The organism is Robbsia betulipollinis (assembly GCF_026624755.1).
GTDB lineage: Bacteria > Pseudomonadota > Gammaproteobacteria > Burkholderiales > Burkholderiaceae > Robbsia > Robbsia betulipollinis.
Genome location: NZ_JAPMXC010000010.1, coordinates 458,180 through 515,850 on the forward strand (window position 1 = coordinate 458,180; position 57,671 = coordinate 515,850).

At 65.6% G+C, this 57,671-nt stretch carries 49 protein-coding genes and 1 pseudogene (2 of these 50 running past the window's edge); 29 read left to right on the forward strand and 21 right to left on the reverse strand.

Going from position 1 to position 57,671, the window contains the following annotated elements:
* The 5 genes from OVY01_RS19805 to OVY01_RS19825 all read left to right on the forward strand — a co-directional run.
* A protein-coding gene (locus OVY01_RS19805; protein ID WP_267849295.1) for a PAS domain-containing protein crosses the window boundary here: on the forward strand, positions 1 to 1,274 show its 3' portion. 859 nt of this gene lie to the left of the window's left edge; the window shows 1,274 of its 2,133 coding nt (coding positions 860–2,133); the start codon falls outside the window, past its left edge; it ends in the stop codon at positions 1,272 to 1,274.
* 142 nt (positions 1,275 to 1,416) lie between these two features.
* Positions 1,417 to 2,721, forward strand: a complete 1,305-nt coding sequence (locus tag OVY01_RS19810) for an MFS transporter (protein ID WP_267849296.1) — start codon at positions 1,417 to 1,419, stop codon at positions 2,719 to 2,721.
* 263 nt (positions 2,722 to 2,984) lie between these two features.
* Complete coding sequence (locus OVY01_RS19815) at positions 2,985 to 3,356, forward strand: response regulator (RefSeq protein WP_267849297.1); 372 nt, start codon at positions 2,985 to 2,987, stop codon at positions 3,354 to 3,356.
* 57 nt (positions 3,357 to 3,413) lie between these two features.
* Positions 3,414 to 3,929 carry a membrane protein insertion efficiency factor YidD gene (gene yidD, locus OVY01_RS19820; protein ID WP_267849298.1) on the forward strand — a complete coding sequence of 172 codons (516 nt, stop codon included), beginning with the start codon at positions 3,414 to 3,416 and terminating at the stop codon, positions 3,927 to 3,929.
* Positions 3,923 to 4,834: a DUF1571 domain-containing protein gene (locus OVY01_RS19825; protein ID WP_267849299.1), complete on the forward strand. Its 912-nt coding sequence runs from the start codon at positions 3,923 to 3,925 to the stop codon at positions 4,832 to 4,834. Before yidD ends, OVY01_RS19825 begins: the two co-directional genes overlap by 7 nt.
* Positions 4,835 to 4,912: 78 nt before the next feature.
* On the opposite strand, the gene OVY01_RS19830 is transcribed toward OVY01_RS19825, so the two are convergent.
* Positions 4,913 to 5,248, reverse strand: a complete 336-nt coding sequence (locus OVY01_RS19830) for a PilZ domain-containing protein (RefSeq protein ID WP_267849300.1) — start codon at positions 5,246 to 5,248, stop codon at positions 4,913 to 4,915.
* 422 nt (positions 5,249 to 5,670) lie between these two features.
* Between OVY01_RS19830 and OVY01_RS19835 the strand changes: the two genes are divergently transcribed.
* From OVY01_RS19835 to OVY01_RS19860, 6 genes are all read left to right on the forward strand, one after another.
* Complete coding sequence (locus OVY01_RS19835; RefSeq protein ID WP_267849301.1) at positions 5,671 to 6,228, forward strand: sugar dehydrogenase complex small subunit; 558 nt, start codon at positions 5,671 to 5,673, stop codon at positions 6,226 to 6,228.
* An 89-nt stretch (positions 6,229 to 6,317) separates the two neighbouring features.
* Positions 6,318 to 7,916 carry a GMC family oxidoreductase gene (locus OVY01_RS19840; RefSeq protein WP_267849302.1) on the forward strand — a complete coding sequence of 533 codons (1,599 nt, stop codon included), beginning with the start codon at positions 6,318 to 6,320 and terminating at the stop codon, positions 7,914 to 7,916.
* 53 nt (positions 7,917 to 7,969) lie between these two features.
* Complete coding sequence (locus OVY01_RS19845; RefSeq protein WP_267849303.1) at positions 7,970 to 9,328, forward strand: c-type cytochrome; 1,359 nt, start codon at positions 7,970 to 7,972, stop codon at positions 9,326 to 9,328.
* Positions 9,325 to 10,416: a lactonase family protein gene (locus tag OVY01_RS19850; protein ID WP_267849304.1), complete on the forward strand. Its 1,092-nt coding sequence runs from the start codon at positions 9,325 to 9,327 to the stop codon at positions 10,414 to 10,416. Before OVY01_RS19845 ends, OVY01_RS19850 begins: the two co-directional genes overlap by 4 nt.
* A 194-nt stretch (positions 10,417 to 10,610) precedes the next feature.
* The gene (locus tag OVY01_RS19855; protein ID WP_267849305.1) at positions 10,611 to 11,081 is read left to right on the forward strand and encodes a CreA family protein; all 471 of its coding nucleotides are present in this window, start codon (positions 10,611 to 10,613) and stop codon (positions 11,079 to 11,081) included.
* Between the two features lie 81 nt (positions 11,082 to 11,162).
* The gene (locus tag OVY01_RS19860; protein WP_267849306.1) at positions 11,163 to 12,248 is read left to right on the forward strand and encodes a GGDEF domain-containing protein; all 1,086 of its coding nucleotides are present in this window, start codon (positions 11,163 to 11,165) and stop codon (positions 12,246 to 12,248) included.
* Here the strand turns inward: OVY01_RS19860 and OVY01_RS19865 are convergent.
* From OVY01_RS19865 to OVY01_RS19895, 7 genes are all read right to left on the reverse strand, one after another.
* Entirely contained in the window at positions 12,233 to 13,516 is a 1,284-nt protein-coding gene (locus OVY01_RS19865) for an MFS transporter (protein ID WP_267849307.1), read from the reverse strand. The genes OVY01_RS19860 and OVY01_RS19865 overlap by 16 nt on opposite strands.
* A gap of 142 nt (positions 13,517 to 13,658) precedes the next feature.
* Complete coding sequence (locus OVY01_RS19870; RefSeq protein ID WP_267849308.1) at positions 13,659 to 15,080, reverse strand: formimidoylglutamate deiminase; 1,422 nt, start codon at positions 15,078 to 15,080, stop codon at positions 13,659 to 13,661.
* Between the two features lie 15 nt (positions 15,081 to 15,095).
* Positions 15,096 to 15,878: a HutD/Ves family protein gene (locus tag OVY01_RS19875; RefSeq protein WP_267849309.1), complete on the reverse strand. Its 783-nt coding sequence runs from the start codon at positions 15,876 to 15,878 to the stop codon at positions 15,096 to 15,098.
* On the reverse strand, positions 15,875 to 16,729 hold the full coding sequence (locus tag OVY01_RS19880) for an amino acid ABC transporter ATP-binding protein (RefSeq protein ID WP_267849310.1): 855 nt from the start codon (positions 16,727 to 16,729) through the stop codon (positions 15,875 to 15,877). The genes OVY01_RS19875 and OVY01_RS19880 overlap by 4 nt, the downstream gene beginning before the upstream one ends.
* Positions 16,726 to 17,394 carry an amino acid ABC transporter permease gene (locus OVY01_RS19885; protein WP_267849311.1) on the reverse strand — a complete coding sequence of 223 codons (669 nt, stop codon included), beginning with the start codon at positions 17,392 to 17,394 and terminating at the stop codon, positions 16,726 to 16,728. Before OVY01_RS19885 ends, OVY01_RS19880 begins: the two co-directional genes overlap by 4 nt.
* Positions 17,395 to 17,467: 73 nt before the next feature.
* On the reverse strand, positions 17,468 to 18,208 hold the full coding sequence (locus OVY01_RS19890) for a transporter substrate-binding domain-containing protein (RefSeq protein ID WP_267849312.1): 741 nt from the start codon (positions 18,206 to 18,208) through the stop codon (positions 17,468 to 17,470).
* Positions 18,209 to 18,266: 58 nt separating this feature from the next.
* Positions 18,267 to 19,004, reverse strand: coding sequence for an IclR family transcriptional regulator (locus OVY01_RS19895; RefSeq protein ID WP_267849313.1), 738 nt, complete (start codon positions 19,002 to 19,004; stop codon positions 18,267 to 18,269).
* Between the two features lie 398 nt (positions 19,005 to 19,402).
* Between OVY01_RS19895 and OVY01_RS19900 the strand changes: the two genes are divergently transcribed.
* Positions 19,403 to 20,803 carry a helix-turn-helix transcriptional regulator gene (locus OVY01_RS19900; RefSeq protein WP_267849314.1) on the forward strand — a complete coding sequence of 467 codons (1,401 nt, stop codon included), beginning with the start codon at positions 19,403 to 19,405 and terminating at the stop codon, positions 20,801 to 20,803.
* A 112-nt stretch (positions 20,804 to 20,915) separates the two neighbouring features.
* Here OVY01_RS19900 and OVY01_RS23195 read toward each other — a convergent pair whose 3' ends face one another.
* Positions 20,916 to 21,674, reverse strand: coding sequence for a response regulator transcription factor (locus OVY01_RS23195; protein WP_267849315.1), 759 nt, complete (start codon positions 21,672 to 21,674; stop codon positions 20,916 to 20,918).
* A gap of 476 nt (positions 21,675 to 22,150) precedes the next feature.
* On the opposite strand from OVY01_RS23195, the gene OVY01_RS19910 reads away from it, so the two are divergent.
* Positions 22,151 to 24,310 (forward strand): leucine-rich repeat domain-containing protein, encoded by a 2,160-nt coding sequence (locus tag OVY01_RS19910; protein WP_267849316.1) that lies wholly within the window; start codon positions 22,151 to 22,153, stop codon positions 24,308 to 24,310.
* Positions 24,311 to 24,375: 65 nt separating this feature from the next.
* On the opposite strand, the gene OVY01_RS19915 is transcribed toward OVY01_RS19910, so the two are convergent.
* The gene (locus OVY01_RS19915) at positions 24,376 to 25,491 is read right to left on the reverse strand and encodes a succinylglutamate desuccinylase/aspartoacylase family protein (RefSeq protein ID WP_267849317.1); all 1,116 of its coding nucleotides are present in this window, start codon (positions 25,489 to 25,491) and stop codon (positions 24,376 to 24,378) included.
* Between the two features lie 574 nt (positions 25,492 to 26,065).
* Between OVY01_RS19915 and OVY01_RS19920 the strand changes: the two genes are divergently transcribed.
* From OVY01_RS19920 to OVY01_RS19950, 7 genes are all read left to right on the forward strand, one after another.
* Positions 26,066 to 27,421 (forward strand): sigma-54 dependent transcriptional regulator, encoded by a 1,356-nt coding sequence (locus OVY01_RS19920; protein WP_267849318.1) that lies wholly within the window; start codon positions 26,066 to 26,068, stop codon positions 27,419 to 27,421.
* 384 nt (positions 27,422 to 27,805) lie between these two features.
* Positions 27,806 to 29,749, forward strand: coding sequence for an alpha/beta fold hydrolase (locus tag OVY01_RS19925; protein ID WP_267849319.1), 1,944 nt, complete (start codon positions 27,806 to 27,808; stop codon positions 29,747 to 29,749).
* Between the two features lie 271 nt (positions 29,750 to 30,020).
* A complete protein-coding gene (locus OVY01_RS19930) occupies positions 30,021 to 30,311 on the forward strand; it encodes an acyl carrier protein (protein ID WP_284700933.1) in 291 nt (96 codons plus the stop codon).
* A 7-nt stretch (positions 30,312 to 30,318) separates the two neighbouring features.
* Entirely contained in the window at positions 30,319 to 31,542 is a 1,224-nt protein-coding gene (locus OVY01_RS19935; protein WP_267849320.1) for an acyl-CoA dehydrogenase family protein, read from the forward strand.
* A 28-nt stretch (positions 31,543 to 31,570) separates the two neighbouring features.
* On the forward strand, positions 31,571 to 32,509 hold the full coding sequence (locus OVY01_RS19940; protein ID WP_267849321.1) for a DUF1839 family protein: 939 nt from the start codon (positions 31,571 to 31,573) through the stop codon (positions 32,507 to 32,509).
* 525 nt (positions 32,510 to 33,034) lie between these two features.
* Entirely contained in the window at positions 33,035 to 33,862 is an 828-nt protein-coding gene (locus OVY01_RS19945; protein WP_267849322.1) for a Crp/Fnr family transcriptional regulator, read from the forward strand.
* Between the two features lie 266 nt (positions 33,863 to 34,128).
* Entirely contained in the window at positions 34,129 to 34,782 is a 654-nt protein-coding gene (locus OVY01_RS19950) for a hypothetical protein (RefSeq protein WP_267849323.1), read from the forward strand.
* Here OVY01_RS19950 and OVY01_RS19955 read toward each other — a convergent pair.
* Positions 34,700 to 36,292, reverse strand: coding sequence for an amino acid adenylation domain-containing protein (locus tag OVY01_RS19955; RefSeq protein ID WP_267849324.1), 1,593 nt, complete (start codon positions 36,290 to 36,292; stop codon positions 34,700 to 34,702). The genes OVY01_RS19950 and OVY01_RS19955 overlap by 83 nt on opposite strands.
* A 248-nt stretch (positions 36,293 to 36,540) precedes the next feature.
* Between OVY01_RS19955 and OVY01_RS19960 the strand changes: the two genes are divergently transcribed.
* The gene (locus OVY01_RS19960) at positions 36,541 to 37,347 is read left to right on the forward strand and encodes a LabA-like NYN domain-containing protein (RefSeq protein WP_267849325.1); all 807 of its coding nucleotides are present in this window, start codon (positions 36,541 to 36,543) and stop codon (positions 37,345 to 37,347) included.
* A 24-nt stretch (positions 37,348 to 37,371) separates the two neighbouring features.
* On the opposite strand, the pseudogene OVY01_RS19965 reads toward OVY01_RS19960, so the two are convergent.
* Positions 37,372 to 38,508, reverse strand: a pseudogene (locus OVY01_RS19965) (cysteine desulfurase family protein); the annotation flags it as partial.
* A 179-nt stretch (positions 38,509 to 38,687) separates the two neighbouring features.
* Between OVY01_RS19965 and OVY01_RS19970 the strand changes: the two are divergent.
* The 5 genes from OVY01_RS19970 to OVY01_RS19990 all read left to right on the forward strand — a co-directional run bounded on the left by OVY01_RS19970 (position 38,688) and on the right by OVY01_RS19990 (position 44,024).
* Positions 38,688 to 39,152 carry an Lrp/AsnC family transcriptional regulator gene (locus tag OVY01_RS19970; protein WP_267849326.1) on the forward strand — a complete coding sequence of 155 codons (465 nt, stop codon included), beginning with the start codon at positions 38,688 to 38,690 and terminating at the stop codon, positions 39,150 to 39,152.
* 49 nt (positions 39,153 to 39,201) lie between these two features.
* Positions 39,202 to 39,903 carry a hypothetical protein gene (locus OVY01_RS19975; RefSeq protein WP_267849327.1) on the forward strand — a complete coding sequence of 234 codons (702 nt, stop codon included), beginning with the start codon at positions 39,202 to 39,204 and terminating at the stop codon, positions 39,901 to 39,903.
* 174 nt (positions 39,904 to 40,077) lie between these two features.
* On the forward strand, positions 40,078 to 40,503 hold the full coding sequence (locus OVY01_RS19980) for an RcnB family protein (RefSeq protein ID WP_267849328.1): 426 nt from the start codon (positions 40,078 to 40,080) through the stop codon (positions 40,501 to 40,503).
* Between the two features lie 224 nt (positions 40,504 to 40,727).
* Positions 40,728 to 42,887 carry an NYN domain-containing protein gene (locus OVY01_RS19985; protein ID WP_267849329.1) on the forward strand — a complete coding sequence of 720 codons (2,160 nt, stop codon included), beginning with the start codon at positions 40,728 to 40,730 and terminating at the stop codon, positions 42,885 to 42,887.
* Positions 42,888 to 43,076: 189 nt separating this feature from the next.
* Positions 43,077 to 44,024: an aldo/keto reductase gene (locus OVY01_RS19990; protein ID WP_267849330.1), complete on the forward strand. Its 948-nt coding sequence runs from the start codon at positions 43,077 to 43,079 to the stop codon at positions 44,022 to 44,024.
* A gap of 66 nt (positions 44,025 to 44,090) precedes the next feature.
* Here the strand turns inward: OVY01_RS19990 and OVY01_RS19995 are convergent, their stop codons facing one another.
* The 3 genes from OVY01_RS19995 to OVY01_RS20005 form a co-directional block, all read right to left on the reverse strand.
* The gene (locus tag OVY01_RS19995) at positions 44,091 to 45,902 is read right to left on the reverse strand and encodes a methyl-accepting chemotaxis protein (RefSeq protein ID WP_267849331.1); all 1,812 of its coding nucleotides are present in this window, start codon (positions 45,900 to 45,902) and stop codon (positions 44,091 to 44,093) included.
* Positions 45,903 to 46,041: 139 nt separating this feature from the next.
* A complete protein-coding gene (locus OVY01_RS20000) occupies positions 46,042 to 47,289 on the reverse strand; it encodes an MFS transporter (RefSeq protein ID WP_267849332.1) in 1,248 nt (415 codons plus the stop codon).
* Between the two features lie 171 nt (positions 47,290 to 47,460).
* Positions 47,461 to 48,846 (reverse strand): Gfo/Idh/MocA family protein, encoded by a 1,386-nt coding sequence (locus OVY01_RS20005; protein ID WP_267849333.1) that lies wholly within the window; start codon positions 48,844 to 48,846, stop codon positions 47,461 to 47,463.
* Between the two features lie 116 nt (positions 48,847 to 48,962).
* Between OVY01_RS20005 and OVY01_RS20010 the strand changes: the two genes are divergently transcribed.
* The 3 genes from OVY01_RS20010 (at position 48,963) to hpnA (ending at position 51,869) form a co-directional block, all read left to right on the forward strand.
* Complete coding sequence (locus OVY01_RS20010; RefSeq protein WP_267849334.1) at positions 48,963 to 49,541, forward strand: Fur family transcriptional regulator; 579 nt, start codon at positions 48,963 to 48,965, stop codon at positions 49,539 to 49,541.
* A gap of 162 nt (positions 49,542 to 49,703) precedes the next feature.
* Entirely contained in the window at positions 49,704 to 50,864 is a 1,161-nt protein-coding gene (hpnH, locus tag OVY01_RS20015; RefSeq protein WP_267849335.1) for an adenosyl-hopene transferase HpnH, read from the forward strand.
* Between the two features lie 6 nt (positions 50,865 to 50,870).
* Positions 50,871 to 51,869, forward strand: a complete 999-nt coding sequence (gene hpnA, locus OVY01_RS20020) for a hopanoid-associated sugar epimerase (protein WP_267849336.1) — start codon at positions 50,871 to 50,873, stop codon at positions 51,867 to 51,869.
* A 94-nt stretch (positions 51,870 to 51,963) separates the two neighbouring features.
* Here the strand turns inward: hpnA and OVY01_RS20025 are convergent, their stop codons facing one another.
* From OVY01_RS20025 to OVY01_RS20050, 6 genes are all read right to left on the reverse strand, one after another.
* A complete protein-coding gene (locus OVY01_RS20025; RefSeq protein WP_267849337.1) occupies positions 51,964 to 53,052 on the reverse strand; it encodes a porin in 1,089 nt (362 codons plus the stop codon).
* Between the two features lie 356 nt (positions 53,053 to 53,408).
* Positions 53,409 to 55,199, reverse strand: a complete 1,791-nt coding sequence (locus OVY01_RS20030) for an IlvD/Edd family dehydratase (protein ID WP_267849338.1) — start codon at positions 55,197 to 55,199, stop codon at positions 53,409 to 53,411.
* 55 nt (positions 55,200 to 55,254) lie between these two features.
* On the reverse strand, positions 55,255 to 56,151 hold the full coding sequence (locus tag OVY01_RS20035) for an SMP-30/gluconolactonase/LRE family protein (RefSeq protein WP_267849339.1): 897 nt from the start codon (positions 56,149 to 56,151) through the stop codon (positions 55,255 to 55,257).
* Positions 56,148 to 56,957 (reverse strand): SDR family NAD(P)-dependent oxidoreductase, encoded by an 810-nt coding sequence (locus OVY01_RS20040; RefSeq protein WP_267849340.1) that lies wholly within the window; start codon positions 56,955 to 56,957, stop codon positions 56,148 to 56,150. The genes OVY01_RS20035 and OVY01_RS20040 overlap by 4 nt, the downstream gene beginning before the upstream one ends.
* Positions 56,958 to 56,984: 27 nt before the next feature.
* Entirely contained in the window at positions 56,985 to 57,632 is a 648-nt protein-coding gene (locus tag OVY01_RS20045) for a 2-dehydro-3-deoxy-6-phosphogalactonate aldolase (protein WP_267849341.1), read from the reverse strand.
* On the reverse strand, positions 57,629 to 57,671 hold the 3' portion of the coding sequence (locus tag OVY01_RS20050) for a 2-dehydro-3-deoxygalactonokinase (protein ID WP_267849342.1). 1,142 nt of this gene lie beyond the right edge of the window; the window shows 43 of its 1,185 coding nt (coding positions 1,143–1,185); its start codon lies off the right edge, out of view — the gene reads right to left on this strand; it ends in the stop codon at positions 57,629 to 57,631. Before OVY01_RS20050 ends, OVY01_RS20045 begins: the two co-directional genes overlap by 4 nt.

The window sequence follows — 57,671 nt, forward strand, 5'->3', positions numbered from 1 at the left end:
TCGTCGAAGGCAACGACGTGACCGACAGTCACGATGCGACGCGCGCGCTGCACGATCTGATGCAAACCCTCGAATTGCGGGTGGAGCAACGCACCACGGAACTCCGCAGCACGGAGGAGAAGTTGCATCAGGCGCAAAAAATGGAGGCGGTCGGCCAGTTGACCGGCGGCCTGGCGCATGATTTCAACAACCTTCTCACCGTGATATCCGGCAGTCTCGAAATTTTGCGGCGACGCGTGGAGGCGGGCCGCCTGGACGCGATCGGCCGCTACACGGACGCCGCGCAGGGCGCGGCCCGCCGCGCGGGAGCGCTGACCCAGCGGCTGCTCGCGTTTTCGCGTCGGCAGGCACTCGATCCGAAACCCACGGACGTGAACGGCCTGGTCGTCGGCATGGAGGAGATGATCCGCCACACGGTCGGACCGGATATCGCCGTCGACATCGCGGCCGATCCGGATCTGCCGCTGACGCTGGTCGATCCCGGGCAACTCGAAAACGCCCTCCTCAATCTGTGCATCAATGCGCGCGACGCGATGCCGGATGGCGGACGGCTCGTCATCGCCGCGGGCTGCCGGCAATCGGACGGCGTGGACGACGCCGACGAGATGCCCGCGGGCGACTATGTATCGCTGTGCGTGGGCGATACCGGCGTCGGCATGACGCCCGAGACCCAGGCGCGGGCCTACGAGCCGTTTTTCACGACCAAGCCGATGGGCGAGGGCACGGGCCTGGGACTGTCGATGATCTACGGCTTCGCGCTGCAGTCGGGAGGACAGGTGCGCATCGATTCGACGGTGGGAATAGGCACGCGGGTCTGGCTGTATCTGCCTCGCTATCACGGCACCGCGGAGGTGCCAACCGCGCCATCCGCGCCGCCCATGGGAGCCGAGCCGGTGCATTCGGCGCGGGGCGAACGCATCCTGCTGGTCGAGGACGATGTCTTCATCCGGTCGCTGGCCGCCGAGGTGCTGCGCGATTCCGGCTATGAAGTACTTGAAGCGGGCAATGGACGGGAGGCGCTGCATCTCCTGCGCCTCGCGCATCGGCTCGACCTGCTCGTGACCGACGTCGGTCTGCCGGGGGGCATGAACGGGCGGCAGATCGCCGATGCCTCGCGCGCGTTGCGCCACGGCCTGAAGGTCCTTTTCATCACCGGCTACGCTGCGAACAAAGCCCTGGGCGACGGGCAACTGGAACCGGGCATGGAAGTGCTCACGAAACCCTTCGACATGGAAGACCTGAGCCGTCGCGTACGCGGCCTGATCGGCGGGTGATCGGGTGATCGGAGACTCCGCGGGAACGTGTCATGCACTTTCACGGGTTGCTGTGGCACTATAGCGGCGATTCGCGATACCCCTCCCGCCGCACACCACTGACGCTTCAGGCGCAGGGTCATAACCAAAAAATGGAGACAGCATGAATGCAAGATCGGCTTCCGCCGACGGTGCCGGCACGCCAGCCAACAGCACGCGCCGCGTCATCTTCGCCAGCTTTATCGGCACGGCGATCGAATTCTACGATTTCTACGTGTACGCCACGGCGGCGGCGCTGATCATCGGACCGGTTTTCTTCCCGCATGGATCTCCCGGGGCGCAGGCGCTATCCGCGCTGGTCACGTTCGGCATCGCCTTCGTCGCGCGCCCGATCGGATCGTTCGTCTTCGGGCATTTCGGCGACAGGATCGGCCGCAAGTCGACGCTGATCGCCTCGCTGATGCTGATGGGCATCTCGACGACATTGATCGGGTTCCTGCCGGGCTTCGGTGCGATCGGCTATCTGGCCCCGGTACTGCTCTGCGTGCTGCGCTTCGGGCAGGGCATCGGCCTGGGTGGCGAGTGGGGCGGCGCGGCCCTGCTTGCCACCGAATACGCCCCGGCCGGCAAACGCGCCTGGTTCGGCATGTTTCCGCAGCTCGGGCCGTCCATCGGGTTTCTTCTGTCGAATGGGCTGTTCTTCGGTCTCGCGCTGTCGCTGAATGAGGAACAGTTCCGCAGCTGGGGCTGGCGCATACCGTTCGTCGTCAGCGCGTTGCTGGTCGCGCTGGGTCTGTATGTCCGGTTGCGGATCGTGGAAACGCCGGCGTTTCGCGCGGCGATCGCGCGCCACGAACGGGTGCGCATGCCGGTTCTGACCTTGCTTTCGGCATACTGGCGGCCGACGCTGCTGGGCGCCTTCGCCATGGTGGTCTGCTACACCGTATTCTATATTTCGACGGTGTTCTCGCTTTCCTATGGCGTGACGGCGCTGCACATTCCGCGTTCGCACTTCCTGGGCATGCTCTGCATCGCGGTGGTGTTCATGGCGCTCGCCTCGCCGTTGTCCGCCCTGGCGAGCGACCGGTACGGACGCAAACCCGTGTTGATTCTGGGTTGCATCGCGGTGTTTCTCTCGGGTTTCACCATGGCGCCGCTGTTGGGCCGCGGCGACGGGTTCCACGTCATGCTGTTCCTGGCGATCGAACTCTTCCTGATGGGCATGACGTTCGCGCCGATGGGCGCCTTGCTGCCGGAACTGTTTCCGACGCACGTACGCTATACCGGTGCCGGCGTCGCCTATAACCTGGGCGGAATTCTCGGGGCGTCCCTGGCGCCCTATGTCGCGCAACTGCTGGTGGCGCGCGGCGGTCTGTCCTGGGTGGGCGCCTATGTATCCGCGGCGGCGGCGGTGAGCCTGCTGGCCATTTCGTGCATGCGCGAGACGCGCGACGTGACGCTGGGCTGAGTGCGGGCGCCGCGCGGCCCTTCGCCACCCGCTGTCGGCGGCGGACACACGTTATGATGGAGGCTCCCGCGGTCAGCGCGTACGCTTCCCGGTGGAGATCGCCTGAAAGCAGGAGATTCCAGCGGCCCCGGAGCGCTGGCCGTGCCCCCGCCGCCTGCTCTCGCAAGCGGGCGGCGCGACCTGAAAGGATCGAAAAAGGACCAGACAATGAGCATATTCCAGAGGCAGGTTCCCGCGCTGCGACGAACCCACGCGAGGTCCGCATGACGGACCTGCATGCCACGCCGGAAAAAAAGCGCATCCTCATCGTCGAGGACGACGCGCTGATCGCCATGCTCCTGGAGGATGTCGTCGATCTGCTCGGCTTTACGCTTGCCGGCAGCGCCGCGACCGTGCCCGCGGCGCTGGCGCTGCTCGCCGAGGGCGTCGCGGTCGACGCCGCGCTGCTCGATATCAACCTCGCCGGCCAGCGCGTGTTCCCCGTTGCCGACGAACTGGTCCGGCGCGGCATTCCCTTCGCCTTTTGTTCCGGGTACGGCGAGGCGGGCGTCGATACCGCCGCCTACGCCGGCGCGCCAACCATCAGCAAGCCTTTCGACATCGATGGGCTGGGCAACCTGTTGCGGCGCCTGTAGCGTCGGACGCGGCACGCGCGGTGCTACGAAGAAGGTTTCGATACCGGAAGGACCGCTATGTTCAAATCAATGGCGCTGGGGGCCATCCGCCTTTACCAGCGACGCGTCTCTCCGCACAAGGGCTTTTCCTGCGCGTATCGCGTCCATGCGCAAGGCGCGAGTTGCTCGACCTATGGTCATCGTGTCATCGAACGTCATGGTCTGTGGCTGGGCATGCGGCTGCTGCGGCGGCGTCTCGAACAGTGCGCATGGCACCAGCATCGCCACCGCGTGGGATCGACCCGCGTGCCCGCCACCGTCGCGCCGCGGCTGGGGATCGGCAACGGTGGCCGGCGCCAGGCCGGGTTCGTCGATCCCGGCTGCGACGACGGCTGCGGCTGCGGCCCCGGCTGCGCGATCTCCGAATGCGGTCTGGCGGAACACTGCGCGTGCGACGCCTGCGAGATCGGCGCGTGCTGGGCGGTGCTGAGCACCTGCTCCGGTGGCGCATGCGGCGGGGGGCGGCGGCGCGAGGATTGGCGACGTGCGGAACGGGCGCAGCGCCGGTCACGGTATGGCCCACCGCGTTGGTAAGGCGTGCCGTCCCGTACCTGATGGCGTTCCTGGCCGGCTTGAGCGGGTTGGGGATCGGGCCATGTGCCTGGGGCGCCGATGCCGTGCCGGACCCGGCAGCACGGCCGGCGCCCGCGTTCGTCCTGCCGGCAGGGTTCGACCGTTGGCGTAGCGCCGAGCAGGCCACATGGCTGCTGGCGCAGGCGAATTCCGGCATGCTGGAACGCGCGGGGGACGACCAGTTGCTCGCCCTGCTCGGGGAATTGCGACCGCAGGCCCTGGTGGAATACATGCGCCGCGGCATCGCGCCTTACGATTCCTATCAATTCGAGGTGATTCGCCGGGAGCGTCACGACGACGTCTGGCCCGAACTGGCCGATGTCATGCTCGTTCGCTACCAGGAGACGCCGCGACGCGTCTACGCGCGCTGGCTCGCGGGCGGCGCGCATGTCGGGCAGGAAATCCTGTATGACGAAAACCAGGATGCGAGCCAGGTGCTCGGGCATTTCGGCGGACTCTTGCGCTTCGCCTCGATTACCTTTCCGATCGACGGCGTCATCGCGCATTCGCAATCCACGCACGGTGTCCGCGACCTGGGACTGCAATTCTCGATCCGCATGCTCGACCACGACCTCGGCAGTTACCGCGCCGAAAGGCGCGACGCCCGGCCGTCGCAGGTCGCGGTCGTTCACATCCTGTCCACGCGTCTGCTCGTCCTGACCTGGGACGCGGCGAGCGGGCCGCCCGCCCACTATGCGTCACGGGTGCGTCTGTCACTCGACCTGCGTCATCCCTGGCCGTACGAGGCGGCCTCGTGGAACCAGGATGGCCTGGAACTGGAGGATGTGCGGATCGAGCATGTGGTGAAGCGCGAATGGCCGGACGGCACTTTCAGCCGCGCGAACCCGGAATATGGCTTTCGTTGAAGCGGCTGGGGCGGGACCGCCTTTTCCGAGGCGGGGGTGCGACAGTGCAGGCGCGCCTCGCACGCGGCGCTCAGGTCTTCACCAATGCGCGGCGGCCAGGAAACCCTCGATGATGCCGCGGGAGGCCGGGGTGAGGGCATCGAACTGTATGCCGGATTTGAAATGGGTGCTGGCCAGCATGCAATACACGATCCGGCCGTCGCCATTGAACGTGCTGCGCACGCCGTTGGCGTACACCTGAAACGTCACCGAGCAGGGTTCCTTCAGCGGCAAAGGCTGTTCCGTCAGGATGCAAACGCCGCCCACGCTGACATCGAAGGTGCGCACCACGAGCTGGCTGCCATCGCGGCCCGTCAGGGTCGCCTGAACGCGCAGGGTTCTGCGCGGCGTGTTCCGCTGGTCTACGTCAAACATAAGGTGTCGGTGCTGAGAAGAAATATAAAGCGCGTCAAATAGCGAAAACGGGATTGCGCCTCGTCCGCCGTATCTAACGGATGAATCCGCCAAAAGTTTATAGCGAATTTGCCGATTTTCGTGCGCGACATCGGCATCCCGAATATCGGATTGACATACGATGTCTAATGAATTGGAAACAATCCGCAGCGCGCTGGCGGCGGTGTGCCCGGAATTTTATGGATACCCCAGGAGCGCTGCTTAGGGCTGTTATGTATTGACATTACTTTGACCGATACGCAGAATGGCGACGATCAAAAGTCATACGACATCTCATGAATATGACGAGAGATAAATCGGAGTCCACCGATAGTACCCGGTGCGGCTTTCTGTCCCGGTCCGGTGATCCCGCGACCGAATGCCGACGTTCGGGAGTCGTCGCAATGCGTAATTCCGATAACGCCACGGTTCGGACCGGTGCGCCGAACGCGATCCGGCGCGGCCTGCTCGGTGGCCTGTTCTTCAGCTACGTTGCGTCGTTCTACCCCTGGTCCGAGGCTGGCGCGCAGGGTACGCCCGCATCCGCTGCCCCTGCGTCCGCACGCGCCGTCGCCCCTCCCGCCTTTCTTCGCGTCTCCCGGTTGCTTACCGGGCGCGCCGCGCTCGATGCCGCGCAGGCGGACCGGCTGCATGCGGGCCTGTTGGCGGCGCAGTCCGATTTCCCGGCGTACTTGCGGGATCTGGATACCTTCATCGTCGAGCATGCGGCCACCGCCGGCAATCTTCAGATGCTGCTCGATGCCGCGCGGGTGCCGTACGCCAAGCTGCCGCGTCAGATCGCGATCGCCTGGTATGTGGGCGTCGTCGGCACCGGCGCCGGTGCGCGATGCGTGACGTACGAGACGAGCCTGATGAACGTGGTGGTGGCCGATCAACTGACACCGGCGAGTTATGCGTATGGACCGTATGGCAGCTGGGCTCGCCCGCCACGCGGCGCATGAGGCTTGGCGCCCGATCATCCGCCCGCCGAGGGCCGTCGTCCGCACGTCGCCTGAGCAACGCCTGAGCAACCTCACGCAAGGAACCCAGCATGTCCGACCCCCTATCCGCCGATGTCGTCGTCATCGGCTCGGGAATCTGCGGCTCGCTCGCCGCGCACCGGCTGGTGTCGCAAGGCGCGTCGGTGGTGATCCTCGAAGCCGGACCCCGCATCGATCGTGGCCGCCTGGTCGCGAATTTCCGCAATTCGCCGCGCAAGAACGATTTCATGTCGCCCTATCCGTTTTCGCCGTGGGCGCCGCATCCGGTCTGGCAACCCAGCGACAACGGTTACCTCGAGCAGGCCGGTCCCTATCCCTATAAAGCCGAGTACATCCGCATCGTCGGCGGCACGACCTGGCACTGGGCGGCGCAGGCATGGCGCCTGTTGCCGAACGACCTGCGGCTGCGAACGCTGTACGGCGTGGGGCGCGACTGGCCGATCGCCTATGAGGATCTGGAGCCTTTCTACTACGAAGCGGAAGTGAAGATGGGCGTGTCCGGCGCGCCGGACAACGGCTCGCCGCGCGCCCGGCCTTTTCCCATGCAGCCCGTGGCCGAGTCGTATCTCGAGCAGCGTTTCCGTGAGCGGCTTGCGCCCGGAGGGTTCGCCGTCGTCACCAACACGACCGCGCGCAACAGCCGCGAATACGACGGCCGCCCGGCCTGCTGCGGGAACAACAACTGCATGCCCATCTGTCCGATCGATGCGCAATATCACGGCGGGTTGTCCGCCGATGCCGCGGAACGGGCGGGGGCCAGGCTCGTACCGAACGCGGTGGTCTACCGCATCGAGCACGACGCCCGGGGCCGCATCGTGGCGGCGCATTACTACGACCCGGACAAGGGCTCGCACCGGGTGACGGGCAAGACCTTCATCCTGGCGGCGAACGGTATCGAAAGCCCGAAGTTGCTGCTGCTGTCCGCCAGCGACAAATACAAGAAAGGCCTGGCGAACGATACCGACATGGTCGGCCGGCACCTGATGGACCATCCGAGCAACGGGCTGGTCTTCGACGCCGACGAGGATCTCTGGCCAGGCCGGGGCCCGATGAGTCCCAGTTCGATCCAGTCCCTGCGCGATGGCGCGTTCCGCTCGGACCACGCGGCGTTTCGCATCGATATCTCGAATTCATCGCAGGTTCTGCCCGTGACGCAGGCGTTGATCGCCCAGGGCCTTTATGGCGCGGAACTCGAGGCGCAGATCCGCCGGCACGCCGCACGTCAGTGCAGCGTCAAGAACGTGCTGGAAATCCTGCCGGATCCGGACAACCGCGTCGTGCTCGGCGGCAACAAGGATGCGCTCGGCATTCCGCGCCCGCGCGTCCATTACGCGTTGAACGACTACGTGCACAAAGGCATGGCCGCCTCGCGCGAGGCGTATGTACAAATCGCGCAACTGATGGGCGGCACCGATCTGCGTCATACCCCCGATGGCGTCTATGGCAACAACCAGCACATTACCGGGACGATGAGCATGGGAAGTGATCCCGCCGATTCGGTCGTCGATGCGTTCGGCCGTACCCACGATCACGAGAACCTGTATATCGCCAGCACCGGCGTCATGCCCACCGCTGCCACGGTGAATTCGACCCTCACGGCGGTCGCGCTCGCCCTGCGCTCCGCCGCGCACATCCACGCGAACGCCTGACGATGACGCCTATCCGGAACAGAATCCCGCTCCGGTGCGCCGCGCGCCGGGCCATGATGTGCATCGTCAGCCTCGGCCTCGCGGTTTCCGCGCACGCCGCCCACGCCGCACCCGCCGCACCCGCCGCACCCGCCGCACCCGCCGCACCCGCCGCCGGGAACGCCGACCTGGTCGCGCGCGGCGCCTATCTCGCCACCGCGGGCGATTGCATCGCCTGCCATACCGCGCCGCACGGCAAACCGTTCGCGGGCGGCCAATGGCTGGCGACGCCGGTCGGGCGCATTTTCTCGACCAACATCACGCCGTCGCAGACCGACGGTATCGGCCGCTACACGCTCGCGCAGTTCGACGCGGCGCTGCGCCGCGGCATTCGCGCGGATGGCGCGCATCTCTATCCGGCCATGCCGTATACCGCATACGCGAAATTGTCCGACGGCGATGTCAAGGCCCTGTACGCGTACTTCGAATCCGGCAGCGTGGCGGCGGTGGACGTTGCCCCCGCGGCCGCCACCGATCTGCATTTTCCGTTCAACATACGGCTGGCGATGGCGTTCTGGAACCTGCTCTTTCTCGACCGCACGCCTTTTGCCGCAGATGCGACCAAAAGCGCGGAATGGAATCGCGGCGCCTACCTGGTGCGCGGTCTCGGGCATTGCAGCACCTGCCATACGCCGCGCAACGTCATGATGGCGGAGGACACGTCGCAGCCGCTGGCGGGCGCCGTGGTCGACGGGTGGTACGCGCCGAACATCTCCGCCGATCCGGTCAGCGGGATCGGCGGCTGGCGCGATACCGACATCGTCGACTACTTGCGCACCGGTCATGCGATCGGCCGCGCGCAGGCCGCGGGGCCGATGGCCGAGGTGATCGACAACAGCTTGCGTTATCTGGCACCGGCGGATCTGCGGGCAGTGGCGGTCTACCTGAAATCCACGCCGCCCGTGCGCGATGCCGCCGACACGCGGCCGGCCGACCGCTGGGGCGCGCCGGGACCGGGTGCCGACGCGATCCGCGGCATACCGCTGCCCGCCGACGCGAACCGCATGAGCGGCGCGCAGCTGTACGATGCATACTGCGCGACCTGCCACCAGGCGAAGGGGGAGGGCGTGGGCGCAGGCGCGGACGTCGCGCATCCCGGTCTGCCCTCGCTGTTTCACAACACGGCACTGGGCCACCGCAACAGCAACGATCTCGTGATGGTCATCTTGCAAGGCGCGCGGCGGCAGGCCGGCACCGTCACGGGCGCCGCGTCCGGTGTCGCCAATGTATCGATGCCGGCCTTCGGCGGCCTGCTGGACGACGAGCAGATCGTCACCCTTGGCAATTATCTGCTGCAACACTACGGTAACCTGCAATCCCGCGTGACGGCCGAACAGGTCCGCACGCTGCGTACACGAGAGTCCACTCCATGATCAGACAGGTTTTTTCGCGCGCCATCGTCAGCGCGTGCATGCTGTGCGCCGCGGCGCCGGTCGTGCATGCCGCCACCTATGCGTATGTGTCGAACGCCGACAGTGCGTCGATCTCGGTTTTCCGCCTCGACCGCGCGAACGGCGCGCTGACGGACGTGCAGACCGTCGCCGTGGGGGGCACGGTGATGCCGCTCGCGCTGTCGCCGAACCATCTTCGACTCTATGCCGGCCTGCGTTCCGCGCCGTATCGCGTCCTCAGCTTCGCGGTCGATCCGATCGACGGCCATCTCATCGACCTCGGCGCCGCGCCGCTGGCCGAAAGCATGGCCTATCTGTCGACCGACGCCACGGGCCGTTATCTGTTCGGCGCATCCTACGGCGGCAAGCTGGTATCGGTGAACCCGATCGGCGCGAACGGCGTCGCGGGCGGCCCGCAGCAGATCATCCGCACCGGTCCCATGGCGCACGCGATCCGCAGCGCGCCGGACAACCGCTATGTGTTCGCGTCGGTGCTGGGCGACGATGTCTGGTTGCGCTTCGCGTTCGACCCGGCCACCGGTACGCTGACGCAGGACGCCGCGCCGGCCTACCGGCTGCCGCCCCGGTCCGGGCCCCGACATTTCCAGTTCTCGGCCGACCGGCGCTTTACCTATCTGATCGACGAACTGGACGGCAAGCTGCACGTGCTCGCCTTCGACGCGCGGCACGACACCGCCCGGCCGGTGCAGACCGTCTCGGTCCTGCCGGACGGTTTCACCGGCACCCCGTGGGGGGCGGACCTGCACCTGACGCCGGACGGGCGCTTCCTGTATGCGTCGGAACGGACCTCGAGCACGCTCGTGGCGTACCGCGTCGCGCGCGGCACCGGCAAGCTGACGCGCATCGGTACCTACGCGGCGCCGCATCAGCCGCGCGGCTTCGGCATGGATCCGGCCGGCGACTATCTGCTCGCCGTGGGACAGTTGTCGACCCGGATGACGGTGTACCGGATCGACCGCAAAACCGGTGGCTTGCAGGCGCTGGGCGACTATCCGGTGGGCAAGAACCCGAACTGGGTGGAAATCGTCGACTTCGACGGCACGAACTGAAGCGGTCCGGCGGCCTGGCGATCCGGCGATCCGGCGATCCGGCGATCCGGCGATCCGGCGATCCGGCGATCCGGCGATCCGGCGGCGCGGCGCTATTGCGATTACCATCGGTGGGGCGCCGCGAATCGACGGCGCCGGCCGTTTCGCTGGCGCGCTCGACCGAACGCGCCCGGATCGTCCGAACGAGGATGCCCATGAAACGCGTGCACGCCACTCTGTTGAGTTTTGCGTTGGTCCTTTCCTGCGCGGCGCAGGCGGAAGAGGTCGCCAGCGTCAATACCAATTTTCATTTCACGGGGTCCGACCGGGTCTCGGTCGAGGCCTTTGACGATCCCGTCGTCGAGGGCGTGACCTGCTACGTCTCGCGGGCGCGCACCGGCGGCGTCAAGGGCACGCTCGGCATCGCCGAGGACCCCACGGAAGCATCGATCGCCTGCCGTCAGGTGGGTCCGGTGCGCATCCTCAAGGCGCTCAAGCCGAAGGACGACGTTTTCTCCGAACACCTGTCCCTGATCTTCAAGACCTTGCATGTGGTGCGCATTCTCGACGCGAAGCGCAATACGCTCGTGTATCTCACCTACAGCGATCGCATCGTGAGCGGCAGCGCGAAAAACAGCGTGACGGCGGTGCCGCTGCCGGCGGGCACGGTCGTCCCGACTCGCTGATTCCGCCGATTTTCAATTCAAGAACCCTCCGCCGCCTGCCGTTATCAAGGAACAAAGAAACGGCGAAAGCGGGATGGGACGATGCTCGATTTGATTTTCACGCGTGCCTTGCTGGCCGATAGCGTGGACCAGTTTCACCGCCATGCCCTGGCGCGGCTGCGGCCATTGGCGGTGATCGTCATGGTGTTCACGGTATTCGCCTACGTGATGTTCATTGCCGGGCGTTGCGTGTTGGTGATGTCGGCGGCGCCCCTGCTCCCCGCCTTGCCCTTCGTGCTTGGTCTGAGCCTGTGCGCGTGGGCCAACGGCCGCACGCAGAGCGTCGGTGCCTTCGGCGTATGTGGCGTGCTGTACGTGATCATATTGCAGGTCGGCGCCCTGTTGAACGCGCTGGATGCGCCGACGACCCTGCTCTGGCTCCTGCCCACCACCCTGCTCGTACCGATGTGCGCCGCGCCATTCTGGCTCGCGCGCAGCCATTTCGTCGTGGGGACGCTCGCTTCGTATGCGATCACGATGCCGTGCATGCTGCATCTGTCGACGACACGCGAGGAAATGGTCCTCGCCATCATGTGGTTCATCATCGGCCTGCCGAGCGCGGTGACGTTTCACCTGCTGTTCTACAGCTACCGGATACAGCATTTCGTGCTGGAGGCGAGACTCGCCGATCTCGCCGCCACCGATCCGCTCACCGGCGTGCGCAACCGGCGCGATTTCCTCGCACGCGCACAGTTGATCATCAAGGAATGCGCGGCCAACGGGCAGGTTGCCAGCGCCCTGTTCATCGACATCGATCATTTCAAATCGATCAATGACAAATACGGCCATGCCATGGGCGATCGCGTGATCACCCAGGTGGCGAACGTGATCGTGTCCCAGACGCGCACGCAGGATCTGGTCGGCCGGCTTGGTGGGGAGGAGTTCGCGGTGCTGATCACCACCTGTCCGCTGGCCACCGCGATCACGCTGGCCGAGCGCCTGCGCGTCGAAGTGGGCGGCATCCCGATGCCGGACGGGCGGGTATCCGTCAGCCTCGGGGTGGCGGAACTGTCGCCCGGCGAAAGCCTCGCCACTCTGCTCGAACGGGCGGATTACGCGATGCTGGACGCCAAGCAGCGTGGCCGGGACCGCGTCGCCGTGGCCGAGAATCCCTATCGGATCGCCTGAGCGCGGGTGGGGTCGGCGCCCGCTTCCGCCTGCTTCAGTGCCTGGGTGTCGGCTTCGGCCGGCGTCGGCGCCGCTTCCAGCGAGCGGATATCGCGCAGTGCCGGGAACAGCTTCATCCATAGCAAACTGACGAGAATGGTGCCGATGCCGCCGATGACCACCGCCGGCACCGTGCCGAACCACGCGGCGGTGGTGCCCGATTCGAATTCGCCGAGCTGGTTCGATGTGCCGATGAACAGCATGTTGACGGCGCTCACGCGGCCCAGCATATCGTCCGGGGTCTGCAACTGCACCAGCGTGGTCCGTACGACGACGCTGACCGCGTCGGAGGCGCCCAGCACCATCAGGGCGACGAGCGACAACACGATCGAGCGCGAAAGCGCGAAAACGACGGTGGCCGTGCCGAAGAGCAGCAGGGAACCGAACAGGATGCGGCCGATCGGGCCCGCAAGCGGTCGCCGGGCGAGGCAGACCGACATGCAGAGCGCACCGATGGCGGGCGCCGAGCGCAGCAGTCCCAGACCCCAGGGGCCGGTTTTCAGGATATGGTCGGCGAAGATCGGCAGCAGGGCGGTGGCGCCGCCAAGCAGGACGGCGAACAGATCGAGCGAGATGGTGCCGAAGATGACGGGCCGGCGCACGATGAAGTGAATTCCCGAAAACAGGGAGGCCAGCGTCACCGGCTGGCGCGACGTCGGGCGGCGCGCCAGCCGCAGCGACGTGATCAGCAGCAGGCCGGTCAGGAACAGCAGGGCGCTGCCCGCGAACGCGGCGCCGGCGCTGACCGCGTAGACGACGCCGCCCAGCGCCGGGCCGAGGATCTGCGCGGTCTGGTTCGACGACGAGGACCACGCCGTCGCGCGTGCCAGATCGCCGCGCGGCACGAGCGCCGGAATCAGGGTGGCCATCGTGGGGGATTCGAACGCGCGCGCGCTGCCGCCCAGTACGATGAGCAGGTAGATCAACGGCAGCGACAGGTGGTGCGTGAAGACCCCCAGCGCCAGCACGCCCGCGCAGACCGCTTCCACACCCATGCAGATCGCGACGATGCGGCGCCGGTCGAAGCGATCCGCGAGATGGCCCACCAGCAGGGTCAGCGCCACCATCGGCAGGAACTGACACAGGCCCACCAAACCCAGCGCGAATGCGCTGCCGGTCTGTCGGTAGATCTGCCAGCCCACGGCGACGGACAGCATCTGAAATGACAGCGACGACGCGATGCGCGCCATCAGGAAACGGATAAAGCGCCTAATGTCGGCTTCGGGCATCGGGTGTGGCTCGGATTCGCGTTCCGGGAATTGTACGCGGTATTTGCCAGGCTTTCGCACGGTATGGCGCGTGCCCGAGACCACCCGCATGGGACGATGGTTCGACAGGTGGCGCGGGTACGCGATGCCCCGGCCCGTGGGTTCATGTCAGCAGCGCCGCGAGCGTGCGGCGGTATTCGGCGGCGGCTTGCTGCTGCAGCGCATGCGTGCCGTTGTCGACGACCTGGCGTCCGGCGACGAAGACATCCCGCACCGGCGGATGGCCGTGCTCGCAAAACACCATCGCAGAGAGGAGTTGTTCCAGCGGCCGGTGGTCGAAATCGGGATGCGTGGTGTCGAGGATCACCAGATCGGCACGCTGTCCCGTCGCCAGCCCCGCGAGCGGACGTCCGCTCGCCGCTGCGCCGCCGCGCACGGCCGCGAGATAGAGGCCGTCCGCCACCGCCGGTGCCGCATCGCTGGACAGCACGTTGCGCCGGCGGTGCAGCAGCCGTTGTCCGTATTCGAGCAGGCGCAGTTCGGCGGCGGGCGATACGCAGACCTGGCTGTCCGAGCCGATACCCCATTGTCCGCCATCGCCGAAGTAGCGCCGTGCGTCGAAGACGCCGTCGCCCAGGTTCGCCTCCGTCGTCGGGCACAGGCCGACGATCGCGCCGCTGCGCGCGGTCATTCGATATTCCGCGTCGGACATGTGCGTGGCATGCACCAGGCACCAGTGCGCGTCCACTGCCTGGCCCGCGAACAAGGCTTCCACCGGACGTAGACCGCAAGCGGCCATGCAGGCGTCCACTTCCTGCTCCTGCTCGGCGATGTGGATGTGCACCGGGGCGGTGGCGTCGGCGCGGCGCAGCTCGGCGATCAGCGGCGCCAACGTGTCCTGTGCCACGGCGCGCAGTGAATGCGGAGCGAGACCGTACTGGAGCGTGGCGTGCGTCGGGTGCGAGCGGCGCAGACGCGCAAGCAGTTCGGCGATCCAGTCGGGCGAGGTCACGAAGCGCGCCTGATGTTCGAGCGGAGGCGCGTGACCGAAGCCGCCGTACTGGTACAGCACCGGCAGCAGTGTCATGCCGATGCCGGCATCTTGCGCGGCGCGCAGCACGCGTTCGGCATGTTCCGCGGGATTCGCGTACGCATGGCCGCCCACTGCGTGATGCACGTAATGAAATTCGCAGACCGAGGTATAACCGGCGCGCAGCATTTCGATGTAGAGATGACGGGCGATGATCTCCAGGTCCTCCGGCTGCAGGCGGCTGGCGAAGCGGTACATCAGGTTGCGCCAGCTCCAGAAAGAATCGGCGGGATGGTCGCGGGTCTCGGTCAGCCCCGCCATCGCTCTCTGGAACGCATGCGAGTGCAGGTTGGGCATGCCGGGCAGCACCGGCCCGCGGGCGACGGGCAGTCCGGTGGCATTCGTGGTGTCGGCGCGGACCGCGGTCAGTTCTCCCGCCGCGTTCCAGTGCAGCGCGACGTCACGGCGCCAGCCGTCGGGCAGCAGGGCGGCGTGCGCGAACAGGCCGGACGGCGTGGCGACGTCGCGCGCCGGCAGGGGGGATTCTGTAGACATCGAACGCAAGGCCCTTCAGGAAGCCGTCGCGGCGGGTGAGGCCCCGGCGACGTGTGCACCGGTATCGGCGGCGGTGTATGCGGCGTGATGTGTCGCGACGGCGTCGGTGGCGTCGGCGGCGCCGGCGGCGCGCTGCATGGCGATGCCGACGACCAGCACCACCGCCCCGGCGTCGAGCGCCACGCAGGCCGCCGGGGCGCGCGAGACGGCCGGTGCCACGCTGTCGAAGCGCCTCAGCGTGTGCGCATCGGACGGGGCGGCACCGCGCGCGTGCCACGTCGCGGTGCCGTGCGCGACGAACAGCAGAACGCTGTCCGCGGGCAAGGGGAACGTGCCCGCGCCGCGCCATGTCGTGAGCGTGCCGCGCGCCGCGCCGCGCCGGACCATGAGATTGAAATCGTGCGTCGGCCCGTCGACCAGCCGCGCGTGCCATCGTGTGCCGCCGTCGAATGACAGCGGCACGTAGGGTTCCCGCAGCGCGTGCCGGTCGAGCGTCGGGCTGAGCGGGGCCGGATGCGCCGGCAGGTCGGGCGACGTTCCGGGCGGGCGTTCCAGATCCATGCCCGCGCCGTCGAGCAGGACGATCGTCCGGTCGACGCCGGGAAAGTCGGAAAACGCGCCGTCCCGTGCGATCTCGGCGACGCTGACGCGCCAGATGAAATCGTCGAACGACGCGGCGACGGGCGACATCGCGATTTCGCGAGTGGTGCCCCCGCCGTTTTTCCAGGGCACCGGGACGAGCGTCGCCGCGCGCCGCACCGTGCAGGGGAACGTTTCCCGTTTCGGCTGATCCATCATGCGCCGCTGCCGGTCGGGAGCGGCGCCGCGGCGTTGCCGCCGTGCAGCACCGCCTGCAGGAATTCCCGGGTGCGCGCCTGCCGCGGGCTGGCGAAAATCTGCGCCGGCGGCCCGCTTTCGAGGATGCGGCCCTGATCCATGACGACGACCGTATCGGCGACGTCCCGGGCGAATCCCATCTCGTGCGTGACGATCAGCATCGTCATGCCGTCGGCGGCCAGCGCCTTCATGACCTGCAGCACCTCGCCCACCAGTTCCGGATCGAGCGCGGACGTCGGTTCGTCGAACAACATCAGTTGCGGCCGCATCGCCAGTGCCCGGGCGATGGCGACACGCTGTTTCTGGCCGCCGGACAGGGTGCCGGGATAGTCGCCGGCCTTGTGTTCCAGGCCGACCTTGCGCAGCAGCGCCAGGGCGTCGCGCGTGGCGTCGGCCGCGTTGACCTCCGTCAAAGACCGGGGCGCGAGCAGGACATTGCCGAGCACGGTGAGATGCGGGAACAGGTTGAACGACTGGAAGACCATGCCGACGTCGCGCCGCAGCCGGTTCAACCCGTGTTCGCCGATCATCCGGCCATCCCGCACCAGCGCGTGGCCGCAGACGTCCACGCTGCCCCGTTCCGCGGTTTCCAGGCCGTTCATGCAGCGCAGCAGGGTGCTCTTTCCGGAGCCGCTCGGGCCGATGATCACCACCACCTCGGAGCGCCCGATATCGAGATCGATATCCTGGAGCACGGCGTTCGCGCCGAAGGATTTCGCGAGCCCGCGCACCGCGACGACGGGGCCCGGGAGGGTGCCGGGACCGGCGTCGCGGGGGATATGCGCGGCATCGCGCGACGTCGCGCCGCTCATGACACCCTGCCGTCGGCGCGCAGCATGCGTTCGGTGCGACGCAGCACGAGCGTGGTGGCGCTGGTCAGGATCAGATAGACGAAGGCGATCACGATATACACTTCCAGCGAGCGGTAGGAAACGCTGATGATCTTTTCGCCTTCGTGCATCAGGTCGTCGATCGTCAGCAGCGACACCAGCGCCGAGTTCTTGATCAGGGCGATGAATTCATTGCCCAGAGGTGGAATCATGCGCACGAAGGCCTGCGGCAGAATCACCTTGAACAGCGCGGTACGGTGCGGCATGCCGAGGGAGCGCGCCGCTTCCATCTGACCGCGGTCGATCGACTGGATCGCGCCGCGCACGATCTCGGAAATATAGGCGGCGCTATAGATGCCGAGCCCCAGAATGCCGCAGACGAACGCCGGCAGGATGATGCCGAATTGCGGCAGACCGAAGAACAGCAGAAAGAGCTGGACCAGTAGCGGCGTACCGCGCACGAACGTCAGATAGGCGGTGCACGCGGCGTAGATCGTGCGGTGTTGCGGCGCGAGGCGGCCGATGCCGATCAGCAACCCCAGGACGACACCCAGCACGAGCGAGGCCGCGGTCACCTCGACCGTCGTGGCCGCACCGTGCGCGAGCGCCGGCCAGTTCTGCCAGACCGGCGAGAAGTCGAACGTCATGACCTGCTCCGGGTGCGCGGCAAGAGCGCGGCGCGACAGCGCGGAACGAGCGCGGCGCGGCGTGCGGTGTGCGTCATTCCGACGGGCCGAACCATTTCGCCACCAGTTTGGCGTAGACGCCGTTCGTGCGCAGCGTCTGCAACGCGGTATCGAACTGCGTCGTCAGGGTTTTTTCGTCCTTGCGCAGCGCAAAGCCGTACAGTTCCGTCGTCAGGCCTTTGTCGAGCACGCGCACGCTGCCTTGCGATTTCGCGAACTGAACGGCGGCGGGGCGGCCGGTGACCGCCGCGTCGACCCGGCGGATCATCAGCAGGTCGAACATCGCCTGGTTTTTCTCGACTTCGACCCGCTGCACCGTCGGGTAATTCTGTTTCAGGAAATCCACCGACTTGGTCCCCACCTGCACCGATACCTTCCGGCCCGCGAGATCCGCCGGAGTCCGCAATCCGGGCTCGTCCCTGCGCACCAGTACGGCCAGACCGCCCTTGTAATAGGGATCGGTGAAGTCGACCACCTGGCGCCGTTCCTCGGTCATGTAGATCCCCGAGGCGGCCACATCGAAGCGGTGCGCGATCAGACCGGGAATCAGGCCCTTGAAATCGATATCCACCCACTCGACCCGCTTGTTGAGCGTTTTGGCGATCGCATTGATGAGATCGATGTCGAAGCCGGTCCGTTGACCGTCCTTGACGAATTCGAGAGGCGGGAAAGTCGCGTCGGTGGCAACCCGCAGCACATCGTCGGCGGCGTGGGCCGTCGCGGCGCACAGCATGCAGGACAGCACGGCGGCGGAAAGCGCGCGGAAAAGCTTCATGGACGTTTCCTGGGAAAGAGAAGGGAAAGGGAGGGGAACGCGCGGCATGTCCGGGAGGTTACAGGCGCACGCTGATGCGATCGGCGGTGGCCCGCGTGAGACGGGCGATTTCGAGCTCGCGACCCGCCAGCCGTCCGAGCGGCGCCATCAGGGTGATCGTGCCTTCCAGCCGGCCGGCATCCGAAATCAGCGGAGCGCTCACGCCCCAGATGCCATCGTCGACCTCGTTCGCGCTGATCGCATAGCGTTTTTCCCGGATATCCACGAGTTGCGTCCGTAGCGCCTCCGCCGTCGCCGCGTCGCCCACCTGCGCGGCGATCAACGCTTCCGCGCGGCCGGCCGGCAGGAACGCAAGCAGGGCTTTGGCGGAAGCGCCGCGTGTCAGGGGATGACCCCGGCCGCGGGTGAAGGAACAGCGCAAGGGCTGTTCGGTTTCCACCATCGACAGGCACACGACCTGATCGTCGAGCGGCACCATCAGTCCGACGCTCTCGCCGGTGCGATGCATCAGTTCGGCCAGCGCTTCGCGACTGTGATTGATCAACAAAGAGTTCTGATCGAAGCCCCAGGCCAGCTGCACGCCGGTCGGTCCCGGCTCGAACAGCCCGCTTTGCGCGTGCTCCTGCAAGAGGCCCCATTCCTTCAACGCGGCGAGATGCCGATAGACGGTGGAAAGCGGCGCGTCGACGCCCGCAGCGATCTGCTTCGCGCCGATGGGACGGCCGGCGCGAGCGACGCAGGTCAGGACGTGGAGGACGCGCGAGACGACGGAGGAATGCTGGGCGGGTGGCTTCATGCAGCGGAGTCTCACTCACCAATTCTCAAAAATTAAATTCTATTCCCATCGCGCGGGAAACGTCGCACCGTTTTGTTGTCCCGCCACAGGCGCGACGCGATGCATGCGCCGCGCGCAAGGCGGCATGGGAAAACGTCGATGACCGGAGGGCGGCATTCTGGATAAAAGATCTACTTTATGGTTAATAAAGAGATATTTTTTAATGCATTGGCAATTAAATGCAGGGGCCCATTCGAATGGGCAGTGGATTGTTGAAATTGGCGCCTCTGGTTTTCGATAAAGTCGTTGCCAGCAGAGGCGTCCAAGCGCTTGACGCAATGCCATCTCGACACGCGGGTGGCGCGGCGGGAATCGCTGCCTGGTCACTGCTTCACCGGGATATGAACAGGAGCACATCCATGTTTTCACCACTGTATTTTCCGCTGGTGGCGGCGCTTGCCGCCCGGCACGACACCCTCGTCGAGCGGCTCGCGGATGGCCGCATCGGCGATGCGCTGGCCGCTGCCGCCCGTTTGCTCGAATCGGACAGCAACCACGCCGATGCCGACGTAATCCGTCTCGGCGCGGATCTGCGCCTCGCGGTCGACCAGACCGAGGATGCGGAGGACGGCTACCGCAAGACGCTGCGCGTGATGCGGACGTCGCATCAGCTACGCGCGCTTTCCTGCCGCGATACCGGCTGGCTGGCGCTGTTTCGTCATCGTGCCGCCACGGCGCTGACCTGCTTTTCCCGGGTCGTCGCCGAGAACCAGATCGCGCCGGATCGCCGGCGCGAGGCGCGTTTCGCCCTGGTCGTTACCCTGGGGGAACTGGGTCGTCTCAACGAAATGGACGAGGCGCTCGACGCCTTCGATGCCGACGTTGCCGACGCCGACGCCGACCCGCGCTGGCGTGAGATCGCCCAGTTGCTGCGTCACGACATCGCCGTGCAAAGCCATGTTCGGCAATCCGAGCCGCTGGCCGACCACGTCTATTGGCAGTCGTTGCAGCGCGACACGACACGCGGCGGGGATGCGGCGCAAGAGACGCCGCCGGCCTGCGCGCTGCTGCGCGCGCGTTACGAGTGTCTGCACAATCTGCGCATGCTCTCGCATGGCAATCGGGATGGTTATCTGGGCCTGGATACGCATCTGCGCTGGGCGCAGCAGGAAGGCCTGATCGATTACCAGCGCGCGCTGCGCGTCGAAATCGCGGTCGCCGCGTTGAGCGGGGGGCTGTCGAACCTCGCCGAACAGGTCTTGCAGCCCGTCAGCGAACAGGCGCGGGAAAGTGGCGGACGCCGGCTGCTGGAGTATCTGTACTGCATCGCCAAGGTGAGGCGGGACCAGGGACGCACGCAGGACTGGCATCGCCTCTATAGCCGGTATGCCTTGCTGGCACTGCGCGCGACACGCGACGAGAGCCGCGTCGCCACGCCGTACTCGGTGCGCGAGGCGGGCCGGCCGGACGCTCCGCTCGACGACGTGGCCGCGCGCCTGCCCGCGAAATACCGGCGCGCCTATCGCTACCTGCTCGCCAATCTGGAGCGGCGCGATCTGTCGGTCCGGGAGGTCGCGGCGGAAATCAACGTGACGGAGCGGGCCCTGCAGACCGCTTTCAAGAATTTCGTCGGGTTGACGCCCACCGAGGTGATCCGGCGCCGGCGCATGGAATCGATTCACGCAGAGTTGTCGAACCAGGACCATGACGGCAGTGTGCTCGACACCGCGCACCGCTGGGGGGTCATGCACCGCTCGACGCTCGTGAACGGCTATCGCAAATATTTTGACGAGGTGCCGTCGGAGACACTGGCGCGTTGAGCGTGCGTCACGCTGCGACGGCCTGCCGCGAGCAGGGCTCCCCGCACCGCGGCAGGCTCCGGGGTACGCTCGCACCACGGGGCGAGGTTCGCAGGCGGCGCCGGCCGCATTCCTACACGGCGACGGGGGGAGCGGCTTTGTCCCGTACGGGTTCGCCAACCGGCGTCGAAAACGTTTCGGACTGGAACACCTCGATCCGGTAGCCGTGCGCGTACTGGGTGCTCAAGCGCGCGCCATGCAGACCATTCAGCGACAGCTTTTTCCTGAGCTTGTAAATGTGCTGCTCCAGGGTCCGGCCCGCCACTTCCTCGCTGCAACCCCACACCGCGGTGGCGATCTGGGCACGGCTCAGATACTGGCCCTGACGCGAAAACAGCATCCAGGCGATGGCGAACTCGCGCGGCGTCAGCTGCACCGTATCGTCTCCCGCCACCACCACACCCAGGCGCTTGTCCAGGCGATAGCCCGCCAGGCTCAGCATTTCGCCGACGTGGGGGTCGCTCTGGCAACGGCGTATCGCCCGTAATGTCCGCACGTAGAGTTCGTCAGAATCGATCGGCAGGCGCACGACATCGTCCGCGCCGGCGTTGAACGCTTGCACCAGGCTTTCCCGATCGGTGAAATGGCCGACGAGGATGAGGGGAGCGTGCAATTTTGCCTGGCACGCGCGCGACGCGAGCACCGGGCGGGACTCGCGCTGGCCGAGGCCGTCGGTGGCGTCGATGATCAGCGCGCTGAAGCTCTCGCGGGCCAGCGCGCGGATCAACCCCATATCTTCCGTGAACCGCACGACGTCGAGGCCGCCCTCGACGAAACAGCTCTGCACCGCATCGTATGTCCGCTGGTTGGTTGTGACAATGGCAAGTTTCACGGCTGACACCTGTGAGTGAGACGGGATAAACGGTTTGAAACCGTGGACTGATCGCGATTCTGGAGTTTATGTAACAAAGTGTATTTGTTTGGTTCCGCGCTTCGCTGAAGGCGCGCGAATTTCGCCGAAACCGAAATTTTCCGCAAGCTGCGGTCCACGAATCGGACCGTCAAGGCGAGCCATGCCGGCGCGCACGGCGATTTTTTGGCGGAACCTGGCGGAAGCGGGGAGTCGCGAGACGAAGCGCGCGGGTCGCTCTCAGACCGGGGGCCCACGCACCCGGGCCAACGGATGTGGATGAGACGCTAGGATGACGCGTGTTTCTTTCTGCGAGACCGTATGCTTGTTCACCGAAAGTATAATGTCGTCACGCCGTCAGGCAGGCCAGGAAGCGGATTCGCACGGCATGGCGAGGTTGTTCGCGTCGCGCCCGCATGGATGGTATTGTCGGCGTTCTTGACGTGAGGAGCCTAGACGTGAGACCCATCGACCCCAACGACAGGGCGCAACGGTCGAATACCCATGATGCGTCCCGCCATGGCGCATCGGACGACGCTCCTCCCACCGCGACGCCGGGCGGACGACCAGGCGCCGTGCCGCCCGCCGCGTCGCCCGCCGCGTTGCGTGGCGTGCCGTTCTCGACGTCCCGCCGTGACCAGGGCCGCAGCGAGAGCGCAGCACTTGCGCACGCGCTGGGGCAGGCACTCGACTGTCTCGACCAACTGCCTGTCGCGGCGATGCGCTCGCCGGCCGGTTGCCGGTCGCTGTTGACCGCGATCTTCGCACCCGCCATGCCGGGCGATGCCCTGATCGACCCGCAGTTCGCTGCCGTGCTCGCCGATCTTCAGTCGGCGAGCGGCGGTGAGGCGGGACTGGGCGATGCGAACGTGCGGCAGCCAAGCCGCGCCACGACCCTGTTATCCGCTCATCTCTACGCCGTCGCCTGTCCCGACCTCGCGTTCCATCCGGACGGGGCGTTCAATGTGCCCGGATGGCGGCGCTTCGTAACCCAGGGCCTGGCCGGGCTGGCTGGCCTGGAGACCCTGCATCTGAGTCCGATCTTCGTCGAGGAACTGCGTCTTCCGGATCCCGCCACGCTGTTTTCGCGCAGCCTGCTCGCGTGGGCGGGCGAAGTCCCCGCGGATGCAGCCGAGAACCGTGTCGAAGCCGCTTCCCTGATCCGCAGTTGCAGCGAGGAGGGTCATGCCGCGCTCGATCTGTCCTACCTCGGGCTCACGTCCTTGCCGGGCGCGCTGTGGACGGTGGACCGGGAGGGCAGTCCGTGCTTTGCCGCGGGCGGGCTGCAGGAGTTGCGCCTGAACGGCAATCGCCTGACCCATTTGCCGGATGGCATCGGGCAACTGCGGCAGTTGCGCCGTCTATCGCTCAACGAGAATCAGTTGAACAGATTGCCCGATGCCATCGGCGAACTGCAGGCGTTGCGTTCGTTGCGCCTCGCCGACAACGAGTTGAGCATGCTGCCGGAATCGATCGAGCGGCTGCAGCGGCTCGAATCGCTGGTGGCCGATGGCTGCCTGCTGGGCTGCCTGCCGCCTGGCATCGGCTCGCTGCGCCAGCTGCGCGAACTCGAACTGGAAGACAATCTGCTCACGTCGTTGCCGGGAAGCCTGGTGGACTTACCGTCCGGGTGCGTGGTGCGCCTGTTTCAAAATCCGCTCTCGCCGCCGGTACGAACGGCTTTGCTGGCACTTGGCGCGGGGCCGCTGATCCTGGTCGACCCGTTGCCCGAGCCGCGGCCAGGCGCGTTGCGGCTGGCGCGGCCTTTGAGCATCGCCGTCTTCGACTGGTTGACCGATGCACGGGAACGCTCGTCCGCGGCGTTGGCACGCTGGCATGAATGCGAGGCGATGCCGCATGCGCGGTCTTTCGCCTTGCTGCTGGACCGCTGGAGCCAGCTTCCCGAGGCGCTCAGCTGGAATACGCGGGCCGCCTTCCGTACGCGCATCGACGACCTGCTGCGCAGCATCGGCGAGCGCCCCGGGCTGGCGCGCCTGTGTTTCGCCGCGGTGAAGGAGCGGCAAACCGACGTGCCGGCGAACTGGCAGGCGTGCCTGACGCATCTGGAGGCGCTCGTCGTGGACGACGACGCCCAGCGAGGGGGCTATGCTGTGCCCGACATCCTGCGTCTGGCCTTGCAGCGTTACCGGCTCGACGCGCTGGAAACGCTTGTCCGGGAGAGGGCGGCCGACCTGCGTTTCGCCGATCCGACGGATGTGTACCTGGCGTATCGCGCGGCGCTGGCGGGGCGCCTCGACTTGCCCGAGGACGGGTATGGCGTGGAGGATTTCCAGCTTGCGGGCGTCAGCACGGCGGATATCGCACTGGCCGTCGAACGTATCGCCGCAGCGGAGGCGGGCGATGCGGTCGTGGATTTCCTGATAGATTATGCCCCCTGGCGCGCGGGTCTTTGCCGTCATCAGCCGGAGGTCTTCGAGCGCGTGCTGGCCAGGTTCGACGGGGAAGCCGATCAACTGGCACTGTCCGCGGCGAGATCGCACTCCGCCGCGTTCGTCGAGAGCCGTGACACGCTGTTTCGCGCGCTGCAATTGAGACGTAACGCCGCGTTCAACACCGCGTTGCGCGAATTGACCCGGCAGTGGCTCGACCGGCGATGATTGCGCCGTGTGGCGGCGCGGACATGTCGCGCGGCGGCGTCCAGGCTGCCGGTGCGTCCGACGGCTCAGGCAGCGAGCAGGGGACCGGTACGTTGTACCGTCTCGCCGGTGACCCGGCCCAGTGGCGCACCCTGATAGGTGAAGCGCGTCGCGCGGCGCATATAGAAAATGCCGTCGGTATGGCTCACCAGCGTGGTGATGTCCCCCGTCAGCGGATCGACGATATCGAACAGCGGGTCACCCGCGCGGATCACGTCGCCGATCGCGGCACGGTGCACCAGGATGCCGCCGATCGGGGCGTTGAACTGTTCGCTGCCCGCGAGCGGCGTCGGGCCGCCAAGCAGCGGCGGCAAGGGGCGAGGGGTGCCGGCGATCACGCCGCGCGCGATCAGGAAATCGATGATCGCGTCCGCGTCCTGCTGCGCGAGGTCGTGGGTGACGTCGCGTTGTCCGCGCAACTCGATGGTCACCGACACGCTGGCGTGCGGCACGGGCCGCGCATCGCCGAAGCGCTGCCGCAATTTCCACCAGAGCAGGCTGTGCACCTCGTCGAAGGCGTCGCCGCCGGAATCGGTGGCCAGCAGCGAGACGGCGGCGCCCATGTAGCGGGACAGGGGCTCCACCTCCGGCCATAATGCCTCCGACGTGTAAATGTGAAGATTGGCTTCCAGCGAGCAGTGCAGATCCAGCACCACATCCGCATCGATCGACAATTTCAGCAGCGCGAGCTGAAGCGAGTCGAACTCCGTGAGGGGTACGCGGGCATCGAGCAGGGTGCGCAGGCCGGTGCGTATCGCATTCCGGTTGGCGACTGCGTCCGCACCCAGGTCGTGCTCGACCAGATCGCCAACCGTGTCGAGAAACGGGAACTGGCGGTTGAAATTGTGTCCGCTGCCCATTTCGAAGCGGCCCAGAAACTGGCCGAGTATCTGTTGCGAAAGGCCGATGGGGTTGGCGATCGGCACCAGGACGATTTCGCCGCGCAGCCGGGACTGGGACTCCAACTGCTGCAAACGCTCGCGCAGCGCCACCGCGGTCAACATCGCGGGCGTTTCGTCGGCGTGCAGGGCGGCCTGGATATAGACTTTTTCGCCGCTGCCGGGGGTGCCGAAGTGATGACTCAGCAGTTCGCGGTGCGTGCCGGGAGCCGGCGAGATGAGAGGGGTCTGGCGTGATTGCATGAATGGTCAGCGGTAAGGGGAAGGAAAGCCGACGGAGCGGACGGCGCGCCGGTTCTGCACTACGATGTCGGGTCTTGTCGATACCGGGAAAAGCACCATTGGTAACAAAAAGACAGCGTGAGGCAATATTTACGCCGGGGTCGAAAATCGCTGTATTTCGGCAATATATACCTATAATGTGGCGTAAGAACTTGCGGCGCCCCCGACGTTTTCCTTACTGCCTTGCCGACAGCGCCGGGCGGATCCGGCAGCGGACAGTCGACGTCATCAAGCGCGCTTCTGCACCGGGCGGCGCGGCGATGGGCGTACCCCGTACCGGTAGTGTAATTCAAGCAACACGACCTCAGCGTTTTTCCCGGCAGCTGAGATATAACGGTTTCGATGTGCAAGAATAGTTTCGATTTGAAAAGGTTTTGTACGGCGCCGTTGAAAATTCCTAGAATGTCGATCTGCTCCAGGAAGTTCAATTGGCGGCATTTATACATGACGATCTCGTAATTCCTTGAGGCACGGGTCGCAAATTGGGCATCCTGTCTCTTCGAAGTGGTTGGACAGGTTCTCCCAGGAATGACCAATGGATTCCCATCAACGCAGTTGTCTTTATCTGACACGCAAAGCGGACGATTTCCTGCAACAGTTGCTGATCGCCCGTGGCTGGACCATGACGGTCGTCAATGCCCCGGCCGAGGCGATCAAATCATTCAAGAAGCGCCCGTATGTCGGCATTCTTGATCTGAGCAGCGGCTTCGCGCGCGAGCAACTGAGCGCCGTCGAGCACTGCCTGTTGCAGCCGGATGGCGGCTGGGTGGCGCTCGCGAGTGCCGAGCAGATGCGCGAGCCCCTGTTTCGCCGCCTGGTTGCGAAGTATTGCCTGGACTACCTCGTCACGCGCGTCAGTGGCGACGCGGTGGCGGACGCGATCGACCGCGCCCATCGCATGGTGGTATTGAACCAAAGTCCCCCGTCCTTGGGCACGGATACGATGGTGGGCAGCAGCGATGCGATGGAGCACCTTTTTCGGAACATCGCGAAAGTATCGAGCACGACCGCGCCGGTTTTCATCTCCGGCGAGTCGGGCACCGGCAAGGAGTTGACGGCCGCCGCGATTCACCAGAACTCGGGACGGCGCGACCACCCGTTCGTGGCGATCAATTGCGGCGCGATTCCGCATGCGCTGGTCCAGTCCGAACTGTACGGCTATGAGCGCGGCGCATTCACGGGTGCCCACGAGCGGCGCGCGGGCAAGATCGAAAGCGCCCATAAAGGCACCTTGTTCCTGGACGAAATCGGCGACCTGCCAATGGATAGCCAGGCCAGCCTGTTGCGCTTCCTCCAGGAAGGGCAAATCGAGCGTCTGGGTTCCAGCACCCCGATCAACGTCGACGTGCGGGTCATCTCCGCGACCCACGTGGACATCGATGCGGCGGTGCGTGCCGGCCGGTTTCGCTCGGACTTGTTCCACCGCCTGTGCGTACTGCGCATCGACGAGCCGCCGCTGCGGGCGCGCGGGCGCGACATCGAACTGCTGGCGAACCACATGCTGGAGCGATTCCGCGACGAGGGCTCGCGGCGCATCTCGGGATTTTCGTCGGGTGCGATCGAGGCACTGTACAACTACGACTGGCCGGGAAACGTTCGCGAACTGATCAATCGCGTCCGGCGCGCGGTGGTGATGGCCGAGGGGCGCGTGATCACGGCCGACGATCTCGAATTGACGCAGTGGGCAACGCCGCGTCCGATCACGCTTGCCGAGGCACGCGATGTCGCCGAGCAAGCCGCGATCCAGAAGGCCTTGCGCCGACATCGCAACCGTTTGAATGACGCAGCCCAGGAGTTGGGCATCTCGCGCGTTACCCTCTATCGCCTGATGGGCGGACAACGTATCCGCGACACCTCGAGCGCCGACGGCGACCTGCGCCCGGTCGCCTAGCCACCGCCGCGCTGGGTCCGGGGCGCCACGCGCCGTGCGGCGTTCGGTGTCGCGCTTTCCCCTGCGCCCAACCGTCGCGTCGCCGCCACGCCCGGCGAACCGGCTCCCCAACCGTCCTGTTCCCACCCAGTGATAAAACGCCCGGTCGGCGACGTTCCCCTGCATTTTGTGTAGAAGATACATACCTTTACACTTAAAGGCAGTAATCATGCCCAACATCGGCGAAAATAGAAAAACCATACCGCCGGCGCTTGCTTAGATGCCACAATATTTATTGCGACAATGGCATTCTCCGTGCGAGGACGAACATTGCCGGGTCAGCTAAAACCGTAGACTTCGACCTATCAATTCATCTTCGTTTTCGGACCATGTCGGGAGTTAGTGATGCGTCCTATCGTTTTCAATGAGTGCTTCGGGTGGTTGCATGACGCCGAGGGTAAAACAGGCGTGATCCTGTGCAATCCCTACGGGCATGAGGCACTCTGGACGCACCGCGGATGGCGCGCGCTGGCGGAGAACCTTTCGCGCAACCACTTCCCGACATTACGTTTCGATTACCGTGGCACGGGTGACTCGGCGGGAGCCGAAAACGAAGGCGACGCGATCGAGACCTGGCTGAACAGCATCGAGGATGCGGTTCGCTACATGCGTGAGCATACGGGCGTCGCGCAGGTCGTGCTGTGCGGCATCCGTCTGGGCGGCACGCTCGCCGCGCTGGTGGCGAACCGGATCGCCGTCGATGGACTGGTCATGATGGCACCGGTCACGTCCGGGCGCGAGTATCAGCGCGAATTGCGCCTGATTCAGCGGCGCTGGCGCAATACGGCAGCGCCGCATATCGAAGCGGAAAAGCACAAGCCCGATTATCTGGAAACACTGGGATTCCGTCTGTATCCGGAGACCCTGCGCCATCTGGAGCAAGTCGCCCTGCCGCAGGACCTGCAGCCGGCGGTGCCCAATGTGCTGTTGCTCGATCCTGAAAAGTCGCGTGCATCGGGCGCGGTGCTGAACTTCTACCGGGAACATGCGGTGAACGTGGAGGTCGATGCCTTCGACGATTACACCGCGCTGCTCAGCGAAATCAGCGACACGCCCGCGCCGCATGCGTCGATTCAACGGGTGGTGACCTGGTTGCGGACGCATCTGGGCGATGGAATGGGCGTGCGTTCGCCGTCCGACCTGCCGACGGCAGCCGTCATCAACGACGCGACGGCGCCGGATGTCATGCACGTCGCACCGATGCTGCACGGCAACGGGTTTTGCGAAACGCCGGTGATATTCGACAATGGCCGCCTCTTCGGCATCTATTGCCGTCCCGAGACCGCCCAGACGGACGGGCCCGTGCCCGACGACGAGAGCGTCGACGATTTGCTGCGCGACATGCAGGTCGATCTGACCTCGGCCGCGACCGGGCAATATGCGGTGCTGTTCGCCAATACCGCTGCCAGTCATCACATCGGCGAGGCGCGCATGTGGGTAACCCAGGCGCGGCTCCTCGCCCAGCGCGGTATCGCGTCGCTGCGTATGGACGTGGGGATTTTGGGCGACAGCGCGGGCGCTCAGGAGTCCATCGAAGCCACGATGCTGCACAGCATGCGCTCGTGTGCCGATGTCAGCGAGGGAATCAGCTGGCTGGTGGACGCCGGCCATACCCGGCCCTCGCCGGTCGGCATCTGTTCCGGCGCCTATCTGTGTTTCCACGCGACGGTGATGAATCCGCGCGCCGTGGGTGCGGTACTGATCAACCAGAATTTCTATACCTGGTCCGACAAGGACGCTACCAGGCCGGAAATGGTGGTTGCGGCAACCCGGGTCTATCTCGCTTCGATTCGCCGCGCCGACAAATGGAAGCGTCTCTTCAGCGGGCAGATTCCCGTGGGGACGATCGCTGCCACGCTGATGCGTCGTCAATTCGAAAAATGGGGTCGCCGGGGCGCCGACATACTGAAAGCGTTCGGCGGGCAGGAAAACCACACCGGCGCCGTTCGCAAGGCGTTCAGCACGCTGGCGCAACGCGGGGTCCGCGTCCGTATCCTCTATGGCGACTTCGACGTCGGCCTGGAGGAATCGGAATCGTACTTCGGGCGCGATTTCAAGTGGCTGCGCGGTCTTCCCGGCATGAACATCTCGACCGAGCGCTCGCTCGACCACGCGCTGTTTCTCTATCCCGCGCGTCAGATCATGCAGGAAGTCATCGAGCGTCATCTGCACGAACAGGCATCCTGTTCGGCAAACCTGCAGGCAGGCGGTGCAGCCAATGCTTCCCGACCGCAGTGGAACGCCTTCGGCCGCCAACCGCCGCTGCGCTCGGTGGCGGCGAAACGCTAAGACACACCCGCACGCGTACGTGCGGCAGGGCGGGCCGTGGGCCGCGTCGTAAAACGGCGCCGTCCCGTTCGCGCCCGGTTCGATGCGCCGCCCGTCAGCGCGTCGGTACCGGCGCGCGCCGCTGCAAGGTTCACGCAGCCACGTGCGTTGCCGAACTGAAACGTTGCCGTATTGCAGGTCTAATCAATCGATCGATCAATCGGAATTTCGGACGCCTCGCGCCGAAGCGCCGCCGCATACACCTAGCCCCAGTCACTGGATGGCGTTAACGATGAACCAAACCTTGCTCGCTCGAAACCCCCTGCCGGATGCCGAAATCCGCACGAAGATCCGTCACGTATTGTCGGAGGCCGCCATGCTCGACGTTCCTCTGGACACGCTGAGCGATCACGCCGACCTGTACGCCGCGGGTCTCGCCTCGGTGACCAGCGTGCGCGTCATGGTCGCCCTCGAGGACGAGTTCGAAATCGAGATTCCGGACCGTCTGCTGACCCGCCATCTTTTCGCCAGCATCGACAGCCTGTCGCGCGCCGTTGCCGAATGTCTCGGCTCACAGGACTAGCCAAATCATGATCATTGCCCGCCCGACGGCCTCCCGGTTGGAAAGCGTCGAGAACCCGCGCGCGACGAGCGCATGCCGTATGCCCGGTCGCGACTGGAATGCCGCCGCGAAGACGGCGGCCGGCGTGGCAGCCGAATTTGCCGACGCCGTGGACGTCGAGGGCCGATTTCCGGCGGAAGGCATCGCCGCACTGCGTGAACAACGCTTGCTGGCCGCCGCGATCTCCAGCGATCTGGGCGGGGATGGCGCCACGCTGCGCGATATCGCGACGATTTGCCGTACGCTGGGGACGGCGTGCGCGTCGACGGCCATGATTTACGCCATGCACCAGGCGCAAGTCTATTGCCTGATCAAGCACATGCAGGACGATGCCTGGTTCGCGACCTTTTTCCAGGATATGGCGCGCGCGCAGTGGCTGCTCGCCTCGGCGACCTCGGAGGACACGGTGGGCGGCGATCTGCGCAGCAGCGTTTGCGCGGTCGTCGCGGACGCGGCGGGCGATTTCACGCTTTCCAAGCGGGCGTCGACCATCTCCTATGGGGCACAATCCGACGCGATCCTCGTTACGGCGCGTCGCACCCCGGACGCCGCGGCATCCGATCAAGTGCTGGTCATGCTGCGGCGCGAGGATCTCTCGCTCCAGCCTGTCAGCGGCTGGAATACTTTGGGCATGCGCGGTACCTGTAGCGGCGGTTTCATGCTCGAAGGACGTGGTCATGTGCAGCAGGTGTTCCAGACGCCCTTCTCGGAGATTGCCTCAAGCACGATATTGCCCGTCTCGCACGTCCTGTGGGCCAGCGTCTGGCTCGGGATCGCCACCGACGCGGTGCGCCGCGGCCAGAAATACTTCCGCAAACAGGCGCGCTCGGGTTCGAGCGCGGTGACGCAAAGCGGGCTGCGGCTGGCGAACGCCCTGGGGCTGCTGCGCACGATGGAGGCATCGGTGCACTCGGCGCTGCTGTTCTACGAAGACCAGCAAGGCGCCAACGCGGAAGCGTTGTCCTTCGGCGCCGCCTTGCGTATGGACGACCTGAAGATACGGATGTCCAACATGGCACTCGAAATCGTCGGCGAGGTCATGCAGTTGTGCGGCATGGCGGCCTACAAGAACGACACGCCGTTCAGCCTGGGACGTCATTTGCGCGACCTGCATTCCGCGCCGATCATGATCAACAATGACCGCCTTGCCGCCAGCATGGCAGTTCTGATGATGGCTGAACGTGCAATCTGAAGGTCCGCAGTCTCCGTTACCTCGCGCCGTGCATATCCCTCATGTCCTGCACACCGGACAGCGGCTCTGGAACCGGGCGAACTCGTACGCCTCTTTGTGGATCGAACTGTTGCACGGCTGGGGCTTCGAGCCGCTTGCCGCGCTGGCATGCGCGATCGCGCTGGACTTCGATGGCGACCAGTTCACGGTGCTGTCGCTGCCGGAAGAAGATCTGAAGGTGTTGTACGGCGTAACGACCTTCCGTCTGGCGATCTACGACCGGCTCGAGGCGCATATCGCCACGCAAACCGACGCGGGCAATGTCGTGCTCGCGGATGTGGATACCTTCTATTTGCCGGATGTGCCCAGCCTGTACGGGACGTTGCACGGGCCGACGCTCGTGGGGATCGATCGCCTCGACATGAGGGCCTGCGCGGCCTCGTACTACCGGCAGGGCCGGCGTTACGAACTCGGCGGCGACGACTACGGTGGCATATTCCGGCAGCCGGCGCTGGTCGAGGGCTATCACGATGCCCTGATCCGTCACGTCGAATGCGCGAAGCGCGCATTTCCACCGGTTTCGGAAGAGGCGTTGGCCGCCGTGTCGGTGCAATTGTTGCGCCGCCACCTGAGCCGGGTGCCGCAGCGCAGCCCGATCGCCGCGTTTCGCGCGACCCTTTCCAGCACGCTCGAAACGCTCGCCAACAGCGGCGAGACATTCCGGCACTCGTTCGCGTACGGCACCCTGTCGCAATTCGGCAGCCATTTCGAATTGTTCACCGCCTATCTGCAATGGCTGGAGCACCGTCACCATCCGCAGCCGGCGGGATGCATACAGGCCAGTCAGCGTCTGGTGTCGGAGTCGCTGGTCTGCCAGATGCGATTGCTGCGTGCCACCACGCGCGGAAAGATGGACCCGTGCGAGGATAGCCTGGACCGTATCGAGACGCATTATGAAGAGTTGATCGCCTGTCTGCGGACGTCGTAAAATCCGTTTCGGATCGCCGCGAGAGCGCTGGCGAATCTGCGGGAAAACCCTTAAAAAACGACGATTCAAAAGTGAAACGCTTTTAGTTCAAACGTTTGACAACGTTTCCGGCAAATACGATATTCAACAAGCCTCGGCAGGCCGACGAGCGGTTTTCTTGCTGAAGCAATAGTAATAATGACCGAAAAAAATGTCCCCCAGGTCGTCCTGACCGATGCGGTGCTGCCGGGTAAAATGCTGTAAACCTTGCGATTTCAAAAAAGAAACGTTTCATGCCCCGGCATCGCGCCCCCTCTCACCGCTTATTTGCTGCCTTGCGTCGACAGGCCCGTCGTACAAGGGTTTTCGACTGCTGGCACGAATATCGCTTTATAAGATCAAGTGACCGGCAGCGAGTCGATTTTTCAGTCAACCAGGAAAAATCCTATCGTCTGCCAGCAGCCGGATGATCGCAGTCACCGGCGATGCAAGTAAAATTCAGGGCGCAAGCCCCACACATACGAAACAATATTTAGGGTGGCGGACATGACAAAAACAGCGTCGATCGGAATGGTTCACAGCAACCGGCTGCTTGCCGTATACCCGGCCGCCGGCCAGATCCTGCCCTCGGCGGATCTCGAACTGGTGCATCTGCCGGCCGGAAGGCTGCTCTACGATTGCGGACAGCGGATCACGCATGCCTATTTTCCGGTAACGGCGGTTGTCTCGCTGATGTTGCTGATGAAGAGCGGCGCGACGATGGAAATCGCGTCGGTGGGTGACGAAGGGCTGGTCGGCCTGCCGCTGGTCATGGGCGGCGATGTCATGCCGAGCCGCGCCGAAGTGCGCACCGGCGGCCTGGCCTATCGCATCAAGGCGGCGGATCTGAAGCGCGACTTCGGCGATCTGCCGCTGATGCGCACGGCGATCCTGCTGTACGCGCAGACGCTGTTGACGCAAGTGTCGCAGTCCTCCGCCTGCAACCGTCACCATTCGGTGAGTCAGCAGTTGTGCCGCTGGTTGCTGCTGGCCCTGGACCGCGCGCAGTCCAACCAGTTGTCGATCACGCACCAGTCGATCGCCAATATGCTGGGCGTGCGTCGCGAAGGCGTGACCGAGGCGACCGGCAAGCTTGAGCAGGCCGGTATCATCTCCCACGTGCGGGGCAAGATCACGGTGCTCGACCGTCCGCGCCTGGAAGCGGCCTGCTGCGAATGCTACGGCATCGTTCGCGACGAGTTCGCACGTCTGCGCGAACGTGCCACGGAACTCGCCGGTCGCGACGACCATGCCGAGAGCCTGACGATGCGGCGCTGGTCCACGGGCTCCGCCCCCCAGGAAACGCGTGTCACGGTCGGCGAAGGACGCCACTGAGCACGTCGCGCGCTGTCGTGTAGCGGCGCCTGAATTTCTTCCGACATCATCGGACCGGCCCGTGTGCCGGTTCTCACGGCCCGTGGCGCAGTACTGCCCACGGGCCGTGACGTTTTGGCCCGGCGCGATAGTGCCCGTCGTGCGTGTGCTGTCGCACGGAGCCTTTCCGCTCTCCCGTTTATGCTTCCCCGACGCGTCCATGATCCGTATGGGAGATCGCTCCAACGATCCTTGTGGCGTCCGTCGAAATATCCGGGAGAAAATTCGTGAACATCAGTAAGGCGCCGCAGCAGAAAAAACATGAGGAATCGCGGGTTTTCATCCGGCTTCACATGAGCGAGGCGGTGGCGCGCGGCGCATCCCATATCCGTAGCAAGCGGCCCGCTTCCCTGCAGGACGGCATCGATGAGGTGCGGCGCGAATATACCGTGGACTTCGGCGAAGACACGGTCGCGGCGTTTCTCGAATGCATCGAACTCTGGCTGAACGACCGCGGCAATACCGTCGCGGCCGCGGCGCTCCGACTCTACATGCAGGACGCGATCTCCCCCGACTACCGTTCCTCCTGCCTGCATGACGTCGAGGACGACCTGGCCGATGCGGAGCATTTCGGCGCGCGCGATGGCTCGCACGATTCCGACGCCGTCGGTGCCCTGGCATTCCCGCTGGCGGCGTCGACCGTCTCGATGTATGCGACCGATCATTTCGCCGCGCCCGCCGATACCGGGGAAGCGCGCCACACACGCGGCGCACCCGCATCGCGCCTCAATGCCGCCGTCGCGCCTCGCTCCGGCACGCGCGACGAGACCCGCCCGCGCGTGCCCGGCGCGGTGGTGGCTAGCCGGGCTGCGCTACGCGCGCCACGGTTTGCGGACAATGGCCCAGCAGCGCATTCCTATCGATCTTCCCGTTCGCGTTGACCGGAAACGCATCGAGCCGGACGACACGGCTCGGCACCGCGTAGAGGGGCAGTTGCTGTCGGCAGGCCGCGAGAATCGTCACGTCGTCGCGCGCGGTCCCGGTCACGAATCCCACGAGTCCATTGGCCATGCCGGTCGCATCGCGCGGCCACGGTATGACCGCCACCATCAGCGCACCGCTTGCCAGCCGCAGCGCATGCTCGACTTCCTGCGTTTCGATCCGATGGCCGCGAATCTTGACCTGGCTATCGGTTCGGCCGTGGAAGCGCATGCCGTGGGATGCCGAGACGCTCGCCAGGTCCCCGGTACGATACCAGCGCCGCGCCGTGCGTCCGGCATAGACGCGATCGAAGAACTTCGCATGGTCTGCCGGATTGTCCGAGATGTAGCCCGCGGCAAGCTGCGCGCCGGCCAGCAGCAACTCGCCTTTTTCGCCGTCGGCAACAGGTTCGCCTTGTGCATCCACGACCAGCGTTTCCTCGCCCGGCAGGGACCAGCCAAGGGGCACCACGGCATCCGTGGAGCGGGCAAGCGCGGGGCGTTCGACCTCGAAGCGCATGCACGCAATCGTTGCCTCGGTCGGGCCGTAGAGATTGCGTATCCGGCTATGGGGCGCGGCGAGCGCCCAGGCTTGCGCGAGCGACGTGGGCAACGCCTCCCCGCAGAACATCGTCATGCGCAACGACGGAAAGACGTCGGGTTTGAGCTTGCGAAACTGCTGGATGAAGGCGGCGGTGGAGGGCACCGAACCCCAGTGCGTCAGCGCATGTTGCCGGACGAAGGCGAACAGGGTCAACGGATCGCTGCTGGGCGGCACGTAGAGACATCCCGCATTGGCCCAGCAGACGAACATGTCGTGTACGGACAGATCGAACGTGAGGTCGAACGCCTGGCTGTAGCGGGCATTCGCCGCAGCGGGGTCGACCGCCACCTGGCTGCGCATGTACGCGGTGGCGTTCGCATGCGTGACCTTGACGCCTTTGGGCACGCCCGTCGTGCCGGAGGTGAAGAGGACGTAGGCGAGGTCGGCGCACGTGCGCCGTGCGTGTACCACGCGTTGCGGCGCATCCGGCACCGCAACGGCTTGTTCCGCGGCGAGCAGGCTTTCAATCGCGACGATGCGGATCGCCGGGTCGAGCAGCGGTTGCAATTCGGCGAGCCGCGTCGCGCAGTCGCGGTCCACCAGCAGGACGCGGGCGCCGGAACGCCGGGCGATCGCGGCATTGCGTTCCGGCGGGAAATGCGCGCCAAGCGGTACATACGCGTGACCGCTGGCCAGGATGCCCAGCAGTCCGCCATAGGCGGCCGCGGAACGATGGGCGAACAGCAGGCAGGCGGGCGTGTCGCCTTCCCGCGCCGGAACGATGTCGGACGTCAGCCGTTGCAGGCCGTCGGCGACGCGATCTGCCTGTTCGGCCAGCGTTCGGTAGCTCAGCAACTGCGCGTCGACCCACAGCGCCGGCGCATCGGGAAGGCGTGCAGCCGTATCGAAGAAAAAGGAATCCAGCATGTCTGAACTCGTCCTTGATGGAGGCTGCGCCGATAAATCCCGACACAGCGGTGCGATGAATGATGAAGAGGCCCGACTATAGCAACGTTGACAAAACGCGATCGTACTCAGCCGTACAATGGCGCGATGTTCACGCAATGTCGTTCTCACCGGGCACCGGGCGCCCTGTGCCGGACCGGACATTGCTGTTTTGCCTGTTTTGTCAGAAGATGGCGGCCTGCGGTCGCAGCAAGTCATCGGGGTGGAAAATGAGAAGAATCGGCGTGTATGTAGACGCAAGCAATATTGGCATGAACGGCGGACATGGCCTGCGCTACGACGTCTTGCGCGCTCTCGCGTGCCGCGGTGGCGGCGAGGCCCAGCGGTTGAATGTCTATCTCGCGTTCGACGAACGGCGCGCCGCGCAGTCGCCCGATTACGGGACCAAGGCGATGTCCTATCAGGCGGCGCTGCGGGATCAGGGGTTTCGGGTCACGGTGAAGACCGTCAAGCATTTTCGCGACGAGGACGGTGTGGAGACCACGAAATCGAATGCCGATCTCGACATGGCCGTCGACGCGCTGATGGAGTCGGAGCGGCTCGACACGGTGTTGCTTGCGACCGGCGACGGTGACTTTATCCAGGTCGTGCGCGCGCTGCAAAGCAAGGGGTGTCGCGTCGACGTGCTGGGTTTCGACAATGTTTCGCGGGAACTGCGCGACGCGGCCGATCAGTTCATCAACGGTTATCTGGTGCCGAATCTGCTGCCGCTGCGCGAACCCGGCGTACCCGTGGCGCGCTGGGGGCAACTGGGTGGCAAGGTGCGGGGCGTGTGCAACAAGTTCGGCGCGGAAGAGGGTTATGGATTCATCGCCTACTGGCCGTCCCTGCCGGAAACCCCGGTGCTTGCCGCCACCGATACCAAGCCGGCCTACTTCAAGACCGCGAGCCTGCAGGACGCCTCGATCATCGCGCGGCTGCCGTCGCGCAATGTCGTGCTCGAATTCGAATTGAATGCGCCGGCGAAGCCGGATGGCGCACCCGAGGCGCGGCGCATCCACGTCGTCGCGTCGTGAGTGCGTGACGTCATGAACTCACGCGCATAGCGCGACGCCCCGACGCAGCGCGGCGATCGCCACGTCGACATCGGCGTCGCTGGTGAACCGGCCGAGACTGAAGCGGACCGTTCTGCCGGCATCTATCGGGTCGAGCCCGATCGCGCTCAGCACATGCGAAGGCGTGCCCGCCGCCGCGCTGCAGGCCGACGTGGAAGAGACGGCGAGCTCGCCGGCGAGCCGAAACGGAAAGAAGCCGTCACGCGCGATCGTCACACTCAGGGTATGCGGGATCCTTCGCGCGTGCGCGCCGTTCAGGCGCACGCCGTCGAGCGCGAGCGCACCGTCGAGCAACCGCCGGCTCAGCGCCGTGATGCGCGCGTGCTCCGCGCATTGTTCGCTCGCCGCCACCGCGCAGGCCGTGCCCATGCCGACGATCTGATGCGTTGCCAGCGTGCCTGAACGCAGTCCCCGTTCGTGACCGCCGCCATGCATCTGCGGCGCGAGATGGGCGTCGACCGACCGCCGGACATACAGCGCACCGATGCCCTTGGGTCCGTAGACCTTGTGCGCGGACATCGACATCAGGTCGATTCCCAAGGTGCTCACGTCGACCGCGATCTTGCCCAGGGCCTGCGCCGCATCCACATGCAGGAGCGCGCCCGCCGCGTGCACCAGCGGCGCGATCGCGCCGATCTCGGTCAGCGTCCCCAATTCGTTGTTGACGAGCATCAGCGACACGAGGCCGGTATCGGGCCGCAGTGCGGCGGCGAGCGCGGCCGGCGTGATCGCGCCATGGGCGTCGGGCGCCAGGTACGTCACCGGGAAACCTCGCTGCGCCAGGCTCGCGGCGGTGTCGAGAATCGCTTTATGCTCGAGACTGCTGGTAATGATATGGCGTCTGTCGCCCGCCGCATCGGCGAATCCCTTCAACGCCAGGTTGTTCGATTCCGTGGCGCCCGAGGTCCAGACGATTTCGTCGGCATGCGCGCCGATCAGTGCCGCGACCTGCGCGCGCGATGCTTCGACGCGGGCGCGTGCATCCTGGCCCGCTTGGTGAGATAGCGACGCAGGATTGCCGAAGTGACCCTCGACGCCCAGGCAACCCATCATGGCGGTGATCACGCGGCTGTCGGCGGGCGTGGTGGCGGCGTAATCGAAATAAAGCTGGGAAGAGAACATGGTCGGGCGTTGGCAAAGGAGGAGAAGCTCAAAATTTTACGTTTTCAGCCTAGGGAAATGCTGCCAAATTACCCATTTTGTCTGCTTTTTTTAAAAATATATTGCTACTTTAACGGTAAATTTGGGAATATCATTCCAGATCGATGGTTCCGTCCCGGTTGTTCCGTTCTGGTGCGCATGTGTTAGATAAAATCGACAAGAAAATCCTCGCGATCCTGCAGGAAGACTGCACCGTCTCCGTGGCCGATCTGGCTACCCGCGTCAATCTTTCCGCGACGCCCTGCTGGCGGCGGTTGCAACGTCTGGACAAGGACGGTTATATTCTTCGGCGCGCCGCGCTGCTGGATGCCGATAGGCTGAACCTCGGTGTGACCGTGTTCGTCGAGATCAAGACTTCGGAGCATTCGCCTGCCTGGCTGGCGAGTTTCCATGAGGCGATACGCGACATTCCCGAAATCGTCGAAGTGCACCGGATGAGCGGGCACGTCGACTATCTGCTCAAGGTGGTCGTGCCCAGCATCCAGGCATACGATGGGGTCTATAAGAAACTCATCTCCGGGGTGGCGCTGTTCGATGTCAGTTCCGGATTTTCGATGGAACGGCTGAAAGCCACGACGGCCTTGCCGCTGGATTACGCGCAGTGACCCGAGCGCTGCGCGCCATGCGTCTGAACTTTTTCAGCAGAGGAGCAGTATGAAGACAACAGGGCGCATGCTCGCGCCGGCCTGGCTGCCGACCGCTGCCGCCGTTTCCGCCATTTCCCTGGCCTTGCTGCTGGCCGGCTGCGGCAGCAAGAACGACGCCAGCGAGCGCAATTTTTCCGCGGCGCTGACGCATTACCTCGACGACAACGGCGACCTGTGCCTGGACGTGGGACCCTTCCCCGTGGACGTCTCCGAGGTCGATCTCAAGCAGCAGGCAAACGAGCCTGCCGGTCACGCGGCGCAGATGGCCGCGCTGCAGCACGTGGGGCTCGTCGGTTCGATCGACGTCTCCCTGGGACAGTTGGGATTCGTCGACGACCGTCCCACCGGCCATCGCCTGCGCGTGCGGCGTTACGATCTGACCACCGCGGGGCGTGACGCTTACCGGAAGATCGTGGCGGACGTGGTTGCAGCGAGCGGCAAGAAAGAGCCGGAGCGGGGCGACATCTGTTACGGCAAGCTCGCGCTCGGGAAGGTGACGGGCTGGGACGGCCCGACGCAGGTCAATGGCAGGCAGGAAGCCTCCGTCCGCTACACGTACAAGGTGGAAAGTCTCGCCGACTGGGCGAAGGGGCCCGAGGTCGGCGCGGCGTTCCCCTATGTCACGAATACGGTGACAGGCGCGGGAGAACAGTCCCTGACGACGGTGATGGTACTGACCAGCAAGGGGTGGGTGGCCAAGACCTCCTGAAAGACGCGGCAATGCGCGGTAATGTCGTGCCGCGTTTCCCCCACATCTTGAAACACATGCACAAGCCTTGAAATACGCCGATGTGCGAGGATGTCGACACGGCTTCTCTTGGAAGTTCACCGCATCATCCGGCAGGACGATTTCTGTCGCCGTCTTATTCAACAGGAGAAAAATATGAAAATCAAAACCGTCGCAACAGGCTTGGCCTCGTTGACGCTATTGCTGTCCAGCGCGGTCTTCGCGCAGGGCGCGCCGGACAACCATGGCGGCGATCAGGGCGGCAATCAGGGCGGTGCGCACGGCAACGCGGGCGGCCCGGGTCACGACCAGGGCGGGCAGAATCGTGCGCCCACGCAGGCACAGGGCGGCCCCGGCCCCATGGCGCAGCACGACGGACATGGCCCGCAGCCGCATAGCGATTGGCATAAGGGCGGCCGCGTTCCGGCCGATTACCGGGGTGGCCAATACGTGGTGGATGACTGGCATGCGCACCAACTGCGTCAGCCGCCGCGCGGCTACCATTGGGTCAACGTGAATGGCGATTATGTGCTGGTCGCCATGGCTTCGGGCCTGATCGCCCAGATCATCTCGGGTCATTGATACCTGCCAACTGATATGGGGCGCGCGACGACTTCTTCGGCGCGTGTTCACGGGTTTGTGGCATTCTGCTGGAAGAGGGAACGCCGCCGCTGGCGCCACGGGAGTCTTTTTCGCCTTCCCGGACGCCGGCAGGCGGCAATCCCGGCGGATCGCGGCGCGTTACCGGTATGATGCGGGCTGAATGCCGTTTGCCGTATATGCCTGATATATCAGTTGGAGAATCCATGGCCTCACCCCAAGAAAGCGTCAGCATGGCGTTGTTCTGCGATTTTGAAAACGTCGCGCTCGGCGTGCGCGATGCGAATTACGAGAAATTCGACATCAAGCCGGTGCTCGAACGGCTGCTCCTGAAGGGCAGCATCGTCGTCAAGAAAGCCTATTGCGACTGGGACCGATACAAGGGTTTCAAGGCCGCAATGCACGAAGCCAGTTTCGAACTGATCGAAATCCCGCACGTTCGGCAATCGGGCAAGAATTCCGCCGACATCCGTCTGGTCGTGGACGCGCTCGATCTGTGCTACACGAAGCTGCACGTCGACACGTTCGTGATAATCAGCGGCGATTCCGATTTCTCGCCGTTGGTGTCCAAACTGCGTGAAAACGCGAAGAAGGTGATCGGCGTCGGCGTGAAGAATTCGACGTCGGACCTGCTCGTCGCCAACTGCGACGAATTCATTTTTTACGACGATCTGGTGCGCGAACAGCAGCGTACGATCGCCAAGCGGGAAGCGGGCGCGGCGTCCAAGCGCAACAGCGACGACGACCGCCAGCCGAAACCGGAAGTCGAGCGCCGCAAGGCCGAGGCGATCGCGATCGCGGTCGAGACTTACGACGCACTGGCGTCCGAGCGGGGCGAGAGCGGTAAAATTTGGGCTTCCGTGCTGAAAAGCGCGATCAAGCGCCGCAAGCCGGATTTCAGCGAATCGTATTACGGTTTCCGCGCGTTCGGAAACCTGCTGGACGAGGCGCAGTCCCGTGGCCTGCTCGAAGTCGGGCGCGATGAAAAATCGGGGGCCTTCGTGTTCCGGAACGCCCAGACACAGTCCGACGCGCCACGCCAGCAAGACACGCGTCAGCAAGATGCACCCCGCCAGCAGGACGTGCCCCGCCAGCAGGACACGCCCCGCCAGCAGGACACGCCCCGCCAGCAGGACACGCCCCGTCAGCAGGACACGGCCCGCCAGCAGGACACGGCCCGCCAGCAGGACACGGCCCGCCAGCAGGACACGGCCCGCCAGCAGGACACGGCCCGCCAGCAGGACACGGCCCGCCAGCAGGACACGCCTCGTCAGCAGGATGTGACGGTTTCGGAGTCACCGGCATTCGCCTCCTTGCCAGCGGCGGCGGGCGGCGCGGCGCCAGGCATGCCACGCAATGGCAACGGGAAAAACCGGCGCAACAAGGGCCAGGGCCGTAATGGCCATCGCCAGGGCAGCGAAGCGACATCGAACGGTTCGGCCCATCAGGGTCTGGCCGGCCAGGGCTTACCGGGCCAGGGCAGCCCGCAGTCGGGCAACCCGAGTCAGGGCGGTCAGCACGCCGGCGCGCAGGAAGCGGACGTTCAGGGTCACGGCGGGCCGACACCTGTCGACCGGCCGGTCGCCGCCGGACCGATGGCGGAAGGCGGTTCGCATAACCGCGTGCATCGCGATGCGGACGGGGCGGCGCCGCCGAGCGCGCCTGTCGTCGCGGCCAGCGAGCCGGTACCGGCATCTTCGACGTCGGCTTTCGATGCTGAGGTGACGCCGCAGCCGGAACGGGCACGCGATGTGGTTGGCGACGATGCGGCAAGCGTGTCCGCGCCGCCATCGCGCCGTCATCGCGCCGATCGTCCGCGCGTCGTCCAGAGCCAGGCCTGGAGTGATGCGCGCAGTGCCGCCCAAACCGACCTCGCGTTCGCGTCGGAAGCGTTAGCGCCCGCCGCCCCGGCTGCGTCGCACACCGTCGACCCGGACGGGCAGACGCTTTCCCATGCTCGTCCGCAGGGACGTCAAGGCGCGGCCGCCCAGGCACGGCGTGCGTCCCGACTGCCGCTGGCCGACGCCCCAATGGCACGGAACAGCGCGGCCGTCGAGGACGATACCGCACCGGAACATGTCACCTCGACGACGCATGAAGCCGTCAGTGTGGCTCCGGCGCATGGTGCCCCGGCCGACGACGGCGCCGCGGAGCGTGATGCCGGCGCGTTGCCCGAGAAGCAGTCGGCCGCGCGCCGCGGCCGCAGAACGGCCGCCAAGAAAGCCGATGCGCTCGTCGTACCGACCCTGCTCGAGGAAGCGCCGTCGCCGCAGCCGGTCGTCGATGTCGACGGTACGCCGCGGCCGGCCAAGCCAGCCGCGCGCGCCCGCCGCCTGCGCAAGGCCGCGGTCGTCGAGAACGACTGACCTCCGCAGCCGGCCTGCTCCGGGCCGCTCGATCGCGAGAACGCCGATCCGCCCGCCGAGGGTGGATCGGCGTTCCCGCATCTGCCGGGCGCATCGGGTGAATCATGGTAGATTCATCGAGCATGATCATCGTGGCCCGGGCGCGTTCGCGCGGGTCACCCGCGCGCTGCGGTTTTCCAGGAGTACGATATGACACTGCGTCCGCTCGGCATGTCCGAGCTTCAGGTATCCCCGCTGGTTTTCGGTGGCAATGTGTTTGGCTGGACCGTCGACGAGGCGACGTCCTTTTCGATGCTCGACGCGCTCGCCGACACCGGCATCAATTTCATCGACACGGCGGATGTCTATTCGGCCTGGGTGCCGGGCAATCAGGGCGGGGAATCCGAGACGATCATCGGCAAATGGCTGAAGCGCTCGGGCCGACGCGATGCGGTCGTCCTGGCGACCAAGGTCGGGCTGCGGGCGTCGCGCGCGGGTCTGTCGCGCGGCAACATCCTGGAAGCGGTCGACGATTCGCTGCGCCGTTTGCAGACCGATCACATCGATCTGTATTTCTCCCACCGCGACCTCGCGGATACCGCGCCGCTCGAGGAAACCCTCGGCGCATATCAGACGTTGATCGAGGCCGGGAAGATTCGCGTGATCGGCGCATCCAACTACAGCGGTGCGCGCCTGCGCGAGGCGGCGTCGATCAGTCGGCGCGACGGGCTGCCGGCCTACCAGGTCACGCAGCCCGAATACAATTTGTATGACCGCGCGCAATACGAAGGGGACGTCGAGCCGGCCGTGACGGAGTTGCAGCTGGGCGTCGTCAATTACTATGCACTGGCAAGCGGTTTCCTGAGCGGCAAGTACCGCTCGGAGGACGATCTGCAGCAGAGCAAGCGCGGTCAGACGGTAAAGAAGTATCTGGATGCGCGCGGCCGCCGCATCCTGGCGGCGCTCGACGAAGTCGCTTCGGCACAGCACAGTTCGCCCACGGCGGTCGCGCTGGCCTGGCAGATCGCCCGGCCCAGCATCACCGCGCCGATCGTCAGCGCGACCTCGCTCGAACAACTGCGGGCGCTGGGCGCGGCCATCGCCTTGCAGCTCGCGCCGCAGGAAATCGCGCTGCTGAACGAAGCCAGCGCCTACTAGCCGGCCGGGGTGCCGGAACGGCGTGATGCCGGGTTACAACCGTCTCAAAACCGCCTCAAAACCGCCTCAAAATGTTTCCCACTCGCCCTGTGCGGCGGCGGTGGCCCGCGCCGGCACCGTGCGGGCGGCCTTGACGGCAGTGGCCGGCTTGGCAGGCGCGGCGTGCGCCGTTACCTTGACAGGGGCGGGAGCGGCGGATGGGGCGGCCTTCACGACGACGGGCAGGGACGACTTGCGTTTCGGTGCGGCGATGGCCTTGCGCGGCGCGAGCAGGCGTTTCGCCGTGGTCGGCGCGGGCTGCGTGGCGATGCGGGCCAGCACCGCCGTCGTTGCGTCGCGGCCGTCCAACTGGAACACGGACACGGCCTGACGCAGCTTGCTGGCCTGGTCTTCCAGGGAGTGGGCGGCCGCCGCCGCTTCCTCGACCAGCGCGGCGTTTTGCTGCGTCGCCTGGTCCATCTGCGTGACGGCCAGTGCCACCTGGTCGATCCCGCTGCTCTGTTCCTGCGAGGCGGCGGCGATTTCTCCCATGATGTCGGTCACGCGCTGTACGGCGCCGATGATATCGCTCATCGTGCGGCCCGCCTCGTCGACCAGCACCGTGCCGGACTGCACGCGGTCCACCGAGGCGTCGATCAGTTCCTTGATTTCCTTGGCCGCCGCCGACGAGCGTTGCGCCAGATTGCGCACTTCGCCGGCCACCACGGCGAAGCCGCGTCCTTCCTCGCCGGCACGCGCCGCTTCCACGGCGGCGTTCAGGGCCAGGATATTGGTCTGGAAAGCGATGCCCTCGATGATCGAGATGATGTCGGCGATCTTCGAGGAGCTGTTGTTGATCTCGCTCATCGTGCCCACCACCTGCGACACCACCGCGCTACCCTTGTTGGCGATTTCCGATGCCGTGGTCGCCAGCGCGCTTGCCTGACGCGCGTTGTCCGCGTTCTGCTTCACGGTGCTGGTGAGTTCATCCATGCTCGATGCGGTCTGCTGCAGCGCCGAGGCCTGCTCCTCGGTACGCGAGGACAGATCCGTATTGCCCGCCGAGATTTCCTGCGTGGCCGAGGCGATCGAATCGCTGCCCGAGCGCACCGTCTGCACGGTGTTGACCAGACTGCTCTGCATTTTCGCCAGGCCTTCCATCAACTGGCCCATCTCGTCATGGGACGTGACATGCACCGGGCGGCGCAGGTCGCCCGCGGCGATCGCGTCGAAGTGCTCCAGCGCGGCGGCCAGCGGCACGCCGATGGCACGACGCAGCGAAAACCACGCGAAGGCGGCGATCCCCAGACCCAGCAGGATCGCGAGGATGCTGAGCGTCTTGGTCGTGTCGAACAGGGATGCGGCGGCGCCGTAGCCCCGCGCGGACGTGTCTTCCTGGAACTTGAACAGCGTGTCGTCGGCCTGCGCCATGTCGCTGAATGCCCCGGCCATCTGCTGCGCGAGCCGGGTCGCGGTCGCGGTGTCCTTGGCGCGCACCGCGGCATAGCCGTCGTCGAGCATTTTCTGATGCGCCATGCGTTTGTTCTGGACATCGTCGCCCAGCGCCTCTTCGCCCGGCAGATAGGGGATCGCGACGTACGCTTTCCAGTATTCGTCCGCCTTCACGCGCATGCTCATTCCCCGGGCGATCGAAGCCTCCGCGTCCGGCGTGCCGATCGTCATCACCGCGCGATCGTAGTTGAGGCGTTCGCGGGCGACATAGGTTTCCGACTTGCTCGCCGCGATCATGGCGGGCATCCGGTTCGCGTACGTTTCATGAAACGAAACGTTCGAAGAGGTCATGCCATACAGGCCCAGGCCACCGATCACGATCAGTAGCCCGCCGAGCACGCCCATGGTGAGCCCGAGGCGGGCCTTGATAGTCAAACGTAGTTTCATTGCTGTCTCGCCGCGATCGCTAGGTGGAATTTCGTTGGAACGAACACAGACCGTGCACCGTTGAGCGAGTTAACGGCGGCGAAAGAGGGGACTTGAGGACTGGTTGGACCCGGCGCCACGGCGTGGCGCCGGGGGGAGATCAGAGCGAACGCCGGGCGGTGGCGTCCCGTCCGACGAGCGACTCGTCGACCTCGAAGCGCTGACCCTGCGTATCGCGTCCGAAATACACGAAAACCGCGATCAGCACCGCGACGGTGCCGGCCACGCAGGCCATCGCGAAGCCATAGTTGCCACCGTGACGTTCGGCGAGCACCGCCTGCAGGGTAGCGTTGACCGAGGCGAGCAGATTGCCGAGCTGATACACGAAGCCCGGCAACACCGCGCGCGTGCCTTCCGGCGCCAGTTCATTCAGATAGGCGGGTATTACGCCCCAGGCGCCCTGCACCATGAACTGCATCAAAAAGGCACCCACGCCGATCATCAGCGAGCTTTGCGAGAACGCCCACAGCGGCAGAACCGGCAGCGAGAGCAGAACGGCGATGATGATGGCCTTGCGGCGTCCGATGCGCTCCGACATCGTGCCGAACGTGATGCCGCCGATCATCGCCGCGATGTTGTAGGTGATGGCAATGATGCTGACCGTGTGCGGATCGAAATGATGCTGGACCTTCAGGAAGGTCGGATACAGATCCTGGGTGCCGTGACTGAAGAAGTTGAAGCAGGCCATCAGCAGCACTGCGTAGACGCCCAGTTTCCATTCGCGTCGCAGGATCGGCCACAGGGCGGTATCGTGCTTGCGTTCGCGCGCGGTCAGCCAGACGGGCGATTCCGGTACCTTGAACCAGATGAAGACGATCATCAGCACGGGCAGGGCGCCGATCATGAACAAGCCGCGCCAGCCGACGGCCGACACCAGCGCGCCGTAGACCACCGACGCGATGAGATAGCCGAACGGATAGCCTGCCTGGAACAGGCCGGAGACCAGTCCGCGCGAGCGCGGCGGCACCGTTTCCATCGCCAGGGACGACGCGACGCCCCAGACGCCGCCCATCGCCACGCCGTACAGGACCCGCAAGATCAGGAAAACCGTCAGCGTGGGGGCGAAGCCCGATGCGAGTTCCAGCACCGAAAAGACCAGAATGTTCGCCATCAGGACCGGACGCCGGCCATATTTCTCGGCGGCGCGCCCGAACAGCAGCGCGCCGACGGGCCGAACCGCCAAGGTCAGCAATATCGCCAGCGTGACGCGCGGAATGCCGACCGAATAGGTCTTGGCGATATCGCTCAGGAGAAAAACCAGCAGGAAGAAGTCAAAGGCATCGAGCGTCCAGCTGCCGACCGCCGCAATCACCACATTGCGTTGCGTCGAAGTCCATTTCGCATCCATCAAAGCCGCTCCTCTAGGGTCGTCGCCCAGGCGAAGGCATGGACGGGAATGTCGGCGCCGCGGGTGCGGCACACTGTCACACCCATCCTAGCCGAACAGGCTTTCAGCTTACTTTCGGTCGGTCAGGCGTCGCGTCCCCGCGATGGCCCGCCGGCAGGACGACAGACGCGCTCAAAAGTGTTCCTCGTCGGGATCCGGACCGCGGGTCGGACCCGGCGGGGGCGACAACTTCACGGCACGCCCGGTGCGTGCCGATTGGTAAATGGCCTCCGTGATCTTCTGATCCTGCAGCCCTTCCTCGCCTGGCGTATGCGGCGTTTGATTGCGCGCGACGCACAAAGCCATGTGATCGATCTCCCGCGCGAACTGGTTCAGGGCCGGAAACGTCGGCTCGATCGTGACGTTCCGATCGTCCATCCGCACGCCGTGCCGCAAATGCAGACCTTCATAGGCGAAAGCGGGATTCGCCTCGACCCAGCCTTTCGAGCCCTGCAGACGGTAGAACCGCGACTCGTGACTCGCATAGCTGCTCATGCAGGTGGCGGTCAGCCCGCTGGGAAAGCGCAGGATGAAATGCACGGCGGATTCGACTTCCCGAAAACGCGGGTCGCTACGGTCCTGCGTCACCGTCGCCAGCACCTCGTTCGGTTCCTCGCCCGACAGGAAGCGCGACGCGTTCAGACAGTAGGTGCCGATGTCGGGCATCGCGCCGCCACCGGCAAGCTTCAGATTCAGGCGCCATTGCGTGGGGTCGCCGGTGTTTTGCGAGTTGCCCGCAATGAATTCGCACAGGTCGCCGAGTTTTTTCTCGCGCACCATCTTGACGACCGCGCGGTCCACGGGCTCGTACTGGCTCCGGTAGGCGATCATCAGCTTGCGGTCCGCGCGCCGGCAGGCCTCGATCATCCTTTCGCAATCGGCGACGCTGGTGGCCATCGGCTTTTCGCACAGGATATGTTTTCCGGCACGGGCGCCGCGGACCGTGAAATCGGCGTGCATCGCATTGGGGAGCACGATGTAGATGACCTGCACGTCGGGATTCTGCGCGAGTTCGTCGTAGCGCTCGTAACTATAGAGGCTGTCCGGCTTGACGCCGTATTGCAACGCGACGCGGCGCGCCTTGTCCGGGTCGCCGCTGACCAGGGCGCTGACCTTCGCATACTTGCATTGCCTGATCGCAGGCAGGATCTGGTCGAGCGACAAGCGGCCCAGACCGACGATCGCGAAGCCGATGCGCGTATCGCGGGGCGCGTTCGGATCGGGCGTGGGCGCGGGCGCCTCGGTCTGGGTGTTTTCGATCGGCGACAGGGTTACGCGATTCGCCGCCGCGGCGGCAATCATGCCACCGTCCGTGGCGCCGGCGGCAAGCGCCGTGCCACCGGCAAGCGAGGCGGCCAGGCCAGCGCCCGCCGCTTGCAGAAAACCGCGACGCCGGTGCAGGGCAGGGTGCTCGGCGTGCATCGGCACGGGGTGCGGCGTACCGGGCGTCGTGTCGGCTGCCGGATGCTCGGGCGTGTTGCCGGGAACAGCGGAGTCTGAGGCGTAGCGGTCTGTCATGTGGGTTTCCGTCATTGGCGAAGGCGGCGCAGGACGGCCGCGAACACCGTAGTGCAGCAAATCGCATGCCGCCGGCGCGGACATCGGCAAGCGGGGCGGCGGTGTAGAATGGGTGCATGGCAAATGACCCCCACGCCGCCCTGCATGCCCTGGATGACGCACCCGGCCATGTGGCGCACTTTTCCAAGACGACTTCGGCGATCGATGCCGAACTGGCGCTGGCGGACGGCTACTGCCAGCGTCGCGGAGAGCGTCTCACGCCGATCCGGCGCAAGGTGCTCGAATTGCTGCTGACATCCGGCAAGGCGACGAAGGCGTATACACTGCTTGACGAGATGCGCAAGGTGCATGCGGGATCGGCACCGCCAACCGTTTACCGGGCGCTCGACTTCCTGTTGTCCATGGGACTCGTGCACCGTGTCGAGTCCATCAATGCCTTTGCCGCCTGCCATGACCTGACGCATTGCCATCACGGCATGTTGCTGGTGTGCCAGCGCTGCGGTGCGATCAACGAGCTGCACGAGCCGGAAATCGAACGGGCATTGCTCGACAAGATCACGGACTCGGGCTACCGGCTCGCGACCGACGCCGCCGAGCTCAAGGGCATTTGCCCCGCCTGCCAGCGTAGCGAGGCCGAGGGCGGCGCGAACGAGGCCACCGTGCAGGCGACGAAGCGTCCTTCCCTGATCGTCTAACAGCGGCAGGGTTTCCTGCCGCCAGCAGTGCGCTGCGACCGCTCGGGCGGTTTCGGCGCACGATTCGCGAGCGCGTGGAGATTGCGCAAAGCAGCATTCGTCCACGTTCGATACAATATACGGTTACGGCAGACACGCTGCCGATCGAACCAGGAGTCCGCTGTGGGAATCCCGTTTTTGCAGAAGGCGTACGTTGGCGCCTATGTAATGAAGCAACACCTCACCCGCCAGCGACGCTATCCGCTGGTTCTGATGCTCGAACCCCTGTTTCGCTGCAATCTGGCCTGTTCCGGCTGCGGCAAGATCGACTATCCCGATGAAATCCTGAACCAGCGAATCTCGGTCGCGGACTGCCTGCAGGCGGTCGACGACTGCGGCGCGCCGGTGGTGTCGATCGCCGGCGGCGAGCCGCTGCTGCACAAGGGACTGCCGGAAGTCGTTCGCGGCATCGTCGCGCGCAAGAAATTCGTCTATCTCTGCACGAACGCGCTGCTGATGGAAAAGAAGATCGACGACTACGAGCCGAGCCCGTTCTTCGTCTGGTCGATCCATCTCGACGGCGACCAGAAGATGCACGACAAGTCGGTGTGCCAGGACGGCGTCTACGACCGTGCGGTCGCCGCCATCAAGCTGGCGAAGCAGAAGGGGTTCCGCGTCAACATCAATTGCACGCTGTTCAACGACGCGGATCCCGAGAAAGTGGCCGCGTTCTTCGACGAGACGAAGCGTCTCGGCATCGACGGCATCACCGTCTCGCCGGGCTATGCGTACGAGCGCGCGCCCGACCAGCAGCATTTCCTGAATCGGGAAAAGACCAAGACGCTGTTCCGCGACATCCTGCGGCGCGGCCGCGGCGGGCGCGACTGGGCCTTCAGCCAGTCCACCATGTTCCTCGATTTCCTCGCCGGCAATCAGACCTATCACTGCACGCCGTGGGGCAACCCGACGCGCACCGTGTTCGGCTGGCAGAAGCCGTGCTATCTGCTGGGCGAGGGCTATGCGAAAACCTATCGCGAGTTGATGGACGACACGAACTGGGACAATTACGGCACCGGCAATTACGAAAAATGCGCCGATTGCATGGTCCACAGCGGCTTCGAGGCCACCGCCGTCAAGGATACGATCGCGCATCCGTTGAAGGCGCTGGGCGTGAGCCTGCGCGGCGTTCGCACCGAAGGCAAGCTGGCGCCGGACATTCCGCTGGACAACCAGCGCCCGGCCGATTTCGTCTTCTCCAAGCATGTCGAGATCAAGCTCGAGGAAATCAAGCTGGCCAAGCCCGCCAAGGCGAAGCCCAAGGCTGTCGCCGAAACCCTCGTCTGACGCGTCATGGCGGCCGAGAAAATCCTCGTGACCGGGGCGTCGGGGTTCGTTGGCGCCGCGGTTGCCCGGCTGGCGCAGGGGGCCGGCTTCGATGTTCGCGTCATGCACCGCAGCACCAGCCCGCGCGGCAATTTCGAGGGGCGCGGCTACGAACTCGTCGAAGCCGATATGCGCGACGCACCGGCGATGGAGCGTGCGCTGAGCGGCGTACGCTACCTGTTCCACGTCGCGGCCGACTACCGGCTCTGGGCACCGGATCCGCAGGAAATCGTCCGTACCAACGTCGATGGCACGCGTACCGTCATGGAGGCGGCGCTGCGGTGTGGCGTGGAGAAGATCGTCTACACCAGCAGCGTCGCGACCCTGCGCGTGCGCGGGGCCACGACGCCTGTCGGGGAAAACGCACGGCTCGACGAGGAAGAGGCGATCGGCGCATACAAGCGCAGCAAGGTCGCGGCCGAGCGGCTGGTCGAATTGATGATCGTGCATCAAAACCTGCCGGCCGTGATCGTGCACCCCTCGACGCCGATCGGACCGGGCGACATCAAGCCGACGCCGACGGGTCGTCTGATCGTGCAGGCGGCGAACGGCAAGATGCCGGCCTATGTCGATACCGGGTTGAATTTCGTGCATGTCGACGACGTCGCCAATGGCCATTTGCAGGCATTGCAGGACGGTCCGATCGGAGAGCATTTCATTCTTGGCGGCGACGACGTGCCGCTGGGGGAGTTGCTGGGCAGCGTCGCGGAAATCGTCGGACGCAAGCCGCCGCGCATCGAACTGCCGCGCTGGCCGCTGTATCCGCTGGCGATCGCCGCCGAGGCCGCGGCGAAGATCACGCACCGTGAACCGTTCGTGACCGTCGACGGGCTCAATATGTCGAAGTACAAGATGTTCTTTTCGTCGGAGCGGGCGAAACGCGAATTGGGCTATACCGCCCGTCCCTATCGAGAGGCGCTGGCCGATGCGGTGGCGTGGTTCCGTCGGGCGGGATACGTGCGCTGAGGGGAAGGGGATTCGCGGAATCCTCGACCGGCGATTCGCCGGGCAAGGCGCGCATGCGGCGAGTCCCGAAGAACCCGACGCATGGCGATCACGTTCAGAACGTGTGGTTGATACCGGCGTAGAAGCCGGTCTGCGTGTGACCCGGCAGCGCGTTGTCGGCCGAACCGACGGAATTGGCGCCCAGACCGTAGGTCGCGTTCGACGTATTGCGCGCCTGCGCACCCGTCAGGTACAGGAACGTGCGCTTCGACAGGTTATAGGTGCCACCCACTTCGTAGATCGTCGCGGCACCGCCGCCCTGCGCCGGGTTGCCGTTGGCGTTGATGTGGAACCCACCCACGGTCACCGCGACGACCGGATTGACCTGGTAGGTCAGGCCCAGCCATTCGTGGTCGGCTGCCGTCGCGGCGCCCGCGGTCGTGACGTCGCCCGCCATCATGTGCGTGTAGGCACCCTGCAGCTTGAACGAGCCCAGGAAGACATTGGCCGCGACGACGTATTCCTTCGAATAGTTGAACAGGTCCGAGAACCGGCCATTCGAATCGCGCAGTTCGTCATACAGGCCGCGGATCTGGAACAGCGAGTTGGTGTACGTCAACTGCGCACCCGTCGAGCGCCCATAGCTGCCGACCGCGCCCTGGTTGAAGTTGGTCTGGTTGCCGAGCGACATCCGCAGTTCGACGTCGAAGCCACCCACCACCGGCGACTGGTAGCGAATGTTGTTGCTGGTCTGCGGCCAGTTGCGGCCTCGCACCAGCGACGCCGACGACCACGCTTCCTGGACGAACGGGTCGAAGTCCCAGACGCCGTTCGAGATCCACAGCATGCGTCCGGCCGACAGCGTGCCGTAGTCCTTGTTCTTCAAGCCGACCGTCGCCCAGCGGTTGAAGCCGCCGTTGCCGCCGACCGTGCCGTTCGCGGTGTTCAGGCCCTGCTCCAACTGGAACAGCGCATAGTTGCCGCCGCCCAGGTCCTCGGTACCCTTGAAGCCCAACATGCTGGTGCCCCAGTCGCCGCTTTCCCCGCGCCAGCGATTCGCTGACTGGCCGTTGCCGTTGGTGACGCCATGAATGTACTCGATACCGTTATCGAGACGACCATAGAGCGTGACGCTCGATTGTGCCTGCGCCGCGCTGGCGAGTCCGAGGCCGGCGACCAGGGCTGCGATCGTTTTCTTTTTCATTGTGCTCCTCCAATTCATTGTTGATGACCATTCGGCTGGGGACGATATGGCGCGGTCTCTTTTTTACATGCGTTCGTTCATGTTTCCCTTTCACGAACTTTCGAAATCTTTATCCGTAGGGCTGCGCAGGAGAAATCTTCTTGATCGAACGCGCGGATAGATTTTTACCACGTGTTACATGATGGCTCAATAGAGATTTCTACTCGTGCTTACTTCGTTCTGCGATGTGTTGCACATCGATGACACATGCAATGTGATGACCCTTGACCGCACGCGTCAATCCCGTTAGGTGCGGGCGAACGTGCGGTAGGGCACATAGCGTCGCGAAGCGCGTTCAGTACGCGCTCAGGACGCGTTCAATGCGAGTCGCGCGGCACCGCCGCGCCGCTGCCGCCGACCAGAAAATCGAGATCGCACCCTTCGTCGGCCTGGAGCACGTGGTCGACGTAGAGCCGGTAATAGCCGCGCTCGGGCAGGGGCGGAGGCGACCATTCGGCGCGGCGGCGTTGCAGTTCCTCCTCGTCGACCTCGAGATGCAGGCGTCGCGCCGCCACGTCGAGGTCGATGATGTCGCCGGTGCGCACCAGCGCGAGCGGCCCGCCGGCGGCGGATTCGGGCGCCACGTGCAGCACCACCGCGCCATACGCGGTGCCGCTCATCCGACCGTCAGATATCCGAACCATATCGGTAATGCCGCGCCGCAGCACCTTCGCCGGCAGCGGCATGTTGCCGACCTCCGCGAACCCCGGATAGCCGCGCGGCCCGGCGCCCTTGAGCACCATCACGCAATGCTCGTCGATGTCGAGCGTCTCGTCGTCCACGCGCGCATGCAGTTCCTCGATGTTCTCGAACACCACGGCCCGCCCGCGATGCTTGAGCAGATGGGGGCTGGCCGCCGAGGGCTTGATCACGGCGCCGCGCGGCGCGAGGTTGCCGCGCAGCACGGCGATGCCGGCATGCGCCTTGAACGGCGTCTCGAACGGCGTGATGACGTTTTCGTCGAAGCATTCGGCGGTGGCGACATTCGCGCCGATCGTGCTGCCATTGACGGTCAACGCATCCGCATGCAGCAGGCCGGCCTCGGCCAGCCGCCGCAGCACGACCGGCAGGCCGCCGGCATAGTAGAAATCCTCCATCAGATGTTCGCCGGACGGTTGCAGGTTGACCAGGCAGGGCACGTTCGAGCCGAGTTCCCAGTCGTCCAGCGACAGCGGGACGCCGATGCGCCGCGCGAGCGCGATCAGATGCACCACAGCGTTGGTCGAGCCGCCGATCGCGGCGTTCACCCGGATGGCGTTCTCGAATGCCTGGCGCGTGAGGATCTTGTCCATCGTCACGTCCTCGCGCACCAGATCGACGATGCGTCGTCCGGCCATCTGCGCGAGCACCTGGCGGCGCGCGTCGACCGCGGGAATCGCCGCGTTCTGCGGCAGGCCGATGCCCAGCGCCTCGACCATCGACGCCATCGTCGACGCGGTGCCCATCGTCATGCAGTGACCGCGCGAGCGGTTCATGCACGACTCGGCTTCCACGAACGCCGCCTTGCTCATTTCGCCCGCGCGCACCGCTTCCGACATCTGCCAGACGCCGGTGCCGGAACCGAGCGTCTTGCCGCGGTAGCGGCCATTGAGCATGGGGCCGCCCGAGACCGCGATCGCCGGCACGTTGCACGACGCCGCACCCATCAGCAGCGCGGGCGTGGTCTTGTCGCATCCGACCATCAGGATCACGCCGTCGATCGGGTTGCCGCGGATCGATTCCTCCACGTCCATCGAGGCGAGATTGCGGAACAGCATCGCGGTGGGCCGCAGATTGGTCTCGCCCAGCGACATCACCGGGAATTCCAGCGGCACGCCGCCGGCATCGCGCACGCCGCGTTTGACATACTCGGCGAGTTCGCGGAAATGCGCATTGCAGGGCGTCAGTTCGGACCACGTATTGCAGATCCCGATCACCGGACGGCCATCGAAGGCGTCGTGCGGAATGCCCTGGTTCTTCATCCACGAACGATGAATGAAGCCATCCTTGCCCTCGATGCCGAACCATGCCTGACTGCGCAGGGGCCTGCCGGCGGTTCGCGGGTCGGCCTGCCCGGGGTGTTGCGCGGGGTCTTGCTCCGGGTCCTGCCTGGTATCGTCGCTGCTCATCGAAATGCGTCCTGATCCTTGAGAAGGGAAATGTCGGGTACCACGACGGCGCGCCTCAGCGCGGCATGCCCTGGAACCGGGTGTCGGCCAGTCCGCGGCGCCCTGGCACCGCGGCGAAGACGCCGCCGGCGTGCGGTTCGCTGGCCAGCGTCGCGGCGTCCAGGTCGATGCGCGCGCTGGTCACGTACAGGGTGTCGAGCAGCGGACCGCCGAAGGCGACGCAGGTCGGCTGGGTGGTGGGCACGGCGAGCCGTTCGGTTTCGTGGCCGCTGGCGTCGTAGCGCACCACGCAGGCCCCGCCCCAATGCGCGCTCCACAGGCCGCCATCGGCATCGACGGCCGCGCCGTCGGGTTCGCCGCGGGCGTCGCCAAGGCGCACGAACAGACGGTCCGCGGTGGGCAGCGCATCGGGCGCGTAATCGCAGCAACGGATCGTGCGCGTCGCCGAGTCGCAGTAGTACATCGTGCCGCCATCGGGGCTGAAGGCGATGCTGTTGGCGATCGCCGCGGCCGGCAGCGGCAGCCGTTCGACGCGCAGGTCCGCGTTCAGGCGGTAGAAGCCGCCGACGGGTTGCGGCGGCGCCGCCTCGTCCTTCATGCCGAACACGAAGTTCCCCGCGCGGTCGCACTTGCCGTCGTTCAGGCGCGTATTCAGTCCGGGTTCGATGTCGGTGATGGGACGCACGACGCCGCTCGCCGGTTCGAAGAACGCCAGTCCGGACGCCAGGCCGAGCAGCACGAAGCGGGCGTCCTCGCATATCGCGAACGTCGCCAGGCGTTCGGGCATCGCCCAGTCGTCGGTGACGCCGGTGGCGGGGGTGTGCCGCCACAAGCGCGCGCCTTCGATATCGGTCCAGTAGAGCGCCGCCTCGTGGTGCGCCCAATGCGCGCCTTCGCCCAGCGCATGGCGCGCATCCACCGCCAGCCCGGCGGGTTTCGCGATTGCCTTCATACCCAGCCGCCATCGACGACGAAGTCCTGCGCGGTGCACATCCTGCTGTCGTCGGCCGCCAGGAAAAGCGCCATGCAGGCAATGTCCGCGGGCATCAGGTCGCGATTGATGCATTGCCCGCGGGCGATCTCGTCCTTGCTGGTGGCGTCCACCCACAGGCGGATCTGCTTGTCGGTCATCACCCAGCCCGGCACGATCGTGTTGACGCGCACGTTGAACGGGCCGAAATCGCGCGCGAGGCTGCGGGTGAGGCCCTGCACGGCCGCTTTCGAAGTGGTGTAGACGGGCATGCCGCCCTGTTTGAGCTTCCAGCTGATCGAGCCGAAATTGATGATCGAGCCGCCGCCGAGCTGCTTCATGTCGCCGATGACCGCCTGCGCGGCGAAGAACTGGTGCTTCAGGTTGACGGCGATGCCGGCGTCCCAGGACGTCGACGTCACGGTGTCCACGGCATGGCGCACATCGTTCGCGGCGTTGTTGACCAGCACCGAGATCGGTCCCAGGCTGGCGCGCAGGGTGTCGACGGCGTGCCGCAGGGCGTCGATGTCGGTGAGGTCGCAGTGGGCGTAGACGGGCGTGTGACGCACCTCGCCGAGACGGCCGAGCAGGTCGGCGGCGGCCGCGTCGGCGATGTCGACGAAACCGACGCGCGCGCCTTGCTGCGCGAAGTGCGCGACCAGCGATTCGCCGATGCCGGTGGCGCCGCCGGTGATCAGCACGGCGCGGTCGACGAGACTCGGATACTGGCCGCCATTCGCCGCGACGAGGGGTTCGGCCGACGCGTGGGCGGGGGGAAGTGAGGACATGGGGTCTCCGTTGTTGTTATGGTGCGGTCACAGCGCCTGGATGAAGGCCGCGGCGTTCGCGGCCACCTGTTCGGCGGTGTCGCCGGGGCGATAGAGCGCGGAGCCGAGGCCGAAGCCGCTCGCGCCCGCGGCGGTGAACACGGCCATGGTCTCGGGCGTGATGCCGCCGACCGGCAGCAGCGCGACCGTGCGCGGGATCACCGCGCGCCACGCCTTGACGACCACCGGCCCGAGCTGTTCCGCGGGGAACATCTTCAGCACGTCCGCGCCGGCACGCAACGCGGCGAACGCTTCGGTGGGCGTGGCGACGCCGGGCGCGCAGGCCAGGCCCGCGCTTTTCGCCGCGCGTATCACGTCGGGGTCGCCGTGCGGCATGACGATCAGCGCGCCGCCCGCCGCCGCGACCTTGTCCACCAGCGCCGGTTCGAGCACGGTGCCCGCGCCGATGCACGCGTCGGCCGGCAAGGCGGCGGCGATCGCGGCGATGCTGTCGAACGGCTGGGGGGAGTTCAACGGCACTTCGATCACGCGAAAGCCGGCCGTGTACAGTGCCTGGGCGACGGCGACCGCGTCGGGCGGCGTGATGCCGCGCAGGATCGCGATGAGCGGGCAGGCGTCGAGCCCTTGCCTGAGGCGGGTATCGACGACGGGGTGTGTCAGCAGGGAAACGGTCATGCCGGAGATCCGATGGAAGTAAGCGGGGCCGCTTCCGGC

Coding starts and splice junctions, on each gene's coding strand:
- OVY01_RS19810 (WP_267849296.1), top strand. CDS start 1,417: ATGAATGCAAGATCGGCTTCCGCCGACGGTGCCGGCACGCCAGCCAAC.
- OVY01_RS19815 (WP_267849297.1), top strand. CDS start 2,985: ATGACGGACCTGCATGCCACGCCGGAAAAAAAGCGCATCCTCATCGTC.
- yidD (WP_267849298.1), top strand. CDS start 3,414: ATGTTCAAATCAATGGCGCTGGGGGCCATCCGCCTTTACCAGCGACGC.
- OVY01_RS19830 (WP_267849300.1), bottom strand. CDS start 5,248: ATGTTTGACGTAGACCAGCGGAACACGCCGCGCAGAACCCTGCGCGTT.
- OVY01_RS19835 (WP_267849301.1), top strand. CDS start 5,671: ATGCGTAATTCCGATAACGCCACGGTTCGGACCGGTGCGCCGAACGCG.
- OVY01_RS19840 (WP_267849302.1), top strand. CDS start 6,318: ATGTCCGACCCCCTATCCGCCGATGTCGTCGTCATCGGCTCGGGAATC.
- OVY01_RS19845 (WP_267849303.1), top strand. CDS start 7,970: ATGATGTGCATCGTCAGCCTCGGCCTCGCGGTTTCCGCGCACGCCGCC.
- OVY01_RS19850 (WP_267849304.1), top strand. CDS start 9,325: ATGATCAGACAGGTTTTTTCGCGCGCCATCGTCAGCGCGTGCATGCTG.
- OVY01_RS19855 (WP_267849305.1), top strand. CDS start 10,611: ATGAAACGCGTGCACGCCACTCTGTTGAGTTTTGCGTTGGTCCTTTCC.
- OVY01_RS19860 (WP_267849306.1), top strand. CDS start 11,163: ATGCTCGATTTGATTTTCACGCGTGCCTTGCTGGCCGATAGCGTGGAC.
- OVY01_RS19865 (WP_267849307.1), bottom strand. CDS start 13,516: ATGCCCGAAGCCGACATTAGGCGCTTTATCCGTTTCCTGATGGCGCGC.
- OVY01_RS19870 (WP_267849308.1), bottom strand. CDS start 15,080: ATGTCTACAGAATCCCCCCTGCCGGCGCGCGACGTCGCCACGCCGTCC.
- OVY01_RS19875 (WP_267849309.1), bottom strand. CDS start 15,878: ATGATGGATCAGCCGAAACGGGAAACGTTCCCCTGCACGGTGCGGCGC.
- OVY01_RS19880 (WP_267849310.1), bottom strand. CDS start 16,729: ATGAGCGGCGCGACGTCGCGCGATGCCGCGCATATCCCCCGCGACGCC.
- OVY01_RS19885 (WP_267849311.1), bottom strand. CDS start 17,394: ATGACGTTCGACTTCTCGCCGGTCTGGCAGAACTGGCCGGCGCTCGCG.
- OVY01_RS19890 (WP_267849312.1), bottom strand. CDS start 18,208: ATGAAGCTTTTCCGCGCGCTTTCCGCCGCCGTGCTGTCCTGCATGCTG.
- OVY01_RS19895 (WP_267849313.1), bottom strand. CDS start 19,004: ATGAAGCCACCCGCCCAGCATTCCTCCGTCGTCTCGCGCGTCCTCCAC.
- OVY01_RS19900 (WP_267849314.1), top strand. CDS start 19,403: ATGTTTTCACCACTGTATTTTCCGCTGGTGGCGGCGCTTGCCGCCCGG.
- OVY01_RS19915 (WP_267849317.1), bottom strand. CDS start 25,491: ATGCAATCACGCCAGACCCCTCTCATCTCGCCGGCTCCCGGCACGCAC.
- OVY01_RS19920 (WP_267849318.1), top strand. CDS start 26,066: ATGGATTCCCATCAACGCAGTTGTCTTTATCTGACACGCAAAGCGGAC.
- OVY01_RS19925 (WP_267849319.1), top strand. CDS start 27,806: ATGCGTCCTATCGTTTTCAATGAGTGCTTCGGGTGGTTGCATGACGCC.
- OVY01_RS19930 (WP_284700933.1), top strand. CDS start 30,021: ATGAACCAAACCTTGCTCGCTCGAAACCCCCTGCCGGATGCCGAAATC.
- OVY01_RS19935 (WP_267849320.1), top strand. CDS start 30,319: ATGATCATTGCCCGCCCGACGGCCTCCCGGTTGGAAAGCGTCGAGAAC.
- OVY01_RS19945 (WP_267849322.1), top strand. CDS start 33,035: ATGACAAAAACAGCGTCGATCGGAATGGTTCACAGCAACCGGCTGCTT.
- OVY01_RS19955 (WP_267849324.1), bottom strand. CDS start 36,292: ATGCTGGATTCCTTTTTCTTCGATACGGCTGCACGCCTTCCCGATGCG.
- OVY01_RS19960 (WP_267849325.1), top strand. CDS start 36,541: ATGAGAAGAATCGGCGTGTATGTAGACGCAAGCAATATTGGCATGAAC.
- OVY01_RS19975 (WP_267849327.1), top strand. CDS start 39,202: ATGAAGACAACAGGGCGCATGCTCGCGCCGGCCTGGCTGCCGACCGCT.
- OVY01_RS19980 (WP_267849328.1), top strand. CDS start 40,078: ATGAAAATCAAAACCGTCGCAACAGGCTTGGCCTCGTTGACGCTATTG.
- OVY01_RS19985 (WP_267849329.1), top strand. CDS start 40,728: ATGGCCTCACCCCAAGAAAGCGTCAGCATGGCGTTGTTCTGCGATTTT.
- OVY01_RS19990 (WP_267849330.1), top strand. CDS start 43,077: ATGACACTGCGTCCGCTCGGCATGTCCGAGCTTCAGGTATCCCCGCTG.
- OVY01_RS19995 (WP_267849331.1), bottom strand. CDS start 45,902: ATGAAACTACGTTTGACTATCAAGGCCCGCCTCGGGCTCACCATGGGC.
- OVY01_RS20000 (WP_267849332.1), bottom strand. CDS start 47,289: ATGGATGCGAAATGGACTTCGACGCAACGCAATGTGGTGATTGCGGCG.
- OVY01_RS20005 (WP_267849333.1), bottom strand. CDS start 48,846: ATGACAGACCGCTACGCCTCAGACTCCGCTGTTCCCGGCAACACGCCC.
- OVY01_RS20010 (WP_267849334.1), top strand. CDS start 48,963: ATGGCAAATGACCCCCACGCCGCCCTGCATGCCCTGGATGACGCACCC.
- hpnA (WP_267849336.1), top strand. CDS start 50,871: ATGGCGGCCGAGAAAATCCTCGTGACCGGGGCGTCGGGGTTCGTTGGC.
- OVY01_RS20025 (WP_267849337.1), bottom strand. CDS start 53,052: ATGAAAAAGAAAACGATCGCAGCCCTGGTCGCCGGCCTCGGACTCGCC.
- OVY01_RS20030 (WP_267849338.1), bottom strand. CDS start 55,199: ATGAGCAGCGACGATACCAGGCAGGACCCGGAGCAAGACCCCGCGCAA.
- OVY01_RS20035 (WP_267849339.1), bottom strand. CDS start 56,151: ATGAAGGCAATCGCGAAACCCGCCGGGCTGGCGGTGGATGCGCGCCAT.
- OVY01_RS20040 (WP_267849340.1), bottom strand. CDS start 56,957: ATGTCCTCACTTCCCCCCGCCCACGCGTCGGCCGAACCCCTCGTCGCG.
- OVY01_RS20045 (WP_267849341.1), bottom strand. CDS start 57,632: ATGACCGTTTCCCTGCTGACACACCCCGTCGTCGATACCCGCCTCAGG.